Raw genomic sequence first — 57671 nt, forward strand, 5'->3', positions numbered from 1 at the left:
AGCCCATTCGGCAACACTGATTATCATACCATGGGCGCCTGTTTTGACATTCTTAAGCTAATTGAAACAAAACTATAAATTATAATCGTCCTGTCATACCTATACCTTAAAATAACCGTCTAAATAGACGGTTATTTTTTAATATTTTACCTATGCTGAAGTATCACTTTTCAAGGATTGAATGATACGGTGATCAAGTTACAAAGATTAACGTTCACTTAATGTCACTTCGGAAATTGCTTATGATTAAATATTGGTACAAACAATTCTCTCAGTATCCGCCTGATCACCCTGATTATTGGCGTATCCGTTTAATCGAGCATTCGTTACTCATTACCACGAGTTACTTTCTCATTCTGACTCTGATCAACTTGTTCTATTTTGAAGGTTATCAATATGCCTTACTCGACGGTTCAGGCTTAGTTATTTCATTGGGCATTTACTATCGATTTCGCAGTACGGGACATGTAAAGATAACCGCATGGGCTGTTACTCTCATGGTAGCCAGTTTGATTATGTTATTTGTGATATCGACCAAGGGATATTCTCATTCACTGTTTTGGGCGACTCTTATTCCGCCTTTTTCATTTTTTCTTATCGGACGAACCTGGGGCACATTTATTTCATGTATCTGCTTTAGTGTGTGTGCTTTTCTCGTTTACCTGCAAACGCAGAATCCTCAACCTGTGACGTTTAGCAAAGGTTCATTATTCAACGTTATTGAAGTGTGTATTGCGCAAATTTTACTGTTTAGGTTTTACGAAAAAACCCGCTTTTCCGCTTATAAAAAACTGGCATTACGTAATTTAGAAATTCAAAAAATGGCTGAAACCGATAAACTCACCGGACTATATAACCGTGAAAAACTCGATTTCGCGCTTGATACACTGCTGACCACACCAGCAGCTAATACCTCTATGACAACAGAGACTACTAACGCGATAAAACAAACAGACGAAGCACCGATTATTTACCAGCCTTATGCCGATGACCATCCACTGACAAACCATCAAACCACTCAAGATTTACTCAGTAAACAAGCCGTCACTCAATACCCTATTTCTGTGGCGATTATCGACATCGATCATTTTAAGCAAATTAATGATAATCACGGCCATTTAATCGGAGACAAAGTGCTATGCCAACTCGCGCAGTTATTGCAAAACCAAATGCGCAACGACGACTTATTAGCACGCTGGGGCGGCGAAGAATTTGTGGTGGTGTTACCCAACACGACATTAGCTGATGCGATTGAGTTAACCGAAAGGTTAAGGCTATATATTGCCATGCAAAATATTAAAGGAATGGAGCTAACAATCAGCTTAGGTGTAGCTCAGTACAGGCTAGAAGATTCAGCCCACAGCTTACTTGACCGCGCAGACAAAGCCTTATATTCGGCAAAGTCTGGCGGGCGAAACTGTGTAGCAGCAGCTTGATCGGATAAACATTAATTAACAGAATATTGAAGCTTACTCTTGTAAGCGACTCGTTGGCGTAGCCACAATATAATTTTTACCATTAATGCGTTCAATGATTTGCGTTGCTGTTAAATCATGTACCACATTAACCACCGTTGAAGCTGCATCGGTAATGGCCCCAATGACGACTAAAATAGGGATCACTTCCATCGGTAAACCTAATGTAGTCACAATAAAGATTTCACCTAAAAATGCTCCGCCCGGTACTCCGCCAATCACAAACGCAGATAATACCGAAATCAAAATCGTCAGCATAAATACATCGGTCGTAAAATCTAGCCCTAATAACGAATAAATAAACACGATTTTTAGCGCGGTAATAGCGGCTGCACCACCTTTATTGAGATTGACTAGCAACGGCAAGCTAATCTCTGCAATTTGCTCATTTAGGCCCATTTTAGCAGCACTACGAATAGTCACAGGCAATGTCGCTAACGACGAGCTAGTGCCTAATGCCGTCACAGCGGGTTCGAGCATATGCTGCCAAAAACGTTTCACACCTTGTGCACCACCGCCAATCCACGCATATAAGGTCGAACCTAATGTTAGGTAAATAGCCATCGCCACAAAAAACAGCCCTACAGCTCGCGCAAACGTCCCCATTAATTCAGTATCTTGACTTGCCATAGTCGCGGCAAAATAAGCACCAAGTCCAATTGGAGCCACATACATTAATATCGAAATCACTTTCATGATCACAGTATTTAAACTGTCTAGCATGCGCCCCACTCTCTGGCCATCTTCACCAGATTGACCAATGGCCACACCGCCGATCACCGACATAATAATCAACGCTAATATGTTTGATTTAGAGAGTAGCCCGACAAAATCGTTAGTTGTGAGTAAGCTGACAAAGTCCATGCTGCCAGAGGCTGCATCTACGGTATTGGCTAAGTCTAATGTCACCCCTTGCGCGGGATCATATGCTAACGCCAACAACACGACGCCCACTGACGGAATAATCGCCATGACAATCGACACAGCCATAATAGACACAAGTATCGCGCCTAATTTCTTTAAATCGGTCATGTGAGCAATAGATGACATCACACTCACAGCAACCAAAGGCACGATGATCATAAATAATAGATTGAGGAAAATTTGCCCAATAGGTTTAAGCTTGATAGCCCACTCAGGAAATAACCCGCCAAACAATCCGCCCAGCAGTAAGGCACTCAGTAAAATAATGGACGAACGATAAGCACGTAAGCTACTTAGCATATTGGATCCTAGGAGCAATTAAACAAAAGGTGGAATAGGCAGCAGACTCGGCCCAAAGAACGATTAGCGCGTTAACAACTAACAGAAAAGCAGATGTAAAATAAACTCCATCAATTAGTTAGCCAATATCATTATCAACAATTACTGTCGACCATCACTCTCTCAACGACGTAAAAACGACTTAACTTAATGGTAAAATATGACACAAAACCAATACCATACACAACTACAAACCATATTAGTCATTCGGCAACGCTTGGATCTCAATAATGAGGCCTTCAGGGCCGCGAACAAAAATTTGTTTAATCAATGATCCTGGCACTTCATTAATAGAATAGCGCAGGCCCAGTTTGGCAATTCTTGCCATTACATCTTGATAGTCATCACTGAAAAAACTCACATGATGAACAATATTTTGCGGCTGCTCATTTTGCGACAGTTGATTGCTCACATCTGGCTGCTGATTAGCAAAAATATGTATCACATCTTTGTCACCGGCAAATAAAAAATAACCAGAAAACTCAAGATTAGGTCGAGTACCAACGGTTAAATCTAATAACGCCACGAGAAAATCGCTCATTTTTTGCGGATTTCTAGCACTTAATGACAAGTGATCAAAGCGAATATTCATACAACACCCTTTTAGAATATAGCCGACTTTAACGATCTTTATCAGCAAAGCCTTATATTACTGGGATTATGACTGCCAATGAACCACCACAAAAGCTAAACATTATCAAAAATTATTTGATAATCAATTAGCGAGAGAATTCTTCAGTGAACATTAATACCATTGACACCACACTATCCACACCTCTGTATCGCTCGGATAGTAGAAGATACAACCTACATATATTGTGCTATATGAATAAGTTAACCATTAAGTCAGTGTTGAATAGGGAAGCAACAGTATTTGCAATAAGTGCAATTTGAAAGAAAAGCGTTGCAACAAGAAACCTCTAAGTAAGCTTTTTAAAACAGTGACTTAGAATAATTTATTGATAAGATTAAAACGTTGTTAACTCAATGCTGAGTATAAATGATGTACAACATAACGGTAATGAGAGGTTTTATAGTGATGCGTAATCCGGAAGTAAATAATGGCAGACATAATCAGTGAATGTAGGAAGCTTGCTCACTTGCAAGCTTCCTAAAGCTAAACTACAAGTCGATATAAATTGGCCAACCAAGTAGACCAATTAAGCCTTCTTTGTATTCCAGGCGCTCCAATCGTTCAGGAGAGGCATTTTGAATGGCCAACTCTTGATAGCTACGAGAGAAATGCAGCGTCCGCAACAATGCAGCATTAAAATGCTTACCTAAATCTAAACGAATTGCATCAGCAAGCTCATTAGGTAACTCAGCTAAAGCAGCCTTAGTTTGTTGCTCGATAAACTCGAGGTTAAACCATTCATCTTTAAGTTCTATACGAGCCATGCGTCGTTTAAGATCTTGACGGACTTTTTTACCGTCAAAAAATATCCGATATAACACGGCTTCTGCCAGAGTACTTTCTAGATTAATATAATCCATTGGATCAAAAGTGCCGACAATGTAGAACTGTGCCAGTAAGGCATTAATTGATTGCTGGCGATTATGCTCAGCTAATGCTTCTTGGTAGTAAGCCCAGCCTTGCCATTCGTCACAATCAGGTGGACTCGAGACTTGATCAAGCAATACTTTATCCACGCCACCATAAACAGATTTGCCATGAAGTCTGTGTTGACTAACTTTAGTTAGCATCCCCCAGCCCTTCTGGAACGACTTAACTACGCCGTCATCAGTCAGCAGCAACCGTATAGCATTAGCCTGACTTTGGTCAGATAATGCCATTAAGCCGATGCTAACAATGCCAATGACATCTTGCGCGGCTTCTTCAAGCAAATGCATTTTATACTTGTTATAAAACTTATCAGCGAACTTAAGGCTCATCAAAATGGCTTTCGCTTTGATCTGTCCCAATTGCTCATTACTGAGCAATTCTTCGGTTCGGCCATAAGCCAACACCCGACTCAGATAGGGACCCTGATTTTCGTCACGTAATACCAATTGCATTTGCAGAACCCTTAATCAAGAAAGCTAAACATATCATCAACTTCAGCATACTCGTCGGTGACCTGGTTCTTTTCTTTCGCCTGTATCACTAACTCGCTGGCAAACTGGCTGATAATTAGCTGCCAGTCAGAGCCGGTGTTACGCAGCATGTTCTTAATCGCCTTTTCAACATTAGGCGCTCGATCGCGGATCAATGCTAATAAACTGCGCGGGTCATCAATGCTAAGACTGTGTGCCTCTTCATCGGCTTGCCAATCTGAGTAACCCACGGTTTCTTCATCCGCTTCATCATCAAAAGTGTCGTTTATCTCATCGTCATCACCGCTGCTACCGCCTAAAATAAGCTCGATAAACGGAATCGATAGATAAAACAGCGCAGCAGGATCTTCAGCCAAACACTCTAAAATTGCGGTTTGTTTCTCTTCACTGTCTTGGATTCGAATAAGATAAGTCATAAAATCAAAAGTATGCTGCATTAACTCTTCGGCATTACTTTTGATTTTTTCTTCCCAATAAAGCGGCTGCTGGCAGACAATGTCGCGGATCTGTTCTGGAGTCATTAACTCAGACATAATAGATGGGCACGAAATATCATGCTGACTATTAATTTGTGTCAGCGTGACGATATCCATTTTCTCGATCACTTCAACCAACTGATCATCTGACATTGATGTCGCAATCAATTCAAATCTCTTGCTGGCCTGTTTAGGCTCAACATTAGCCAGCTCTTGTATTTCAGCGGCTGTTATTTCAATGAGACTGTTCATTCGATATCCTCATCATATTGGTCATAATAACCTTCTTCATCGCTATCATAGTCCGTGTCGTCATCATCGTTTTCGTCGCGTTCATGCTCATGAAGACCATCAGAATCATCTTCCTCAGGCTTAGGCGCTGTATCTCCCTGAGTTTCTAACAAATACACCACGGCACAACTTTCGATAAGCAAATCTTCGTTATATTTACGTACCGCAAGCGCCAGAGGAAGATCGGCATTGTTAAACGCAATCGTCGTTTTAAATTCATCCCAGCTTGGGTGAATATTCAAGCTAATCCAATGCGCCCATTGGCGCTTTGACTCAGGCGAGAACTTAACTCTTTCATAAAGCGCGACAGGTAAATATTCAGGGACTGAATCTAGCATCCCAGGATCGGCCAACAATATCTCTCTGATTTTGCTAGTAAACTTTGCCAGTGCATTTGGCGTATCAGGGTCGTTGTAAGATTCTATATTGTCATTGGCATTATTTTTTAGCTCATTAATGCGTGAGATATTAAGATGTTTAGCCATGGGATACTCAGGAATAATATTCGTCCCACAACCCGCGCATAGCGGCTGTAGGATCGGCAACAATTACGTTGTTAAAATCATTGATAAAAGCATTTCTCTGCTTTTTATCTGACAACACTTCGTAAGCTTTTTTGACTCGTTGGAGCTGAACAGATGCTTGTTGTTTTTCATCGTCAGACGCCCCAAGTAATTTGTCAGGGTGATACTTATTCGATAAACGTTTATAGGCTTTTTTTATGTCATCTTCTTTGGCATTGGCTCTGACGCCCAGTACGCTAAAGTGGTTAATCATAGTTATTCCTGCAGGCGATGTGGCAGTGATTGCGAGATAAAAAAGTCTGTAAATAGATAAATTTTTTAGCCCGCTATTATATCAACAATCACAGGCTTGCAGCAAACATAAACCCAAGTTAAGTTGCAATCATTTAAGACATCAATTTTAGGACATCAATTTCAGGACAGTAATTTTAGGACAGCTATGACACCCAAAAAGCAGCGTTGTCATTAACAGGTGTTATCTTTGCTGCCGTTAAGATGCCACCAGCCAATTTGAATGATGCGATATTAACAATATCCACGCCTATCTGAGTTTCTATCTGAGTTTCTATCTGAGTTTCTATCTGAGTTTGTTAGCATGATGCTTTAACGGCAAAACACCTGCAAAAATTACCCCATTTCAATCAGACTCACAAATTCGCGCATCGCTGGTGAGACACTGTATTTACGGGTAATAAACACCGTATTACCCGATTCAACACCTTGCAGTTGTCGGTAATGCAGATTGAATAACTGCTGAGCTGATTTTGCAATACCGCTGCTGACAATCGCGTAGCCAATATTGTGTTTTACCGCGCTGACTAGATGAAATAACGAATCGGTTTCTAACACCACATTAAAGCGTAAATCCGTTTCTGCCATCGCATTATCAATGTATTGCCTAAACTGCATATTTTGGCTCAACAACACCAATGGTAAACGTTGCAAATTATTAAGGGTTAATCGGTTATCACTTAGCGCAGTAGTGTCGAGTTGATTAACAAGTGCTTGGGTTGATAATACTGCCATATCATTATCAATCTGCGGATAAAAATGAAACGTGCGACGATTCGCCTCAGTAAGGTTTTCATCAAACCCTAAACCGATATCAATTTGATGCAAAGTCAGTTGCTCAATCAGCTTTTCATTGGTGGTCACCAAGAGCGTTACGGCAATATTAGAATGCAGCTCGTTGAATGCTTTAATTATCGGCATAATATCGACACTCGACTGCGGCACAATGCCAATCCGCAAAGAGCCGATTAATGGCCCGCTAAACACACTCAATTCTTGTTTTAACGCCGCTTGATCTAACAGCATTTTTTCTGCATAGCGCAATACAATCTGTCCAGCATCGGTTAACGCAACAAACTGACTGCCGCGCACCACTAGCTCGGTACCAAAGCTTTTTTCCAACGCAGTAATACTGGCTGACAAAGTCGGCTGGGTAATATGGCAAGCTTTGGCTGCTTTAGCAAAATGCTTAAACTGCGCTAATTCATAAAAATAATGTAACTGCCTCAGGTTCATACGCCCTTCAAAGTCTGCCTATCAATTCCATCATATTAATAGATAAAAACTATCACCGCATAAATTTGTTTGATTGGCTTTGTGTATTAGCGCCCCCTAAACTGTGATCCACGTCCGGTTTTGAGTCTATGCACATGAATGCTTCATACAAATGGTTGCCACCCATTGAACATCTGGTAGAGGAAGTAGCTGCCGCCATAAATATTAACGGGATTAACTATGCTGTGATGATGGTCACTCCTGATGATATTGAAGACTTTGCGATTGGTTTTTTATTTTCCGAAGCCATTATCCAATACGATCATGACATACATGACATTCAAATAACGCCATCAGATAGCGGCTTTATGGTTGAAGTGACTATCGCCAATCGTTGTCTGTCGGCCTTAAACAGTAAAAAACGTCGGCTCGTGGGTGCTACAGGTTGCGGCATCTGCGGTGTTGAAGCAATAGAGCATGCACTGCCTCAATTAGCTATTCTTCCGGTCACTCGCCCCATTGACATTAATAACCTTGAGACCTTAAAACAACGCATTGCAGACAGCCAAATAAAAGCTCAACAAAGTGGTGCGATACATGCGGCTTTAGCGTTAACAGCCCAAGGCGACATTATCGCCTGTCGTGAAGACATTGGCCGTCATAATGCACTCGATAAACTTATCGGCATGTTAATAAGGCAAACAACCGCGACGCAAAAAACATCATGTAATACCTTATTAATCACCAGTCGTTGTAGCAGTGAATTGATCCATAAAGCGGTGCGGTTTGGCGCTAACAATCTTATTAGTCTAGCTTCGCCAAGCCAACTGGCAGTCAAGCTAGCACTAAAATACAACCTCAATATTATTCACATACCCAAGTTTTCAGCGCCTATTTATTATTCCAGTTACGACTCTCACTTCAATGTTAATCGTCTATCGCTGAGCCCTATCGGAGAAATTCATGTCTAGTCATCACCAAAAACCAACCAAAGCCGGCGGATTCCCTTCACTGCAAGCCACATTTACTCATGTACTTCGCAGCCAACACACTAAGCAAAACCTTAAAAACTTACTCCGTGTTAATCAAACTGATGGCTTCGATTGCCCGGGTTGCGCATGGGGTGATAACAAGCAAGGTGCATTTCAGTTTTGCGAAAATGGCGCCAAAGCTGTGGCATGGGAATCAACAGGCAAAGGCGTTGGCCGCGATTTTTTTGCTCAACATTCGGTACGCCAACTAACAAAACAGACTGACTACTGGTTAGAGTATCAGGGGCGTTTAACCGAACCAATGCGCTTTAATGCGATAACCGATCACTATGAACCAGTAACCTGGCCTGAGGCATTTTCGATTATCGCCACCAAGCTCAACAGTTTAAGTAGCCCTGACCAAGTTGAATTTTACACTTCTGGACGCGCCAGTAACGAAGCATCCTACCTCTACCAACTGTTTGGCCGGCTTTATGGCACCAATAACTTTCCCGATTGCTCTAACATGTGCCACGAAGCTAGTGGTGTCGCATTAATTAGCGCCATTGGAATAGGTAAAGGCACGGTAGTATTAGAAGATTTTGATGCGGCCGAAGCCATTTTTGTGTTTGGCCAAAACCCTGGCACCAACCACCCAAGAATGATGAATACTCTGCGCAAGGCAGCCAAACAAGGGGGTAAAATTGTCACTTTCAATAATCTTAAAGAAGTTGCCTTAGAAAAGTTCGCCAGTCCACAAAGCCCTATAGAATTGCTCACTCCAGCAGCCACTACCATCAGCCATTTGTATTTAACCCCTAAATTAGGCGGCGATATGGCCGCTGCGCGAGGCATGGCTAAATTTATTATTGAACAACGTCCAGATAAAATAGACCATGAGTTTATACAGCAGCACAGTGCATTTTTTGAAGATTATCAACACAGTGTTACACACACTAGCTGGGATAAAATAGAACAACAATCTGGACTGACAAAAGCAGAGATTATTCAAGCCGCGACCGTGTTCAGTGACAGCAAAACCGTGATCAGTTGCTGGGCAATGGGCTTAACTCAACATAAGCATTCGGTCGACATTATTCGTGAAGTCGTTAATCTGCATCTGCTATGTGGTCAAATAGGTAAAAAAGGCGCCGGATTATGCCCTGTTCGCGGCCACAGTAATGTGCAAGGCAACCGCACTATGGGCATTAATGAAAAGCCGTCTGCCGCTTTTATTACCCGCTTAGAACAGCATTTATCTACCAGCTTACCGCGGCAAGCGGGCCACAATGTGGTCGAAGCCCTTAAAGCCCTGCACAGTAAACAGAGTAAGGTGCTAATTTGTTTAGGTGGAAACCTTGCTGCTGCGGCGCCCGATACTGATTTTACATACCAAGCAATGCGCAATGCTGAACTCAATGTTCAAATCAGCACTAAGCTTAATCGCAGCCACTTACAAGTAACACACGACGCCTTAATTTTACCTTGTTTAGGCCGCACTGAATTAGACAAGCAGCAAAGCGGCATTCAAAAAATCACCGTTGAAGATACCTTTAGCATGGTTCATGCTTCAACAGGCATGACCGAACCCGCCTCAGAACAATGTTTATCTGAAATTGATATTGTCGCTCAAATGGCTCATGCAACATTTAACCATTCCGGCTCGACTCAGCTCAACTCAACAAACCATGCCACAAATAAACTAGATTGGCTGGCATTACGTGATGACTATGCACTAATCCGTCAGCTTATCGAAAATACCATCGACGGCTTTAGTGACTTTAATCAACGTATCGAACAACCAGCCGGGTTTTATCTGGGGAATAGCGCTGCTGAGCTTATTTGGAATACCACTAACCAGTTAGCTCAATTTAATCCTAGTCAGTTGCCAAATTCAGTTATTGCAGATTGTTCAAGCAACGCACAAACAACTGCGTCATCCGCCGAACAACACCCTATTTTTTTACTGCAAAGTTTGCGATCTCACGACCAATACAACACCACTATTTATGGAATGGACGACCGATATCGCGGTATTAAAGGTAAGCGGAATGTATTGTTTATGAACCAACAAGATGCTGTTCAGCTTAATCTGCTTGAAGACCAACTTATTGATATACAGTCTATTGCCAACGACAATATCGTCCGCAAAGTCTGTGGCTTTAGCGTGGTTTATTACGACATTCCACGCGGTAACATTGCGGCTTATTATCCTGAGACGAATCCACTGGTGTCAATCAACAGCGTCGGAATTGGCTCTTACACCCCAACCTCAAAATCAATCCCGGTGGTTATTACTCCATCAACCAAACAGGTGATTAGCGTGGCTCAGGTGTAAGTAACCTAAACTCGGGATAACAATACTCAAACAATGTAGCCCTAGCGCATTAGCGCTGGGCAACTAAATCGGCCAAAACTTGTTTATATGCTTCAACTGGATGCGCGCCAGTTAATGCACTCGATTGGTTAAAAATGACCGTGGGTACACCCGAAATACCAAGTTGCTGCCAATGAGCCTCTTTGGCGCGAACCTGTTCAGCCACTGCAGCGTTATCAAGTAAACTCATGGCTTCTGCGGCATTAATACCCACTGCGGTGAGCTCAGCGGTCAACACCTCACGGTTTGAAATATCTTTATGTTCGCTAAAAAAGGCGCTGAATAAACGCAATTTAAGCTCCGTTTGCTTACCGACCTCTTTCGCGTATTCCAACAACACATGAGCGTCTAAAGTGTTAACCATTTTCATCTGTTCAAAATAGTCAAAAATAAAGCCATGTTCAGCCCCCTGTTGAGCAATATTGGCCCGTGCACGAACGCTACCTTCTGGGGTTGTGCCGTATTTTCTGGCTGAATGCTCACGCAGATTTTCACCTTCAGCAGGCATGTTAGGGTTAAGTTCAAATGGTTGCCACTCAATCTCAACTTGATCTTGCAGCCCAAGTTCATTTATCGCTGCTTCTAAGTGTTTATAACCGACGATGCACCAAGGGCACACTACATCTGAAATAATATCGAGCTTAATCTTTGCTGTCATTTGGCTGTCCTCATCTGTTCAAGTACGCTTTTTCACTGTAACGTGATAAAAAAATACCAATGCCATTTGCGATAACGCGGCATTGGTATTATGAAGTCATACATGAATCGACTTATCGTGAATGATAATCTTTGATAAAAATGTCGGTAAAAATGTTAGTAAAGAATTACCAAGTAAACTTTTTGAATGCATCATCAACCGGTGTTTTTGCTACATGGTTGGTGTAATTACTGATCACTTTTTGTGACAGACCTAAAATGATTTCTAATACCTGCTGTTGGCCATAACCTGCGGCATAAAATGCTGCTAGTTCTGCTTCAGAAATGTTACCGCGGTTACGTACAATACTTAGTGTCGCATCTTGTAACGCTTGTAATTTTGCAGTTGGCATCGCCGCTTTATTACGTAGTGCTTCAGTTAACGCTGGGTCTACTTTCATTGAATGTGCAATACCTGTATGGGCTGGTACACAATAGCCACATTCGTGTTCAACGTTAATGGTTTGCCATACAACCGTTAGCTCTTCAGGGTTAAATGATGTGTCTAAAAAGGCCTGATGTAACTGTTGGTAAGCTTGCAGCGTGCTTGGAGATTCTGCTAAAACGCCAAATAAATTGGGAACCATACCCATTTGTTTTTTAGCACCCTCTAACATAGCTTTGCTGCCTTCTGGTGCGGTGTCTACTGTATGAATAGTAAATGCAGTCATAATATTCTCTCTTCTAGATAAATAAATTTAGGAGCGTTTCGTTTCGAATTGAGTCCACTATAAACCAATTTGAACAATCGCTCAAGTTTATTTTGAGTGATTGTTCAAATTGATTGTTGTTATTCACATTTATACTAGAGAATATTGCTTATTATCAAAATAGTATGAGTTTTAAAAAATATAAAATAATCACTAAACTCAGCCGTTAATGCTAATTCTACTAGCCACTTGAACATTTAAATTGTCAATTATTGAGGCATCTAGAAATGCGTAGCGACAGCTCTAATAGGGTGAAGTACGATCTAATTAATAACAATCCCAGAATAAAGCACTTACGCCAAAACGATATTTAGACGATAAATGGGTTTATCCCCCACATCTTTACACTTCTTTAATTGAACAAATAATTGAGATTAATTATCATTACCGCAAGTTTGTGGGTTTGTATTAACATTTATAAAAAATAATAAAATCAGCAGGTTTAACACTCTATTGCAATACTGCATGGCATAATTTGAGCAAACAAAAATGAACATGGTTTCGACATTAAAATGGTTTCACAACTGGGTAGGTTTTTTTATTAGCATCACCATGTTAATAGTACTTACGACTGGGGTATATCTCGGTAGCGTTGATTTGCTCAAACGCCTAGACAGTAAAGATCAAACATACTCTCCAATCACACTTGAACAAAAAGCCGATACTGTTGCGAGTGTATTTGAGCGCTATCCCGACATGAGTACTGTTCGCTTTCCAACAGAACATACGCCATATATTCAAGCTAGCACTCGTGGTAAATCAATTGCATTGGACAAAGAGTTAAATGAACTGTCGAGTAGCTCCTCTTTCGATTTACCTGGATATAGCACGGTATTTTGGTTGCATCGAAATTTTCTCATCGACAATGGTGGTAAATACATTAATGCATGGGCATCGCTTGCGGGGAGCATCGTAACCTTAATTGGCATTTACCTGTGGTGGCGAGTGCGTAATGGATTTAGATTAAAACAAAGTATTCCTAAAAATACCCGCTCAAGCAGTTTACTTAAAAGCCACATTCAACTGGGATTATTTATTTCAGTACCATTGTTTATATTGTGTATCAGCGGATTTTTAATCACTTACAACAGCTTATGGACAGGTGTTCTTAAGCAAGATTCCACCAACGAACAGACACTAACTTATTCTGTCAGCCAACCAAGTCATTGGTTGAGCCAGCTAAGCAATGCACAACAAATTTGGCCAGACGCAGAGCTTGTATCAGTAAGTAAACCACGCTCTAAGCCCAATAAAGACCAGCAAGCAGAAACAGATAAACCACAAGACCTTGTGTACAGTATTCAATTCGATGAACATCAGGGCGTGTGGTTAAGAGAAGCTGATCGCATCAACATGAATTATCAACAAGGAACGATTGAGTCAGTAATCAAACACAGTGGCCGACCTTTATCAGCTAAAATTGCCAGTTTTGTTCGGCCTCTACACGATGGACTGTACATGCCAGCAAGCTATGTAATGTTGATTACCTTGGTGTCACTCATTGGCACATTGATTTTATCATTCAGTGTGGTGACCTTTTACCGACGTACTTTTAGTCGCAAAAAAGCCAGTTAACGAACAGCCCACCTTGTTGCGCTACATTGCCTTCATACATCGACGATACTGTAGCGCAGCATGAAATCAAACCGTTAGCTAAACGCCATATAACGTCACCACCACCGCGCCACCTAAACCTACATTGTGCTGCAACGCTAACCTGGCATTGTCGACCTGCCGGTTGCCAGCTTGACCACGTAAGTGCCATGTCAGCTCGGTACATTGTGCCAGCCCAGTAGCACCAATTGGATGTCCTTTCGACATTAATCCCCCCGATGGCCCAATAACAAATTTGCCACCATAAGTGTTGTCACCATTGGCAATCAATTCAGCTGCGCCGCCTTCAGGACATAAGCCTAATGCTTCATAAGTGATCACCTCATTTGGGGTAAAGCAATCATGCAGTTCTATTACATCGATATCGTTGGGGTCGATACCAGCATCATCATAAACCTGCTGCGCCGCTTGTTGGCTCATTCCCTTACCGACGGCATAAATTGGGTCTTGCCACGACAGCTCTGTATCAGTTGCCATTGCCTGCGCAATAATCTTTACCTTGGATGTAATGCCGTTTTGACGGGCAAACTGTTCGCTGCAAACGATGGTTGCAGCTGCACCACAGGTGGGAGGGCAAGCCATAAGCCGTGTTAAGTAGTTATCGTAAATTAACTTATCATCAAGTACTTGCTGATACGTTAATGGCGTTGAAAACATCGAGTATGGATTTTGTAACGCATGACGACGTGACTTTTCGGCCACCTTGGCAAAAATATCGGCACCGACATGATACTTATCCATATAATGTCGGCCAGCTGCACCAAAAGCGCGTAATGCAATTGGGCCTTGCGGGGCATTAAACTGCTTTAACACTGGCTCAATCCGCTCAAAAGGGCTTTCTCTGTCAGTCCAATGCGATCCCAATGCACCTGGTTGCATTTCTTCAAATCCAAACGCTAACGCACAATCCACTTGTCCAGACAACACCGCTTGGCGTGCAAGAAATAACGCTGTCGAGCCACTAGAACAATTATTGTTAACATTGATAATTGGAATACCGCTTTGGATTACATCGTAGAATGCATGCTGCGCGCAGGTGCTGTCGCCATAAATATAGGCTCCATATGCTTGGCCAATTGACTTGGCGTCAAGACCAGCATCGGTTAATGCTAACTTAATCGCTTTAGCCGCCATCGCACGGTAGGGCTCATGTTTACCTGGTTTGCAAAAAGGGATCATTCCAACCCCTGCCACTCTTACTGTTGTCATATTGCTCCCGTAATGCTGTTTCTAGTGAGATGTTATTGGGGATCAGTTATTAATAATCTGGAATCGGGATTTTTACACCGAGTGTATTTTTCATCCTTGTTATTGGACAATATTATCTTAATGACGACTGTTAACATAAAGTTAATTTACTTGCAGCGCAACGCACCAAAGACAAGCATTAACGCACCAATATGGGACATTCCGAGCCCAAGCATCAATCATTACGGACACTATTGAGTACTGAGTTGACATCAAAATGCACCGAAGTAGTACATTTAATGGATCATTTCAGCAACATTTTCAGACATTTGCACCATATAGGTTCAGAAAAATGCCAGCCATGTATCGGTTTAGGAATGACTTTTGCTTTATAAAAGTATGAATTTCAACAGAGAATCGTTTTGTGGGAACTGAAATGAATAATATTAGTGATGCTATTGGCGTCATTGCACAAAGTGCAGACACCTTGTTCATCTTACTTGGTGCAATTATGGTGTTAGCCATGCACGCAGGCTTTGCATTTTTAGAAATGGGCACCGTGAGGCATAAAAACCAAGTTAACGCCTTGGTTAAAATTCTAACTGACTTTGCCTTTTCCGCTATCGCCTACTTTGTCATTGGTTATCAGATAGCTTATGGCAATCACTTTTTTGTCAGCGCAGAAAGCTTAACCACTGATAATGGCTACCAACTGGTTAAGTTTTTCTTCTTACTCACATTTGCAGCAGCCATTCCAGCAATTGTATCTGGCGGTATTGCTGAACGCGGCAGCTTCAGACCTTTCTTGTTGGCATCAGCTTTAATTGTTGCCTTCGTATATCCGCTATTTGAAGGGATTATGTGGAACGGTAATTATGGATTTCAAGCTTGGTTAGAAAGCCAATTCGGCGCCCAATTTCATGACTTTGCCGGTTCCGTTGTAGTGCATGCCATGGGCGGTTGGTTAGCCTTAGTCGCCATTTACTTATTAGGAGCTCGCCGTGGTCGTAAACCGGGAATCGCATTTGCGCCATCAAATATTCCCTTTCTAGCGCTAGGCTCTTGGGTGTTAATTGTCGGTTGGTTTGGCTTTAACGTTATGTCAGCGCAAACCCTCGACGGTATTAGTGGTTTAGTGGCGGTAAACAGTTTAATGGCTATGGTTGGCGGTACGATTGTGGCACTTGTGGTGGGTAAGAATGACCCAGGCTTTATTCATAACGGACCACTAGCAGGCTTAGTTGCCGTATGTGCGGGTTCAGATTTAATGCATCCTGTCGGCGCATTTGTCGTCGGTGGTGTGGCAGGCGGTTTATTTGTTTGGGTTTACACTAAATTACAACGCAGCAACAAGATAGATGACGTACTAGGAGTATGGCCTCTTCACGGTTTATGTGGAGTATGGGGCGGTATTGCTGCCGGTATTTTTGGACAGCAAGCTTTCGGAGGATTAGGTGGTGTGAGTTTTATGTCGCAACTCATTGGCAGTATTGCTGGCGTTGTGGTGGCAATTGTTGGCGGTATGATTGTGTATGGCGCAGTTAATAAAGTATCGAGTTTACGCTTAAGCCAAGAAGATGAATTTATTGGGGCGGATTTAGCGATACATAAGATTGGCTCAACCAATTCAGATAAGTGATGATGCTAAGTCACTTATAGTATAGTAAAAAGGGGCGGAAATGAATTTCTGCCCCTTTTTACACGAAACAGAGTCTACAATCAGTGCTTCGATTTAACCCCATTCTTAACCATCTCTTGACCGTTTTCGAAGATTTCTGCGGTAATCCAGCGGCCAAGTAATAGCTTGTGGTTATCACCAAATACCGCAACAAAATGACGACCGTCGGCATTACTAGTTGCCATACCCACACCAGCAACGCCTTCCAAACCTAAACCGCCCTTCTCCACCGACAGTAAAAAGCGTTCTAATTCGGCTAAATTATCAATCACATCATTTTCAATATTCATTTGTATTCCCAACAACTTTAGATCAAAACTTGGGTGCTACTTTACCCCATTGAACCTCAATAAGGTATATTGTATGCCATCTGTGCCTATAGCGCTGGTTACTGTACCACTCACTCAGGTCTAGCCGCTAAGATGATTAAAAACGTAACGTAAAATCAATCAGCTGCGCATCGTCATCGTATGAATCAAAATTAATCGACAACATCACCGTCCCTTTTGTCAGCATAATGTTATCAAAATTATCTTCTGCGTTTGGGTATCGCTCCAACAATTGCGATTTGAGAGTAGGCAACTGATAATTAGCAAGCACTGCATTAAATTCACTCATCGTTTGCGTGCCAAACATCGACTCGGTAATTTTAATTGAATTAACGACTCCTTGGCGATCAAAACCCAATAATACATTGCTATTCACCAGCACTTTTGGACCGTTGTCTGTCAATTGGATTTGGTTGATGAGCTGTTGTGGTTGCAAGGTATAAGCTTGCTTAAATGCTAATGTCAACAATGTTGCGATGTCGATATTATCAAAGTTACCGAACTTAACGTGATGATCATCAGTGACTGTTAATGGCATAATGGCAAAGCTGTTAAGTCGAGAAACAGCAGCATTATCTAGACTTTCATTATAGTCTTCAAAGGTTAATATCAATCGGCTATTTTTACCTGCCACACTGTAAACATCACCTTGCTTTTTAAGCGCTAAATGGGCTTTCACGCTAGCAAGCCCATCACCTTGACGCACTTGGTTAGCAATCACCCAATTATCGCCATCATAGTTTTCACTTAAGGCAATTTGGTTTTGACCATGGCCATTTAACAATCCTAAATCCTGGGTAATCATCTCGATACGATTGTCTTTAACAACAAACCATAGACTGCGCCCATAACCATAAACGGTTGCACCATTGTCGAGTTGCAACTGAATACTGTGAGGACCTAATGCTTGTTGTAAAACATCAACCGAGTCACCAATGTGTATGCCATAGGCGCTGTCGGTTGTAATAAGCGCATCAGGTGCTTGGTGTTTTTGCGCTTGCTTTAATACATTCCCCTCGTTTGGCATCGTCAATTGAACTGTGATTTGGGTATACGAAACCGATTTACCTTCGCTGTTATAAGGTGTTGGATCTTTGCTCAGTTGTGTATCGTCACAAAAGGTAACGTATTGCGCAGTGGTAATCACATGGATTTGCTTGGTGTTCGATTTAACTCGGCTACTGTCATCTTGCAAGTCAATACTTCGCTCAATTCCACCAACACTTAATCTATCAATAATAATCGCATCCGCTCCTGCTGCTGCAGCTTTTCGCTGTATTTCCACAAAGGCTTGTTGTATATAAGCATCACGATGGGACAAAACGCCATCACTAGACGATTCCAGCAAGTCTGGGTCAATATCGTAGACGATTTTATCATTGGCTGTATCGATAGTGTGTGGACTACAAAGTGGGTAAAAATCTAAAATTGGCGGTAATTCATTGGCGTTTATAGCAGGGCTTAACATTGCACAGCTGAGCAAAAAAAGTGAAGGTTTCATTTATCGTCCTTGAGTCTATAACATCGTATTTTTACATAGTATTAACACTTAATCGTGTTCACTACCCTAATCTGAAATGCAATCACTGTAAACCCACTGCTTACTAAGCTCTAAAACAGTGTAAACGATTGACACTCATGGTCACGCTATTGCAATAAATGAACATTGACCCGGTTAACCAAGTGCACCTGATACATGAGTAATGACCTACGCCTCACTTTTATTGACTTGCTGTAGATATCCACTCTATCTGCACAATTTTTGCACCTTTGTTCTCTAACATACTGTTAACGATATTATGTCAATTAATCGTATAACTCAGCATAAGCAAATGTTAGGAGAATCTGATGGTTACCAGTAATCATTTATACCCAATCAATAGGCTGTTTAACCAGCCTATTACGTTCATATTTGCACTCACACTCAGTAGCTTACTGTTACTGACTGCTTGTGGCGGAAGCGATAGCGACAGCACAACAGATGTAGTAGAAACAGCAACAAGTACCGATACCACGGATACGAGTACAACAACAGAAGTCACCGATGCTGATTTTGAAGCAACCGATTGGACTGACGAAACTCACAGTAAAAATGTCGACCCTAACTTTGATGAAGTGTTTAGTGATACCGAAGTTAAACGACTCGATATCGTTGTAACAGAAGATCGCTGGCAGAGCATGTTAGATGACATGACAGCACTCTATGGCGAATTTGGTAGAAGCTCATCAAATAGCTTAAGTGATACCGATGAAGATCCTATTTTTGTTCCAGCTGAAGTATTTTATAACGGCACGCAATGGTATCGCGTCGGCATCCGCTTTAAAGGTAATTCATCACTGCAAACTAGCTGGCAACAAGGCATTCTGAAACTGGCGCTTAAACTTGATTTCGACGAGTATGAAGACGATTACCCGCAAATTAAAAACCAACGCTTTTATGGCTTTAAAAAGTTTAGTTTAAAAAACAACTTTGATGACGAGTCAATGTTACGTGAAAAAGTAGCTGCGGATGTGTTTAAAGATGCAGGGCTTGCGGTATCTCACACTGGGTTTTATACCTTATACGTTGACCATGGCGACGGCCCTGAATATTTTGGTTTATATACTCTTGTAGAAGAAATTGATGACACGGTAATCGACACGCAATTTTCTAGCGACAAAGGTAACTTGTACAAACCCGAAGATAATGGCGCAATGTTTGTTGATGGGTCATTTAATCAAGAAGATTCTGAGAAAAAAACTAACGAAGACGACGAAGATTGGTCAGATATACAAGCCCTATTTACCGCCTTACACGACGACACTCGCACCACAGCCCCTGAAACATGGCGAGCCAATTTAGAAACGGTATTTGATGTTGATATATTTTTAAAATACTTAGCCGTTAATGGCATCATTCAAAACTGGGACACTTACGGCTTAATGCCACACAACTACTATTTATATAGCAATCCAGACAATTCAAAACTGACCTGGATACCTTGGGACAACAACGAAGCATTGCAAGACGGGAAACAAGGTGGCGCATTGTCATTAGACTTCTCTGACCTCAACTCAAACAGCTGGCCACTCATATCAAAACTGTACGCAGATGATGTATACCGTGACCGCTACAACCAGTTTTTACTTGAGGTTATCAGCGATGCATTCGAAACCAATAAAATGCAAGCAAGCTACAATGCTTACTCTGCACTGATTGCTCCTTATGCGACCACTGAAGTATCTGGGTATAGCTTTTTAGAAAGCAGTAGCGATTTTTATCGTGCTATCGATGAGCTAATAGAGCATGCCGAAGATAGAGCCACTGCTGTAGAAAGTTATTTAGACAAACAGTAAGCACGTCACTCCTTCATAATATAGTGCGACAAAAAAGCCCGCCACATAAGTGACGGGCTTTTTACTATGCAAAACAGAACCAATAAATTAGATACTAAGGTTTGCTTTACGCGCTTGATGCAGTTTTTTGTAGCTTTCGATCAAACGTAAATGTGGCTCAATACCTTCGAGATTCATGCTGGTTTTGCTCAGGCCATAAAAGCGTACTGTGCCATTAACCGAACCGACAACATTGTCCATAACTTCTTTACCGAACATGCGGTTAAAGTTGCCAATAAAGTGTTCAAGCTCTAAGTCTTCATCTAAAGTCACTTCCAATACCGCATTCACAGCTTGATAAAACAGACCTCGTTGAACGGTATTGTCGTTAAACTGTAAGAACTCACCAACCAATTCAATAGCGTCTTCGTGCGAGCCTAATGCAAGATAAATCAAAATCTTCAGTTCGATAATGGTTAACTGGCCCCAAACCGTGTTCTCATCAAACACAATGCCAATTAACGTACGGATATCGGTGTGGTTATCTAATTGACTTTCTTCTAAGCGATTAACTAACTTACCTAACGCTTTAGTGCTTAATGAATGCAGATTTAAGATATCTTCACGGTAGTTTAAAGACTTATTGGTATTGTCCCAAATCAAGTCATCTACAGGATACACTTCTGAATATTCAGGCACTAAAATACGACACGCAGAAGCACCTAAATCAGTAAATTCGGCAATGTACACTTCTTTGCCCATGGCCTCTAAAATACCAAATAAACCGCTGGCTTCTTCTTCATTGGTACCGCTAAAGTCCCATTCACAGAATTCATAATCAAACTTACTGCTAAAGAAGCGCCAAGAGATAACCCCAGTTGAATCAATAAAGTGTTCAACAAAGTTTTCTGGTTCAGTCACTGCCATGCTGTTAAACGTTGGCTTTGGCACATCGTTTAAGCCTTCAAAGCTGCGGCCTTGTAACAACTCGGTTAAGCTGCGCTCTAATGCCACTTCAAAGCTAGGGTGTGCACCAAACGAGGCAAAAACACCACCAGTACGTGGGTTCATTAAGGTCACGCACATAACAGGAAATTGACCGCCTAAAGAAGCGTCTTTCACTACAATAGGAAAGCCTTGCTCTTCAAGCCCTTTAATGCCCGCTAAAATACTTGGGAATTTCTCTAGAACTGCCATTGGCACATCGGGTAGTACAATTTCTTGTTCGATAATTTGACGTTTAACTGCGCGTTCAAAAATTTCAGATAAACACTGCACATGGGCTTCTTGCAGGTTATTACCTGCACTCATGCCATTACTTAAAAATAAGTTTTCAATAAGGTTAGACGGGAAATAGACCGTTTCGCCATCTGATTGGCGAGTATATGGAATCGCACAAATGCCACGATCTTTATTGCCTGAGTTAGTATCAATTAAATGCGAGCCACATAACTCTTCATCTGGATTATAAATATCTAAACAATATTCATCTAAAATACCAGTAGGCAGAGCATCATCTTCTTCTAGCGCGAACCATTTCTCATTCGGGTAATGCACAAATTCGCTATTGGCGATTTCAGTACCAAAGAATTGATCGTTATAAAAAAAGTTATTATTAAGACGCTCAATAAACTCGCCTAAAGCAGAACATAACGCGCTCTCTTTAGTAGCACCTTTACCGTTAGTAAAGCACATCGGAGAAGCCGCATCACGAATATGCAAAGACCACACGTTTGGCACAATGTTACGCCATGACGAAATCTCAATCTTCATACCAAGGTCGGCTAACAAGCCTGTCATGTTTTTAATGGTTTGCTCAAGCGGTAAATCTTTACCTAAGATAAAAGTACTCGCATCGGCTTCAGTTTGACCCATCAACATCGCATTGGCGTCGGCGTCTAAGTTTTCAACGGTTTCGATTTTAAACTCAGGCCCAGTCTGAACCACTTTTTTAACGGTACAACGATCAATTGAACGTAAAATACCTTGGCGATCTTTATCCGAAATATCATCCGGTAACTCAACTTGAATTTGGAAGATTTGGTTATAACGATCTTCCGGGTCAACGATATTGTTTTGCGATAATTTGATATTTTCAGTCGAAATATCACGAGCTTTACAATACACCTTAATGAAGTAAGCGGCACAAAGTGCTGAAGATGCTAAGAAATAATCAAAAGGACTAGGAGCAGAACCATCACCTTTGTAGCGGATCGGCTGATCGGCGGTGACGGTAAAGTCGTCAAACTTAGCTTCGAGTCTCAAATTATCGAGAAAATTTACTTTGATTTCCATTGAATATATCCACAGTCTTGCGCAACCAAACGGCCAGCTTGTCTAAATTAGGGTGAATTATCGGTGTTTTTGAGCCAATAGTCTTGGGTTAATTGCCAAAATGTTAGCTTTAAGCTGATTTTGCAGGATTAACACTATTGATTCGCTAGCAGCAGAACAGTGCTAGTGTTTATAAAAATGACTAAATTGATGAACATGCTCATTTCAATGTAAATAAACAGTTATCACTGTAGATCCAATCGTCACAGATCGTATTATGAATGTATTAACGGCAAAGGTTGAAGCCAGTCTTGCTGAAGCTAAACCCGGTGTATAAATGATGAAGGGTTTTCACCCCTCATTCATCTGCCACTAAGTCCGGTAAGACCTAGAAACACTAGGTCTTACTGATCTTTTAAGGTTGTTTTTACAGAGAATTGTTGGCCATTACTTACACATGAGCGACAAGGTAGAGACTTTGTGGTGTAGTTATTCTACATAAAAAGTCGATAACGCAGTAAAAATGACCTACAAACGCTGCCCGAAAGGTTCGGCTAAAAACGTTTTACTCTTTGTTGAATGCATTTTGCTTAGATGACTAGGCAGCAATCCATTCGCCTCGTTTAAAACGTTTTTAACTCGAACAAAATTCAACCAACAAAGATCAACAGACCCTAGTCATCTGCAAAAATATAAACAGCAGGTTCAATGTTAAATAGATCGACTAGCGAATAGTTACGTTTCGGCCAAAGTACTCTTCAGACTCATATTTAGCGATTACTTTTTCAAGTGTTTCGCCATTATTATCCATAACCAATTTATGTGAAATAGCACTAAGTGAAATCAGAATATCTTTACACTCGATTCGTGCTTTCATCACCGAGCCTGAAGCAGTTCTCAGTACTTGAGAAATTAGCTCATGGTTCTTACCAATTAAGGCTAAAATAAAATGAACCATCACTTCAGAGCAAAGCTCTTTATCTTCAATTTTACTTGGTCTAACAACCTTTTCTAAATAATCTTCTTCTCTTCCTGCAGGAACAAAACGTTGTACCCAATAGAAATAATCTTCATCATAAATGATAGATTGTATTGGTTTCATAAAGGTTTCATCTGTCGATATCTTTTGAAAAAGCTCTTTTTTGACTTCATCAGATACGTCAACAAGCTCATCACCAAACTGTTTGTTGAGCATTGAAATAACTGCTTCCAGCTCTTTTAACAGAGATACATTTCCTGATGTCACTTGGTTATAAGCATCACCGACCTCGTCGATGTTTTGTTGGAATACACCAATATACTTATCACCTTCTTCAATAGCATCAAGTAAAGGTATCAAGCTATAACGTCTAACCTGAATCAATTCATAAAACTGACCTAATTCTTCGCGAATAGCTTGGAGACGATCAATCGCTTTAATCAGAAATTGATCGTCTCGTTTTATCGCTAAATTCAATCGAGAAAAATCGAGTTGATCATTTACTTTGCGAACACGATTATCGATCATATTTTCATAGGTCTGTGTTTCATTGATCAGCACAGAAAATTTATCTTCCATCTCAAAAAGCACATCTTGTACTTTTTTAAGACTCGTAGAGCGAACCTGTTGATTAATGCCACGCACTTTTTCGGCTTCAGCTTGCTTCTTCTCACGAATAACCCAAGTAACTGCAGCACCAACGATTGTTAAGCTTGTCGCCATATCAAAACCAAGCTGAACATTAGTAAACCATGAAGGCATTATTTTTCCTTAAATGTTATTTCCTGTTTGTATAAACAGTAATAACTGATCCAAAAACGAATGTCATCCAAAAAACCATTAAAAACTAACAAAAGTCACATATATTCAACCAAAAAAGTGATATTTTCACCATAAAGCAGTTAGTTTCTTATAAATTTAATATTCATAAAATCAATGCTATAGGTTTTTATAACTACAAATTTCCCCATCATTATGTCGAAACAGACCAGTATCACTATTTATGTAACAAATTAAACGCCTCACAGTAATGAACGTCACAGAAAACCGATTAAAATCAACCACAAAAAAACTTTCATTCTTAAGTATTAAATTGCAACTAAGCCACTCAATAAGACTTTTACGTTTACTAACTTAGGCTTTTTGCAAAAATAAATTGGTCAAGATAAAAGGTGGTAGAAGAAATTATCATCATTAAAAATTATTTCGAGCAGGTAAAATCAGGGAGATAAAAATTGATATTTGAAATGAAAATGTAGGCAGTGTAAACATTTACAGTCAACTCATAACGAACCGACTAAAAAGAAGTCATGTGGTTTTTTCTACTTCACGCTTAACCAGTATAAAAGTCAGGTACATTTTTGTTGGTAGCGACAACGCCATGCCAAAAGCCACACACATAGCACTAATAATGATTCCATTAACCCCCATAGTTGCAATCGTTTCGCTGAAATTATGACAATAAATGCCTAATAAAATTAAGCTAATCCCTATCGAGATACAGATTTTTAAAATCAAGATGAGTTTGTTATCTGACATTATGGCCCCGTAATCATCAGTATGATGTACAGCTAATATAATGAATCGATTTACGATTAATAGCGTTGATTCAGATCAAAGTAGAAAGAGGGTTTTTGAGAAATCAGTAAATTATTAAGTGAGTGCTGGGTTCTGCTCGTGTTAAGGATGCTAATTAACAAGCAGTAGATAAATATTAAACCAAATTTGAAGTTATCATACGCCCAAAATGAAGTACCTATACACGCTAACAATATAAATTGTTAAATTGCAGGCATAAAAAAACGCAAACAGTCGTTAAACCGTTTGCGTTATTCTTATAACGTCGAGTTACACAGCTACTACGTTAGCAGCTTGTGGGCCTTTTTGGCCTTGCTCAACATCAAAAGAAACTTTCTGGCCTTCAGCAAGAGTCTTGAAACCCTCTGAAGTGATTGAACGGAAATGAACGAACACGTCAGCGCCGCCGTTATCAGGAGTGATAAAACCAAAACCTTTATCTTCGTTAAACCATTTTACTAAACCAGTTGTTTTGTTAGACATGATGTGTCCCTTATATATTAAAATTAATCAATCTGTCGCGAAAATGCGATGCGCTCAAGCTTGAATTATTGAATGTCACGATGAAGCTAAGGGAAACACAGAGGATAACAACGATAACGAAGAGATTCTAAGGCTTTTCTTTTACTTGATGTTCATTAATAACTCTGAATGTCAGAGCAAGACGTATAATACACGAATATCTAAGCTTGTAAATATTTTTATTGAATAAATATAAATAATATCTAAAACCACTTGGTTAGCAGCATTGTCACCAGCAACCTTAATGTACAATATTAGCCACTAGATTAGCTACTAGATTAGCTACTAAGCCTGTCATAGTCGTTAACCAAAAACCGATATGAAATTAGGTTCACGATCCTACCGTGTTGATAATCCGGTTACTCGACTTGTTACTGTATAGTTATTATTCTTACTTAATGGTTGTACTTTAACGCTATCGGACAAACCTACACTTTAAAAAGCTAAATCAACATAGCAAGTTTATGACCAAGATTTTATCTTTCCTAGAAAGTAGACAATAAAAAATAAACAGTAACATATTGATAACAATATATTTTCAATATGAAAAAATTACAATTTAATCAGAAAAAAATACCGTTTTACATTATTACTGTCTCATTAAGCGGGTGCAAAAATAAGCCATTTCACTTGAGATCTAATCACAGGCCACCTTCCCCCGCCAAAACGCAAAACGTAAACCATTGATATTAAGTATTAAATTTAAATACCGATAATTAATTCTCTGTTACTTTTATAACGTTGGCATCCGTTTTGTAAGTAGTTAGATGTATTTACGTAATTAACTAGGAGTACCTTATGAAAAATACAATTCTTACTTTAGCTGGACTTATTTCGTTAGCCTCTTTTAGTACTTATTCTCACGCTGATGACCTCAAGAAAGACGTAGCTGAAAATGGCGTTTATGTCGGCGCTAATTATGGTTACCTAAAAGTTGATGGCGAAGATGACTTTGATGACGACAATGATGTTCTCCAGGGCCTAGTCGGTTATCGCTTCAACAAATACTTAGCTCTAGAAGGTAGCTATATTGATTTTGGTAGTTACGGCAACAACTTATCTAGTGCTGAAACAGATGGTTATACCGCAGGTCTAAAAGTGACATTGCCCATTGCTGAGCGAATAGAGTTATATGCCAAAGGTGGTCAGTTATGGTATTCAACAGATTATGACGTAGTCGGGTTTTCTGGCAATAAAGATGATGAAGGTGTGTTTGCCGGTGCAGGTGTAGCGTTTAAGGTAACAGATCGTTTTCTAATTAATGCAGAGTACACTTGGTATGATGCAGAAATTAACTTAGATAATGTATCTAACGGTTCCGACACAGAAACAGACTTTAAACAGGCTAGTATCGGTGTTGAATATCGTTTCTAGTGATTAAGTAGAGTGCTTAAATTAACTAGTTAAAAAATAAAATCCAGAAGGGTGTAATGCAATTTGTGTTACACCCTTATTTCATACCTATAATTCTCAGATCCGCATTAAACCGATTAACCTTCACCCAAGAGCAAGTGATATGAACATCGCTCTTGTGTCTGCGATTTGTGTCAATAAAACAATTGATGACTTAGGTTGCTTATCTTTAACTCTGTTTATTCACTGCGATGTAAATTTACATACTGAGCTTGTGGCTCAAAACAACAAGCGTTGTATTTTGTATCACCCCGGAGTATTGCGATCCTGTAGCATAAAAAAATAAAAAGCACACTTTGAAATAATCAAAAATCGACGTTAAAACGAGCCACTCGCGCCTCAGTTAACGTACATTGGGTAAGTTGGATTAATTCCCCCAAGGTGATACCTGGTGTTTGTTTAATTAAGCGGACAAGTTTTTCGTCTAGTGGCTCTAACTTATCTGCATGGCCAAGAAGCGCAGTCTCAATCTTTTGAATAAGATAACGAAAATTATCATCACTTTGTGCTTTTAACTGTTCAGTAAACGACTGAATATTAACCGCCTCACCGATAATGCCCCAATTCCGAGATCGACGCACACGCTTTAGCTCGCAGTCATATTGCAGCGCAATGATTTTTGCCTGCTTGGCTTTCTCCCCACCGATTCGATGAATAAGCGATGGGAGTGGAATGGTAATATCTTCAGTCATAATAGTATTTTAAACAGGATCGCACTGTGCCCTACCCACTAAATAACGTCTGTAAACAGTTAGATAAATTAACTATGACAGAAAATATATAGCAATAAAAGCAAGTCTATTCGAAACAAAAGTAACAACAGACCAATGCCATAAATGTGAAACTACTTATATCAAACCACTATAAAATAACAAACAATATCAATACACTAAGCATTGCATGGCAATTTGTACTTTTAATTAAAAATGCCAACAATAGGCTTTCGATATTCATTAGTATGATATGTATTACTAGTTTAATTAAGTCAAAGCGTAGGTAATGATGTTGAACATAAGTTTAAGACAAAGCTTGCTACTTATTCACTGTTTATGACAAAACTCAAAACAATGTTATCTGATCTAAAATCTGACAAGCAGGATAAATTTAAAAAACCGATATCGATTAATGCATATCGGCTTCTCTTTATTGCTTCAGGATTAGTCTCTGAAGTTGTCGAACTGGAATGGCTGTCCGAGTTCTGATTCTTTGGCTAGACGCATGACAGCTTGTAGGTCATCGCGCTTTTTACCGGTGATGCGTACTGAGTCGCCTTGAATAGCAGCTTGCACTTTAAGCTTGCTGTCTTTAATGGCTTTAACCAGCTTTTTAGCCACGAGTGAATCGATACCTTGTTTAAAATTAACTTTTAAACTGAAGGTTTTGCCACTGTGAACCGCTTTATCATCGACTTCCATTGACGACGGATCGACGTTACGTTTACTAAGTTGAATACGCAGAATATCAACTAACTGCTTACAAATGAAATCGTCTTCTGATTTTAAGGTAACAACATTGTCTTTCAAATCAATCTCGATTTCTTTACCACGTAAATCAAATCGACCAGCCACTTCACGGCGAGAATTTTCTACCGCGTTACGTAATTCTTCTTCGTCAACTTCCGACACAATATCCATAGATGGCATGTTGCTTTCCTCTTTGATTCATCACATTTATATATGGCTATTTTACACTAGGAGTCATTAACAGGATAGTGAAGTACAACTTAGGCTTTATTGAGCCGATTATCTTTCGCTAATATCCTATTGATTAACAAAATATCATTAACCAGCTATTTTAATTGATAATGAGACTGAAACGCCCAGTGGCATTGAGTTTGACTACTATGGTTTTGTCATTATCAATAGTAAAAAATGTCCTTATTAAACAATTATTACTTTCTATAGAGGTTAAGTAGTGACAATTTTAAACAGGTTTCTTATTATTAGCGATATTCTCGTTTCACAAGGCTGATGTTACGCTCGTGATCACTTATAAAAATATTTTTAAACTTGCGTTAGTTGTTGCTGTGATAGTGACTAGCTATCTTGTTTTTTCAAAACCAAGTTACCCGCAGACTTTCGCCCATATGGATAAAGTGGGCCATTTAGGCAGTTTTTTTGCCCTTTCATATCTAGCACATTACGCTTTTAAACCGCGTTGGTATTTTTTGTGTATCTCTCTAGCTACCTATGCAGTGTTAATTGAATTGATTCAATCTCGCTTACCTTATCGCAGCGCTTCAGCTGCCGATGTTATTGCCGACTTTTTTGGGATTGCATTATTTTACTTACTGCACTTTTCTATCAATAAATACCGTAAATTAAAAGCGAATCGTTAAAATCCTATGGCCAATACACCAACGTTGCCACCATCATCCACACACGACAATAATGCTCTTATTGCCGTTTTGGGTGCAGGTGCAATTGGACAGTTGATGTATCACAAACTGAGTGTTAATACCCAAACGAACGATGTGATGTTTATTGGCCGAGATAAGCTAACTCGTCAACAGCCGTTGAATTTCATTGACCACATCCAACACACCCATGAAGCCTTAGCGACTATATTGGGAACAGATGATGACCGCTTAGTACAAGTTGAATTACTGTTTGTGTGTGTTAAAGCCTATCAAGTCGAGCAAGCACTTTTACCTTTATTACCGAAATTGTCGCCCCAATGCCATATTGTATTACTCCATAATGGTTTAGGTCCGCACTTACTGGTTGCTGCAGCCCTTTCGCAGTATCAGGATATAGGCTTAACGTTAGGCACCACTTCACAAGCGGCGTTGAAGTTAAGTCAGTGGCAGGTAAAGCACAGTGGGTTTGGCGTAACTCAGCTAGGACATTATTGTGGTTCAGCTATGTCGACAGCGTTAAAGATGCGCATATCTCATCTGCAAAGTGACAATCAGCCGATTGAATGGTATCAGCCTGTATTACCAGTCTTGTGGCAAAAGCTAGCCATTAATGCAGTAATAAATCCGTTAACCGCATTAAATCAGTGTGCTAATGGTCAATTGGCAGCAACAGAATATCAATCACAGATCAGTGCCATTATCGATGAGCTAGTCGAAGTGGCTAAATATGATGACATCACATTAGATAAGGCAGCTGTTAGAGCGCGGGTTTATCAAGTGATTGAGTTAACCTCGGCAAACTTCTCATCTATGTATCAAGATATCGCCCACAATAGACCGACTGAAATTAATGAGATAAATGGCTATATTTGCCAGCAAGCCAAGGCGCATCATCTTAAAGTGCCCAAGAATCAATATCTCGTCGACAAGGTTTTACAACTGAGTCAATCTTGAATGCGATGCTACCACTCGCATCAACTCAATTTAAATGATGGGGTACATCAGTCCAAATAAGAATATGTAGACTGATAATTATTCGCTACTGGATTTAGCTCCACATGACCAAAACAGCTGCTATTGCGATTAAAATCAAACCCGCTACATCGTTAATTTTAACTCTATCTTTAAGCCAAAAAACAGCGATCATCAAGGTAAAAAACACCTCAATCTGGCCTAGTGTTTTGACATAAGGCACAGCCTGCAACGACATTGCGCTAAACCAACCAATTGAACCGATACAACTAGTAATACTAATTGATAAGGTTAATGTTGGTCGTTGCCACAACGCCGCTAAAGTCGATTTATCTTTTGCCAGCAAATAGCCTATTAGCACGATTGTTTGTAAGCCAATAACCCACAGTAATACCCATGCAGCACGATGCGTAAATGGCCCTTGTAGGGTTAAACTTGCTTCGCGTACCCATAGGGAAGTCAACGCAAAAGCACTGCCACACGCAAGCCCTAACAAGACTGTTTTAACTGAGAGCTGTTTAAAACCTTGTTTGCTGCTTAACAACATTATTGCTAAGCCGCCAATAACAACGCCTATCCAGCCTAATAAGGATAATTGTGTGCCGAAAAATAGCACCCCAAGTATTGCTGCGACTAATGCTTCACTTTTAGCCAGCCCGGCACCAATCGCAAAGTTTTGCATTTTAAACAGTTTAACCATCAAGCCTGTTGCTAGAATTTGCATCGATGATGCACCAATAACAAAACCCCAAAATGTCCCTGTAAACTCAGGTAATGCACTAGGTTGATATTGATGTAAACCATACAGATAACACGCAGCAATGGGGCCTGCCCAAATGAATCGAGCTAAGGTAACACCTGCAACACTGACTTCTTTACTGAGTTTACTTTGAAACGCATTGCGCCACGCCTGCATAAACGCAGCGAGGAAGGTAAACATGATCCACATAATTAACTATTGCTCATTACATAAAAAAGCCCTGAAACTTGGTAAAAAGTCAGGGCTTATACAAGGGCAATTAGATTACTGTTTACGGCCATTAAAAGACACTGATTAAGTGTCTAATTGATTAAAAATCAATTTGCCGATGTTTCAGTTATTCAAAGCCATTGATGGTTTACTTGCTAGTATCAATAAACTCAAAGGATTTAACCAATTCATCAACCGCTTTCATCTGCGTTAGGTATTTCTCTAATAAATGCAGTGGTAGCGCACATGGGCCATCGCATTTTGCATTATCAGGATCGGGATGAGCTTCAATAAATAGACCTGCTAGACCTAATGCCATACCACTACGAGCAAGTTCGGTGGCTTGTGCACGACGGCCACCAGCAGAATCAGCACGTCCACCAGGGCGTTGTAGTGCATGGGTGGCATCAAAAATCACCGGATAACCTGTTTGCTTCATTTCGTCCATGCCTAACATGTCGACCACGAGGTTGTTATAACCAAAACTACTGCCACGCTCACATAAGATAATGTTGTCATTACCCGCTTCGTTGAACTTGGTAATGATGTGGCGCATTTCATGCGGCGCTAGAAACTGTGGTTTTTTCACATTGATCACCGCACCGGTTTTCGCCATTGCAACAACAAGATCGGTTTGACGCGCTAAGAATGCAGGTAATTGAATAATATCGACAACTTCAGCGACTGGCGCACACTGATGAATTTCATGCACATCGGTGATCATCGGTACGTTAAAGGTTGATTTTATTTCTTCAAAAATACGCAGACCTTCTTCCATACCCGGTCCACGGTATGAGTTAACCGATGAACGGTTCGCTTTATCAAAAGACGCTTTGAACACATATGGAATCCCAAGCTTTTGGGTAACTTCCACATAATGCTCCGCAATCGACATAGCTAAATCGCGCGATTCAAGCACATTCATACCGCCAAATAATACGAACGGCTTATCGTTAGCGACTTGAACGTTATTAGATAACTGAATAATTTTTTGATCCATTTGATCCTCTTAGCGCATTACACTGCGACAATTTGTAATAACTGACCACATAGCCATGCCATGTAAGTACCTAATGCATAACCGAATACTGCCAACAACACCCCTACAGGTGCTAATGCAGGATGGAATGCAGCAGCCACCACTGGCGCCGATGCAGCTCCGCCCACGTTTGCCTGGCTGCCCACTGCCATATAAAACAATGGCGCTTTAATGAGTTTAGCAACCAATAACATTAATCCTGCATGCACTAACATCCACACAATACCGATTAAGAAATAAATCGGCGTATCCATAACTTTAGACACATCCATATGTAAACCAATAGTCGCGACTAAAATATATAAAAATGCAGAAGCGATTTTAGAGGCGCCTGACGCTTCTAGATGACGTACAGGACTAAACGAAAGCCCTAAACCGATAGTGGTCACAATTACCACTAACCAGAAGAATTTAGAGGTTAAACTGTAATCTTCGGTCCATGGATAGTTGGCTTCGAAGAAAGGCCCTAAGAAATCTGCCGCAAAATGGGCAAAACCTGTCACTCCAAACCCAACAGCCACAATTAGCATGATGTCACGAAGCGACGGAATACGTGAATTCTCGGCGTGGTACTTTTCTACTTTTTCTTTTAGTGCTTCAATCGCGGTGGTGTCTGCACCCGTTCTGGCATCAATCTCTTTGGCTTTTGATGCCATAAACAGCAGTACTGCCATCCAGATATTGGCCACAATGACATCGACAGTCACCATCACTGAGAAAATCTCACCGCCGACTTCATAAATCTCTTTCATTGCGGCTTGGTTGGCACCGCCACCGATCCAACTTCCCGCTAAGGTTGTCATACCGCGCCATACGGCATCTGGGCCATTGCCACCTAGTAATGATGGATCAATCATTGATACGCTTAATAGTGCAATCGGTCCACCAATAACAATACCCAGCGTGCCGGTTAAAAACATAATTACCGCTTTAGGGCCTAAACTCAGGATGGCTTTTAAATCGACACTTAAAATCAATAACACTAAACACGCAGGCAATAAATACCGCGAAGCAACAAAATACAGTTGTGACGCATGACCATCAATCACGCCAAACGTATTTAATAATGAAGGTAAGAAATAGCACAGTAATAATGCTGGAATGTATTTATAGAATTTTTGCCAAAACGGATGGGTAGATGAACTAGTGTAAAAAACAAAACCTAAAATAACGGCGAGTATACCCAGTGCGGTGGCATCATTGCTCACCATTGCTGACGTTGTCATGCAGTGTTCTCCCTTACAAATACATTATATTTTTTGTTGTTATTGTGATTGTTATTGCGAAAATCAGTGGTGATTCAAATCGCATGATTTCGCAGCAGAGCTTTTAAAACTAAGCTTGCTGGCGCCCGACTTGCGAACTTAAGCCACTTTGAGTTAACCCAAAGCGGCCTGTTCGGCAGGTAATATCACATAATTAATGATAAACCTGCATATGTTGACTGAGTTCCTTTAATTGAATCTTAACCAGTTCAATTACCGGATCATGCGGACTCAAATCAATGAAGTGCTGTAAATCAGACATGGCCACTTTAATGCAACCTAATTGCTGCGCAATAAACGCTCGTTCGCGATTAAGATGAACATCATCTGGGTGCCATTGTAATAATAAATTACAGCATTCCATTGCCGGTTCAAACTTATGGCTGACAATGCAACCCGCTTTTAGCTCGTGCAACATGCGGCTAATTAAACGTTTTAGCGTGGCAGTTTTTAGATGACTCGGCTTTAATTTAGCCGCATTACCCAATTCACCGCGCACAAATGCATGCAACTGATGACGGCTAAGCTCTTTACCCGTAAGCGGGTCATGGTATCTAATAACATCATTCACTTGGCTTTTTAATACCGTATTACCGGGTAATAAAACCGCCTCGAGTGTTAAGTCGAGCTGCTTAGCCAATAAAATTAATAATATTGATAACGTAGTGCTGTTACCTTGACGCTTTAACACGCAATAGCTTAAATCTGCTGCTTCGACACTAAAATAGTCATCGCGAGCACAAAAGCCTAAATCATTGTAAAACCACTTAAACAGACCTTCAAGCCGTGCTTGTTGGTCAACAACATAGTGACTCAATACCGAACCAGCCATTTCATACCATGCCCACATAGCAGGTTTTGAGGTTGAAAAGCCGAGATGTTCAGAGAGTTCAAATGCAGTTTCAGGTATAGAAACTGCATCATCAAGATGATATTTTGCCATTAAAAACCAATTAACCCATGAATACGACTTGTTTAAAATGAGCCAGTTTGGCCGCTAACACTACCCAACCAATTGCACCGATAAAAGCAAAAAACTTAAACAGCTTATTACGGTTAGATTTAAGTGCCATGATGCCTAAAGCAATGTATGCCGCAACACAGATGATTTTTTCTGTCATCCATGGATCAACAAAAGGATATTGTTTGATCATAAAGCAAAGAGTGAAGCCTGATAGTAATAAAAAGGTATCAATGACATGTGGCGCCACTTTAACAAACTTTTTTTCCATAATAGGAGACTGGCGTAAATGCAAAACAAAACGCACGATAAAAAAGATCACACTCATGGCAACTAGCATCATGTGAGTATGCTTTACCGCTGGATATAAACTGTAAAATGTTTCCATTAATTAAGTCTCATTAAAAAGGTCAAAATAAAAGGTGGCTAGTTTACTCTATCAACCAGCCACATACCAATATCGCGATGAGTGTTATTTACTTAGAAGGGAAATGCCGAGTAAGGCAGGATTATCAATCAGCCCATTGTCCTAGCGTACATCGATCATTGCTGCCAAAGTCTCGTACTGTGGCGACATTTTGATAACCCAGTTCAATCAGTTTTTCACGTACTTTGATTGCTTGCTCATAGCCATGTTCAAGCAATAAGTAACCACCGGGCAGTAAATGAGCCCTTGCTTGCTCTGCAATGTAATACAAGTCAGCATACCCTTCATTGCCTGCGGTGAGTGCACTTTGCGGTTCAAAGCGAACATCGCCTAAATGAAGATGCTCATCGGCTTCATCAATGTAAGGAGGATTCGACACAATTAAATCAAAATCGCGCTGTTCTACCGCAGAAAACCAATCCGACTGGATAATTTCCACTTCGGTTAAATTAAGATTGCCGCGATTAGCTTTAGCAAGCTCCACAGCCTCTGGCACTTTATCAATGGCTGTAATTCGCCATTTTGGGCGCTCAGACGCTAAAGCTAATGCTATTGCTCCTGTTCCAGTGCCTAAATCCAATACTTTGGCATTGTGACGCACAGATAAGTTCAATGCAGTCTCTACTAAAATTTCAGTATCAGGCCGTGGAATAAGGGTGGAGTCGTTAACAATGAAGGGTAATGACCAAAACTCTCGCTCACCAATAATATGCGCAACCGGAGTGCCACTTTGACGTTTGGCGATCATCTGACTATAAGCTTTAAATTGCTCGCTGGTCAGCTGCCGCTCTGGCCAAGTGTATAAAAAACTGCGATTTTTATTCATACAATGCAATAACAATGCCTCTGCATCCACATGTGCAGATTCAGAGGTTGCTGCTAATTGTGAATAAGCCCATTGCAGGGCTTCAGCAATTGTTGAATACGAAGACTGAGTCAAGAGCACTCCTTAATCGTCAGCTAACGCTGCAAGCATGTCTGCTTGATGTTCTAGCATGATAGGATCAAGCAAGACATTTAAATCGCCTTCCATGACTTCATTCAAGCGGTATAGCGTTAAGTTGATGCGATGATCACTTACACGACCTTGAGGGTAATTGTAGGTTCTAATACGTTCAGAACGATCACCACTGGCCACTAAACTACGTCGGGTTGTTTCTTCAGCACTACGTCTTTTTTCATCTTCAACAGCTTGAATACGCGCGGCCAATACACTCATCGCTTGGGCACGGTTTTTATGCTGCGAACGTTGATCCTGACACTCGACAATAATACCTGATGGAATATGGGTAATACGAATAGCAGAATCGGTTTTGTTAACGTGCTGACCACCCGCACCAGACGCACGGAAAGTATCAACTTTTAAGTCTGCTGCATTAATCGAAATTGCTTCAGCCTCTGGTACTTCATGCAATACCACAACAGTACAAGCCGAAGTATGTACACGGCCTTGAGATTCAGTTTCAGGCACACGTTGAACACGATGTCCGCCAGACTCAAACTTTAATTTACCGTAAGCACCGTCACCACTTATTTTAACAATTATTTCTTTAAAGCCACCATGTTCACCTTCGTTAACATTCATGACTTCCATTTGCCAACGGTTGGCTTCACAGTAACGTGAATACATACGGTATAAGTCACCAGCAAAAATAGCGGCTTCATCACCACCTGCACCGGCGCGAATTTCAAGAAACGCGTTGGTGTCATCGTTAGGATCTGTTGGCAATAGTAAAACTTGTAATTCATCTTCAAGCTTTTCTAGCACTTGCTTTGACTGCTTATACTCATCTTGCGCCATTTCGCGCATTTCAAGATCGTCTTCTTCAAGCATCTCTTTGGCGTAGTCGAAATCTTTTTGAGCTTGTTGAAATGCCTTAAAGCTACTGACAACATCTTCAAGTTGAGAATATTCTTTTGATAATCCACGAAAACGGTCTTGATCCGAAATCACGGTAGCATCACTGAGTAACGCTAATACTTCTTCATTACGCTCGAGCAAGCCTTCAAGCTTGCGGATAACGGATTCTTTCATTTAGCTCGCTAACCTTAGTTTTTATCTAAACCAAGCGCAGATCTTAATTGGCCTAACGTATTCAAATCGCCTTGACGGCTTGCTGAAGTGAGCGCTTGTGTAGGTGAATGTATCAAACGATTGGTCAGCCTATTGGCTAGCTCAAGTATCACTTGTTCACTATCACTGCCTTGAGATAATTTATTCAAGGCACGTTCAACTAATTCATCTTTAATAGCCAAGCTCTGGCTGCGATATTCGCGAATACTGTCGACTGACTCTAAAGACCTAATCCACTCCATAAATATGTGTGATTGATCTTCAGTAATTAATTCTGCTTGCTCGGCGGCTTCTTTACGTGAAGCCATGTTCTGTTCAATTATGCTATGCAGATCGTCTACAGTATAAAGGAATGCGTCGTCTAACTCACCGACTTCTGCTTCAATATCTCTTGGAACTGCAATATCCACCAACAACATAGGTTGGTGACGACGCTGTTTTAGCGCTTTTTCGACCATTCCTTTACCTAAAATAGGCAAAGGGCTGGCGGTAGAGGATATCACGATATCGGCTTTAGGGAGAAAGTCTGGTATTTGTTCTAGGGTAATTGCGGTCGCATTAAACTCTTCACACATGGCTTGAGCGCGTTCAATAGTTCGATTTGCCACCACCATAGAAGCAACACCATTATCTTTAAGGTGCTTGGCAACTAATTCAATGGTTTCTCCGGCACCAATGAGTAACACTTTAGTGGTGCTCAATGATGAGAAAATATGTTTCGCCATGCTAACAGCGGCAAAGGCAACAGAAACTGCTGCGGCACCGATCTCAGTGTCTGTACGTACTTTTTTAGCCACAGAAAAAGTATTTTGAAATAAACGATCAATCGTTAATGCGATAGTGCCAGCTTCTTTGGCTTTCACAAACGCTTGTTTGACCTGCCCTAAAATTTGCGGCTCGCCAAGCACCAGAGAATCTAAACCCGATGCTACCCGCATTAAATGTTTGACGGCTACTTGTTCTTCATAAGCATAGATACACGGCATTAAATCGCTATGATCTAAACCATGATAATCCTCTAACCATTCAATAATGTCTTCCTTTTCAGCATTATTGCAATATAGCTCAGTACGGTTACAGGTAGACACAATAACAGCCTCACCCGTGCGGGTGCGACTGGCCAAGCTTTTCATGGCATCATGAATGCGGTCTGGAGAGAAAGCGACTTTTTCACGCAAATCTACCGTGGCGGTTTTATGGTTTATCCCGATTATTACTAGGCTCATTAGACGGTATCAAGTTCTTTTCGGTGACGTTAATTAGGCTATTCTACTGAATTGAACCAACTAAAAACACAATTGGCTTAACAAAACGGAATAAATGTCTAAATTTTTATTTATTGATCACATATCTATTATGTAAACCAATACATTAATATCACATTAATTTTGGCAAAAGGATTTTTACATAATGGCTTAAGCCCAGTATCATAAGAACATCTTAAGCAACTGCTAGGCAATCCATTGCGTTTATCTGCATCTTTATTTCATATCGCCCTCGTTACCGTGTTGCTTGTCTTAGCCGGTTGTAGTGTCACACCATCTGAAGATTTTAGCCCTATCAATGTGACCAATGCGGCTCAAGCCAAAGCATGGGAACTTCAAGGGAAAATTGCCGTCAAGACATCTGAAGACAAATTCAGTACCAATTTGTATTGGCTGCACCAACCGAAAGCTAATGATTTACGCTTAACAACGGTATTAGGCACAACAGTATTAACCCTTAAGACAAATCAAGGTATGGCGACACTTGACGTTGACGGCAAAACCTATCGCGACAGTAATGCTCAAGATTTACTGACCGGTATTAGCGGATGGTCAATCCCACTTGATAGCCTTCCTTTATGGATCACAGGTCAAATTGGCAGCAATGATAAAATTGTCAGCTATAATCCTGATGGCACAATTAAACAATTAATCAGTCACGACCCTGAAGCCAATTGGGTGGTCAGTTTTCTCGGTTGGCAACAACAAAGCGGCGCGCAGGTGCCTAGGTTGTTGAAGATTGAGCGTGAAGATGTGCAAATAAAAATTCAAACTAATCAATGGACAGCGGTAGCAGCCAAAACAAAATAGGGTTTAATATTCAGTGCTGGCTAATAACAAGGTAGTTAACAAAATATGACATCGACGAACTCTCGCAAATCAGCGATATCCAAAAGTTGGCCAGCTCCTGCAAAACTGAATTTATTTTTGCATGTAACTGGCCAGCGAGCCGATGGCTATCATGAACTACAAACGCTATTTCAATTTATTGACCATTGTGATTACCTTGATTTTCATATCACAGACACACCAGATTTAATTCTCCATTCTACGATGTCCGATTCTGTCGCTGACAGCGATAACTTAATTCTTAAGGCCGCAAAATCACTCAAGCGTTACACCCAATATGAAGGCGGCGCGCATATTTGGTTAGAAAAATTGTTGCCTATGGGGGGTGGTTTAGGTGGCGGATCATCTGATGCAGCTACCACATTAGTGGCGCTAAATGCCTTATGGAAAACCAATATATCACCCAATAAACTAGCTGAAATTGGCTTAACGCTTGGTGCGGATGTCCCTGTTTTTATTAATGGTTTATCTGCGTTCGCCGAAGGTGTCGGTGAGAAGTTGATCACAGTACAACCACCCGAGTCATGGTATTTAGTTATTGTCCCTGACGTACATGTATCAACCCAGGCCGTTTTTCAACATCCTGATTTGCCACGTAACACACCAAAATTGGATATGAGCAGTTTAATGACTCAACAATGGAGCAATGATTGTCAGAAACTGGTCACAACTAAGCACCCTCAAGTTGCCAATGCCTTAAGCTGGCTGGTAGAATATGCGCCGTCGAGAATGACCGGAACAGGCGCATGCGTGTTCGGGGAATTTACACATTCGCAACAAGCCCTTGACGCTTTAGCCAAATTACCGGCTGATATGCAAGGTTTTGTCGCAAAGGGGATGAACAAGTCGCCATTACAAATACGGCTTGAGCAGCTCTAACAACATTATTTCTTCTGGGTCAGTTTTGAGTGACAACACGTAAAATTGATCTAGCCTTTAATCGTAAAGCAAACACCTGAGGTTCATAAAGTGCCCGACATCAAGCTCTTTGCTGGTAACGCTACCCCAAATCTAGCCGCCAAGATAGCCGACCGTTTATTTTGCAAACTTGGCGACGCAGTTGTAGGCCGTTTCAGCGACGGTGAAATCAGTGTTCAAATAAACGAGAATGTACGTGGTGCGGATGTGTTCATCATCCAATCTACTTGCGCACCAACTAACGATAACCTCATGGAGCTTATTGTAATGGTTGACGCGCTACGTCGTGCATCAGCGGGTCGTATTACTGCCGTTATTCCGTACTTTGGTTATGCTCGTCAAGACCGCCGTGTACGCAGTGCACGTGTACCTATTACCGCAAAAGTTGTTGCAGATTTCTTGTCAAGCGTGGGTGTTGACCGCGTATTGACTTGTGACTTACATGCTGAGCAAATTCAAGGTTTCTTTGATGTCCCTGTTGATAACGTGTTCGGTAGCCCTGTGTTACTTGAAGACATGTTGGCAAAGAAATTAGAAAATCCTGTTGTTGTGTCTCCTGATATTGGCGGTGTAGTTCGTGCTCGTGCCGTTGCCAAGCTATTAGATGACTCTGACCTTGCGATTATCGATAAGCGTCGTCCACAAGCTAACGTTGCTCAAGTAATGCATATTATTGGTGATGTTCAAGGCCGTGATTGCATCATCGTTGATGACATGATCGATACTGGTGGCACTTTATGTAAAGCTGCTGAAGCATTAAAAGAACATGGCGCTAACCGCGTGTTCGCTTATGCTACTCATCCGGTATTCTCAGGCAATGCTGCTGAAAATATTGCTAACTCTGTTATCGATGAAGTTATCGTGACAGACACTGTGCCATTAAGCCCTGAAATGTTAAAAGTGGCGAAAGTGACCCAGCTAACAATGTCCGCAGTACTAGCTGAAGCGATACGTCGCGTTAGTAACGAAGAGTCAATCTCTGCGATGTTCCGCCACTAATCATCTTTAGTGAGTGAAACAACTAAACGCACTCTTACGAGTGCGTTTTTGTTTGGGTAAATATCGCAAAAATATTTTATCTACCTTATTTGAGAAAGACTCCTAACCTCTATTACCAAATGTTAGTCAGTGTTGAACAACTGATGTTTAACATTAACCGTCAGATCGTTCTGCAACATTAAAAAATTCAACCCAAAGTGAATTATTGAGTCAATATAATCACCTCAGCGTTGGCTGCAAAACCAAAACCAGATTCATTTAAGCTGTCATGGTTTGCATGATCGTAAGCGACTCTAGCGGCGGCTGAGCATGCAAAGAATGTGTTGAATAGAATGCCTTTTGAGTGTGTAAAAAAGCATTACCTGCTGTAATACCCGTTTGATAATCATGGCGTAAGTCCATATCTGTGCTGCCCAACAATTTGCTTTGAAGATTATCATCAGCAAAAATTTGAATGATCTCGACATCATCAGGTGGATTGGCGATAAACGCGAGCTCTTGTTCGTAAGCTTGTTCATGCTGAGCCAAGTAATCTATGGTTTTGGGACAATAACCTGACACACAAATCCATGATTTTAATTTATGTACCCAAGCAGATTGAGCATGAAAATCTGCATTAACAGTACGAATAACCACAATTTTTCGCGCTCCACGACGATATGCTTCACGAACTGGTAACGGCGCAGCCAGTCCACCATCAAGGTAAAAGTCAGCTTGAGGGTAATCATAGTTGGTATGAACTTGATTAGCAGCACTGGCGGTTAACCAGGGCGCAAGTTTAACCCCCTGCTTATATAGAAAAGGTAATGCACTTGAGGCTTTAAGTAATTCGCGCCAGTGGTCATTATCACCATTTGGGCGTAAGAAATAAGCTTGTCGATCGCGTGAGTTAGTTGCGGTGATCAATAACTCGCGTTGTCCCAATGATTTTGCGGCGGCGGAAAAGTCTAAGGCAAAGCTACCTTGAGTAGTTTTATCAAAGTACCAATCCAAATCGACAACATTTCCGCCAACTAATCCTCGGCCCAGTTGGTAAAATCGCTTATGCCGTGATAATCCACGAATTAACCGCTTGGCATAGCCTTTCTGGCGAGATAAAAAGCTCGTGAGATTTTGTGAACCTGCAGATGTGCCTATGAATAAATCGAAGGGATCAAAATCATTATCTAACCACGCATCTAACACACCAGCGGTAAATATCCCTCGCTGACCACCACCTTCAGCAATCAGTGCCATCTTGGGTTGTGATGCTTCATAAGGGTTCGTAAATGGTGTTGGTGTTAGGACGTTCATGATGAGCCTTTCTAAGAATATTCACTGCATAAGACAAGTCTAAACAACAGTAAGTAAAATAGATAACCGATAGAATCAATCGCGTTGATAGAAAAATACTATTGATAAACAATACCGATTGTATTAATTATCTGCTCATTCAGAGTAAGTTGATAGCAGATGAGCTAAGGCTAAGGGGTGATTTTTTTGAGAGGTATTCACATCAACAGGCTTCAATATGATCAAAAAATTTTGCTGAAAACATTTTGCTGAAAAATCACAGCAAAAAGCCCGTCTATAAGACGGGCTTTTTAGAATTTGGCTGGGATACAAGGATTCGAACCTTGGAATGCTGAGATCAAAACCCAGTGCCTTACCGCTTGGCGATATCCCAATAGTATTTTTTAAACAGACATGAAAAACAATTTTGACTAAAATTTGATGGTACGGGAAGAGAGACTTGAACTCTCACACCTCGCGGCACCAGAACCTAAATCTGGCGTGTCTACCAATTTCACCATTCCCGCATCAAATTTTAACTTAGAGTATACTCTTTTTATTTCAGAGTAAACTTTGCTTTACCAGCTAACGTAAGTACAACTCACTCTACCCAGTAAATATGGTAGCAATGGCGGGACTTGAACCTGCGACCCCAGCATTATGAGTGCTGTGCTCTAACCAGCTGAGCTACATTGCCAAAGATGGCTGGGATACAAGGATTCGAACCTTGGAATGCTGAGATCAAAACCCAGTGCCTTACCGCTTGGCGATATCCCAATAATCTTGTCTAACTTTATAAATGGCTGGGATACAAGGATTCGAACCTTGGAATGCTGAGATCAAAACCCAGTGCCTTACCGCTTGGCGATATCCCAATCAAACTTTTTGAAACATTCGCCTAAGCCAATATCTCGAATAAATGGTACGGAAGGAGAGACTTGAACTCTCACACCTTGCGGCACCAGAACCTAAATCTGGCGTGTCTACCAATTCCACCACTCCCGCACAACACTCTAGTTTAACATCTTGAGCAGATGGGTAAGAAATAGATGGTAGCAATAGCGGGACTTGAACCTGCGACCCCAGCATTATGAGTGCTGTGCTCTAACCAGCTGAGCTATATTGCCACTATTTCTTGCTATCCCTCTTGGTGAGGAACGGGGCGTATTATGCTTATTCAGGTTATCTAGGTCAACTGGTTTTTTTCGCTATTTTCATCAATTCGACTTGTTCGGCTATAACTTCACCAAACTGAATGCCGAATCGACAAAATAAACCCAATTAACATCGATTAAATTCCCTTACGCCCCTTTATCGTTTCTTGATAACGTTAATAAAACTTAAACGTTAAATAAGAAATGCATTACATCGCCATCTTTAACGACATAAGTTTTACCTTCAACACGTAATTTACCCGCATCTTTGGCGCCAGCTTCACCCTTATAAGTAATAAAGTCTTCGTATGCCATTACTTGCGCACGAATAAAGCCACGTTCGAAGTCAGTGTGGATAACACCAGCAGCTTGTGGGGCAGAAGCACCAACGGGTACTGTCCATGCGCGAACTTCTTTTACACCTGCAGTAAAGTAAGTTTGCAGATTCAGTAATTCGTAACCTGCACGAATTACGCGATCTAAACCAGACTCTTCTAAACCAAGGTCAGCCATAAACTCTGCGCGGTCATCAGCTTCCATTTCAGCTAATTCAGACTCAATAGCAGCACATACAGGCACAACGATAGCATTTTCTGTTGCGGCAATAGCACGAACAACATCTAAATGAGGGTTGTTTTCAAAACCATCGTCAGCAACGTTAGCAATGTACATTGTTGGTTTAATGGTCAAGAAGTTAAGGTATGCAACGGCTGCTAACTCTTCTTTAGTTAATTCCAACGAACGCAACATTTGGCCTTCGTTTAACACTGGACGCATTTTTTCAAGTACTGCGACTTCAAATTTCGCATCACCGTCGCCGCCTTTAGCACGCTTAGCTTGACGAAAAATAGCGCGTTCGCATGCGTCTAAGTCTGCTAGAGCTAACTCAGTATTAATGACTTCAATATCGCCAGCGGGGTCAATTTTGTTGGCTACGTGAACAATGTTTGGATCTTCAAAACAACGTACTACGTGACCAATTGCATCAGTTTCACGAATGTTAGCTAAAAACTTGTTACCTAAGCCTTCACCTTTCGATGCACCAGCCACTAGACCAGCGATATCAACGAACTCCATAGAAGTAGGTAAAATACGTTGAGGTTTAACAATAGCAGCTAACGCATCAAGACGTGCATCTGGTACCGGTACCACACCCGTGTTTGGCTCAATAGTGCAAAACGGAAAGTTTGCCGCTTCAATACCCGCTTGTGTTAACGCATTAAACAACGTTGACTTACCTACGTTTGGCAGACCAACAATGCCGCATTTAAAACCCATATGCTTACCTTTATATATGTAGAATTATCCCATTGGATAATGATGTCGAAAGGGTGTTAAAACAAAACTCGCTTGGCTTATTCTGCTTTGAACGAATGTAATCTATGCATAGCTTTCGCCATGTCTTGGTTAAATAAAATCTCGGTTGAACGCACCGCTTCATCAATCGCGGCATTTATTCGCTCTTGCTCTACCGCTGGTGCCCTGCCCAGTACGTAGCCGCTGACTTTGTTTTTATCGCCTGGATGGCCAATGCCAATGCGCAAACGATGAAAGTTTTTGTCGTTACCTAAACTGGCAATAATGTCTTTTAAGCCATTATGACCACCATGGCCACCGCCTAACTTGAATTTAGCCACACCAGGATCCATATCCAGCTCATCATGGGCGACTAAGATTTCTTCAGGTAAAATACGGAAAAAATTGGCTAATGCTGCAACCGACTTACCGCTTAAGTTCATATACGTTGTCGGGATCAATAAACGAACATCCCTGCCATGCAAAGTTGCACGAGCTGTGACACCAAAATATTTACTCTCTGCAACCAAGGGGATATTACAGATGCGCGCTAGTTCTTGCACGTACCATGCACCAGCGTTATGGCGAGTTTGTGCGTATTCAGCACCCGGATTTGCCAATCCGACAATCAATTTAATGTTACTCATCACAACCTAGTCAGTTTATTAGCAAGCAATGCTGCTAAATGCCTTCATGGGGTACATCAAAATACACATGATGCAAAACGCGACATTTTATACCAATTTCACTCATAATGTAATCATTCAAAGCCGCTCATGCTTTACTGTTGGCGACTCTTTATAAAAGCCATGTTTATTGCGTAAGAAGCCTAGCGACCAAATTGCTCATGTAGCCAACCAATAGTTTAATTCAGCCCAAGCGCGTACTTCAATACTTTACGTTTTAGCGGTGAGTCGATGTTGGCCAGTTTTAACGCGCCATTACGCAGTAATTTTAATGGCAATAAATTGTTACTAAAACCGGCATAAAAAGCATCCATTGCGGTCATCATCAATTGATTATCATAATATCGCGCTTGCTGATAACGCTTTAATACCTTGCTATCCCACCATGTGCCACCCGATCCAATAGCATTAGCAATTTGAGCCACCAGCACATCGACATCTTTAAAACCTATATTAACGCCTTGGCCAGCTAATGGATTAATCGTGTGAGCCGCATCGCCAATAATAACCAGATTATCTTGATAATATTGTTGTGCATGGCGCCGAGTTAATGGAAAGCTACCACGATTTTCAACAGTAAAATTAGTGTCTAATCTCGATGGGAAATGCAGTCTAATTTGTTCGGCAAGTTGTAGATCGCTCAGTTGAGATAACTGTTTAATACGATTAGCATCGTCATACCACACTAATGAGGCATGATTTCCAGGCAGCGGCAATAAACTTCTCGGTCCAGCTGGAGTAAATTGCTGCCAGGTAATTGATTGCTGCGGCGTTTGAGTATTAATATTGATTAACATCGCCGATTGGGCGTAATCCCAACCAGTCAAACCAATACCTGCCCATTGGCGCACTTGCGAGTTAGCCCCATCAGCACCAATAAGTAATGTTGTAGTAAGCGTATCGCCATTATCGAGCAAAATACCGACTTGATGACTGTCCCTTAAACGAGAAAACTGCATCACTTTTGCTGGACACAATAAGGTGATGTTGTCCATTTTATAGATTTGTTGCCATAGGCTTAATTGAATTACACGGTTTTCAAAAAAGTAACCTAAGTGCGACTGATCAACTTGTTCGGCGCTAAATGCAGTAAGGCAGCCATCGAGCTCCCACGTTTCTAAACCTGTATAAGGTGCATGGCGCATGGTTAGCAGCTCATCCATAACACCAAAACGCGTTAACAATTGCTCAGATGCCACACTAATTGCCGATACTCGCACATCTAAAGGCTGTAAAGGATCATAAGGTTGTGGTTGGCGAGATTCAATCACTGCGACACTGAGCCCTAACTGACCTAATCCAATCGCAGCAGCCGCACCGACCATTCCGCCGCCAACAACGACAACATCATAATGATTAGCGTTACCAGAGGTGTTCGTTGATGTGAATGAAGCATCTTGCATTGTCTTGGCATCCATAAATAGTGAGATGATTTCTGTTTAATATGACTGTGAATTGCGGTCAATATATGTATAAATATGTCTATAAGAGCTAAAGCATGACCAAATGTTGCTATAACGGCTTTTACCTACACCTGCTTACAATGAACAAAAATCAATCAATAAACGATTCTATATACTGTGACTGTCTCATTAATTGATCCACTTTACGTAATCAAGAGAGGACATCATGAACAGTCACCATCAATTTGTACGCCATGACATTCGCTATGGCTTGATTGCCACAGTTTTGATCACCACAATCATAGGTTGCTCATTAGTACTGTCGACGAATGCCGCTGCTAATAATCCCAAAAATAACTTAATCACTCAATCTGCAACAAACATAGGTTCCATTGAAACCATTACAGTGACATATCGTAATGCATTCGATTATGCCCTATATCAACAAACCACGGAAATGTTGCTCAGCTTTAATCGTGATTGAAGCCAAAGTAATCTCATTCAAGTCCAGCAACAAAGTCGCCAAATGGCCGCGGAATTTGGTTTTTACTCCGAGCAATCAATCACGTTTAACGCCAACGATAAATCATTACTATTTTCAAGGCTATTACAAAGTTTAGATTCAAATGAGTGAAACTTGCACTAGTGCTAGCCAGACCGTCTGACAACAGGTAAAATGTCGCGCTATTTTTACTGTGATTTACTGGCGAGCACTGATGAGTAAAAAACTTCATATTAAAACCTGGGGCTGTCAAATGAATGAGTATGACTCATCAAAGATGGCCGATTTATTAGACGACTATCAAGGATATACCTTGACCGAGGATGCAAGCGAAGCAGATGTTCTGCTGCTTAATACTTGCTCTATTCGTGAAAAAGCACAGGAGAAGGTATTCCATCAGCTAGGGCGTTGGAAATCTTTAAAAGATAAAAATCCTAATTTAATTATTGGGGTCGGCGGTTGTGTTGCCTCGCAAGAAGGTAAAGCAATTAAAGATCGCGCTCAATGCGTTGATATTATCTTTGGTCCACAAACCTTACACCGTTTACCTGAGATGATTGAACAAATTCAACGTGGCGAAAAAGCTGTGATTGATATCAGTTTCCCAGAAATTGAGAAGTTCGATCGTCTTCCTGAGCCTCGCGCTGATGGTCCAACCGCGTTCGTATCAATTATGGAAGGTTGCAGTAAGTACTGTTCTTTCTGCGTGGTACCTTATACCCGCGGTGAAGAAGTCAGCCGTCCGTTAGATGACGTTATTCTTGAAGTGGCTCAATTAGCCGCCCAAGGCGTACGTGAAGTGAATTTATTGGGTCAAAACGTTAACGCGTATCGCGGTGCAACTCATGATGATGAGATATGTACCTTTGCGGAATTATTGCGCCTAGTGGCCTCAATTGATGGTATCGACCGTCTGCGTTTTACTACTAGCCACCCAATTGAATTCACCCAAGACATTATCGATGTGTATGAAGACACCCCTGAATTGGTGAGCTTCCTGCATTTACCGGTGCAATCGGGTTCGGATCGTATTTTGACCCAAATGAAACGCGGTCACATGGCGATTGAGTATAAGTCGATTATTCGTCGCTTGCGTAAAGCTCGTCCTGATATTCAAATTAGCTCAGATTTTATTATTGGTTTCCCTGGTGAATCTAAAGACGATTTCGCTGATACCATGAAACTGATTGAAGATGTTGCGTTTGACCACAGCTTTAGCTTTATCTACAGCGCTCGTCCAGGCACGCCTGCGGCAGATTTGCCTGATGATGTTAGCGACGAAGAAAAGAAGCAACGTTTAGCCATTTTACAAGACCGTATTACCCAACAAGCAATGCGTTATAGCCGTCAAATGCTGGGCACTGTTCAACGTATTTTAGTTGAAGGTCCTTCAGTGAAGAATCCAATGGAACTTCGCGGTCGAACTGAAAACAGTCGTGTGGTTAACTTTGAAGCCGCTCACACTCATATCGGTAGTTTCGTTGATGTGAAAATTGTTGATGTTTATACCAACTCATTACGCGGTGAATTTGTCCGTGGTGAAAATGAAATGGATTTACGTCGCAGTTTACGTCCGGCTGAAATTCTTGCTAAACACAAGCAAGATGACGCATTAGGTGTGACCCACTTTAAGCCGTAATTCATGTTTGTTGCTTAAGATGATACTAAAGGCGGCTTGTCCGCCTTTAATTTTGCCTAAAATTGGTCATATTATGGTAATTCGATACAGAGACTCGTAAACTGTCATTATTACTAAATGGCATTTTAACGCTATTATTTTGTTGTCCAAGACCGAAACCTGGAGCCTTATTTGACCACTAAAGTCACCACCATGAATTTGTATCTAGAACCTTCAGATACTCGTCGCCTCGTCTCATTATGTGGCCCATTTGATGACAACATCAAACAACTCGAACGCCGATTAGGTGTTGAGATTATTCATAAAGATAACCACTTCACTATTGTTGGACTGCCACGTAATGCGCTCAATGCCAATAACTTGTTGCGTCAGTTATACATAGAAACCCAAACAATCAAAGGCAGTACGCCAGACTTAGAACCTGAAGTGGTGCATTTAGCCATTCAAGAAGCCATTAACCTTGAAGCACTGCAAGACTCTGACGACAGTAGCATCCATATTAAAACTAAGCGTGGCGTGATTAAACCTCGTACACCGAATCAAAGTGTGTACATGCATAATATTACGGGGCACGACATCAGTTTTGGTATTGGCCCTGCAGGTACAGGTAAAACTTACCTTGCTGTTGCGGCGGCGGTTGATGCCTATGAGCGTCAAGAAGTGCGTCGTATTCTACTAACTCGTCCTGCGGTTGAAGCTGGCGAGAAACTCGGTTTTTTACCGGGCGATTTAAGCCAAAAAGTCGACCCATATTTACGCCCACTTTATGATGCCTTATTTGAGATGATGGGTTTTGAGAAAGTTGAAAAACTGATTGAACGCGGCGTAATTGAAGTCGCCCCGCTCGCTTACATGCGCGGCCGGACTCTCAATGATGCTTTCATTATTTTAGATGAAGCCCAAAACACCACAGTTGAACAAATGAAAATGTTCTTAACCCGTATTGGGTTTAATTCTCGTGCGGTGATCACTGGCGACATTACTCAAATTGATTTACCTCGTAGCCAAAAATCAGGCCTACGTCACGCCATTGAGGTGCTCAGCGAGGTACCTGAGATCAGCTTTAATTTCTTTATTGCCCAAGATGTGGTCCGTCACCCCGTTGTTGCTCGTATCGTTGAAGCGTATGAAGCATTCGAGCAACAAGAGCAAATTCAAAAAGCCATCAAAGAACAAGCTTATCGCGAACGTGAACAGAAACGTCAGCTAATAGATAAAGAGGAAAGTGCTCAATGAGCCAGCAAGGGATATCATTAGATCTCGACCTACAAATTGCAGTCGATAATCCACGCTTACCAACTCAAGCTGAGTTTGAAACTTGGGTTCGAGCCGCTATTGGCCAAACAATGCCAGTAGTAGAGTTAACTATTCGTATTGTTGATATTGCCGAGAGTCAGCAGCTCAATTCAACTTATCGCGGTAAAGACAAGCCAACTAACGTATTGTCGTTTCCGTTTGAAGCGCCGCCAGAAGTTGAATTGCCATTATTGGGTGACCTCGTTATCTGCGCACCAGTGGTGGAACAAGAAGCAATTGAGCAAAATAAACCGCTAATCGCTCACTGGGCACACATGGTCATACACGGTAGCTTGCATTTGCTGGGCTATGACCATATTATCGACGAAGAAGCCGATGAGATGGAGTCATTAGAGACCCAACTTATTGAAGGCTTAGGTTTTGACAATCCCTATAAGGAAGCATAAATAAACAAGGTATATCTTATAGATACCCTTGTTTAGGTAAATATTATGAGTGACGATATCCCCCCGAGTACAAACGCCCACAAGAAGAGCTGGTTCGATAAAATTAACCAATTATTTCAGGGCGAACCTCAAAATCGCGAAGATTTAGTTGATGTCATAGCAGGTGCAGAAATGCGTGACCTCATCACCGAAGATACTCGCGAAATGATTAAAGGTGTATTAGAGGTTTCCGACCTTCGTGTGCGCGACATCATGATCCCAAGATCGCAAATTGTTACCATTCAAATAGACTCGACCGTCGATGAGTTTTTAGAAATCGTCATGGATTCCGGTCACTCTCGCTTCCCTGTTGTTAATGAAGACAAAGATCATATTGAAGGCATTTTACTGGCTAAAGATTTGATCAAATACGGATTTAAACAATCTGATGAATCTTTCACTCTTGCCCAAGTGATTCGACCTGCCGTGGTCGTTCCTGAAAGTAAAAGAGTCGATGTACTGCTCAAAGAATTCCGCTCACAGCGCTACCATATGGCCATTGTTGTCGATGAATATGGTGGAGTGTCAGGTCTAGTCACTATTGAAGATATTCTCGAAGAAATCGTTGGTGAAATTGAAGATGAATTTGACCACAATTCAGTTGAAGACACCGAAATTAAAAAACTCAGTAACACTGTGTTTATGGTAAAAGCGCTGACGGAAATTGAAGATTTCAACGAAGCCTGTGGTACCAATTTCAGTGATGAAGAATTCGATACTGTCGGTGGTATGGTGTCGCATGCATTTGGTCATTTACCAGAACGTAATGAAAGCATTGTCATCAACAATATCGAGTTCAAAGTCATTAACGCAGATAACCGCCGCTTGGTGCAACTTCGTGTTAAACTTCCTGACCCTAATATTAGTGAAGAATTCGACGACTAAATCGTGCTAAAAACTCAACCTTTACACTCTTCTTTGAGTATTGTTCGTCTGGTGACGGCATTTATTGCTGGCGCCAGTACGGCACTTTCGTTTGCGCCTTATGAAATTTGGGCCATATTTCCTTTAGCATTGAGTTTTACCCTATGGCAGAGTCATACATTAACCGCCAAGCAAAGTTTATATTACTGGCTTAGTTTCGGTTTTGGCTGCTTTGCCATTGGCATTAGTTGGGTGCATGTCAGTATTGACACCTTTGGTGGGATGCCCATTTTTGTGTCGATAACCTTAATGGCTTTACTGGCACTGTATCTGGCAATTTATCCCGCAATAACAGGATACTTGCTCAACAAGTTATCACGTACAGCTAAGCACACCTTAAATCCTTATTTAACCTATCTAGGATTATTCCCCGCCTTATGGGTACTAACTGAATGGTTAAGAGGATGGGTACTGACAGGCTTCCCTTGGATTTGGGCTGGCTACAGCCAAACATTAGGACCGCTTAGTGAATTTGCCAGCTTTATTGGTGCGTTAGGACTGAGCTTTGTGGTGGCTCTGGTTGCAGGCTCACTGATGCTGTTAACACAAAAGCGCGTGTTCCCAGTGTTAATCATATTACCCATTCTGGCATTAAGCGCTTGGGCTGCACCACAACTAAACCCAATATCAGCCAGTGGTAAAACAGTTAAAGTGGCATTAGTGCAAGGGAATATCCCTCAAAGCATGAAGTGGGAGCCAGATGCGTTGTGGCCTACCATGCTTAAATACATGGATCTGACCCGTGAGCAATTTGATGATGCCTCTAGTGTCGATATCGTTATTTGGCCAGAAGCTGCCATTCCTGCACCAGAAGCCATGGTGGAAGACTTTTTATTGAATGCCAATCAAGTCGCCAATATGAATAACACGGCGATTATTACTGGCATTATTAGCCACCAGCAAAAAGATTTTTATAACTCATTAATCGTATTAGGTAATCATCATCAGAAGCAGCAGCAAAGTGCTGACTATATTGTCGGTGGCACAAATGAGTTTAAAAAACATCACTTACTGCCAATTGGTGAATTCGTACCATTAGGGGATTTATTACGCCCTATTGCACCGTTTTTTAATTTACCGATGTCATCATTTCAACGTGGTGACTACACTCAACCTAATTTAATTGCACTGGGTTACCATGTAGCACCGGCTATTTGTTACGAAATTGCCTTCCCAGAGCAAGTAAGAGCAAGCGTTACAAACGAAACAGATATGCTGCTCACCGTATCAAACGATGCCTGGTTTGGCACATCTAACGGGCCATTACAGCACATGGAAATAGCCCAAATGCGTGCCATTGAAATGGGTAAACCATTACTGCGTGGTACCAATAATGGAATTACTGCAGTCGTTGATCCGCATGGACGAATTACCGATGCTATCCCGCAGTTTGAAACTGGGGTATTAGTAACCAATGTTGCGCTTTATCAAGGTGAAACTTGGTTTAGAAAAATAGGTCAACTCCCCTTGCTGATACTGTGTGGTTTATTAATGCTATTTGGTGTCAGAAACGTCTTACGGAAATAACGAGATAATTTGATGTCACAATCGATTCAACTCAAAACACAGGTTATCTCAAAAGGATTTACCTTAATAGAGTTAGTTGTGGTCATCATTATCCTTGGTATTTTAGCGATGGTTGCAGCGCCTAAATTTATTGGCTTGAGTACCGAAGCGAGACAGAGCACTCTATCAGGCCTCATGGGCAGCATTAAAACAGCCAACACCCTAGTTTATGCCCGTTCAAAAATGACGAGTTTACGAGTGCAGGCTGTCACAAACCGCGATGACTTAATCGATATTGATATCGACAGCGACGGTGTATTTGAAACTCGGTTAAAATGGGGCTATTTAGACAACACGGACATTGAAAAATGGATCATTGTGGATGACGCTTTTACTCTACAATATCAAGGGATTGCTGTTACTTATATCGGATACGATAAAGATGATAATGGCCAAGTCATCAATGACAATTGTTACTTCTCTTACACTCAAGCCGCAGATGTAAATACAGCACCTGAATATCGAACGGTAGTAAGTGGTTGCTAATCTACAACCATCTTTAAATACTTGTAGATGTTCAAAATAAGCTTTCGATATAAAACTAAACTCAAGCTTGCTTCGTAATGTCCTCGATAAACGACTATTGATGGAAGTTACTATGCAATTATCTGAAATAAAATTAGCCATATCTCAACAAACTAAGCATCCCACGATTATTAGTTATGCCGACTCAAATCATTATTTGCTCGGTGTTGAAGACCTTCGGGGAAATTTTTACAGTGTTCGCAATAAAGCTGGGAAGCAGCTGAGTCTTCACTCAATCAAACAAGCTGAAATATTACTGAAACAACAAGGCATTCATTATGCCATGATAGAAATTCAGACTGCTTATGATGAAATGATCGGTAACAGCAGTGCAAGTCACTACCATTACCGAGTAGAGTTTTAAGCATTCACCTAACGGATTATGGTGTTAGCGGCTCCCGTGAAAACTCATTGTAATCACATTTTGGGCAATCGGGGATCACCCCAGGAAAATCGATTTGCATTTGGTGACCACACTTATTACAGGTCAGTTTACCTTGGTTAATAATTTCTCCAGACTTATACACACCATGATGTTTAAAATCTTGTAAAAGTTCATGCCACTCCACTTGGCTACGATCAGTTATTTCGCTCAACCACTGCCATAATGTATTCTCAATCCCAATTACCATTGGACTAAAACTCAAATTATCGGCATTTTCCTCACTTAAGAAGGCTGCAATGTCACGCTTTAAAAATTCTTCTACTAAAGCGAGCTCTTCTTCATCTGCATGAGATTTAAGTTTTAGATAGTCTTTACCCTGGGTCACTGACTTAAACAAACTTTTAGCTGTCAATGAGTTATCTTGCTCAAACGTGGTTTTCACCTGTTCGAATAGTGACTGATATAAGGCTAATAGTGCTGAACTTTTTCCACTCATAAGTAATACTCCTTAATACGCACCTTTTTAATAGATCACTTCTGGTTTATTCTATGCAGTTATAAATCGCGCTGCTGAGCGTTAGATCAAACAATGGGCGGCATGGCCGGAAATAGATTGATGCAAGAGCTATATAATCCCTCAGAAATTGAAGCCTTAGTGCAAAAGCACTGGCACGAACATAAAACCTTTGAAGTTACTGAAGATGAAAGCAAAGAGAAATTCTATTGTCTTTCAATGTTTCCGTATCCATCAGGTCGTCTTCACATGGGCCACGTCCGTAACTACACAATAGGCGATGTAGTGGCACGATATCAACGTTTGCAAGGTAAAAATGTTTTGCAACCGATTGGTTGGGACTCATTTGGTCTGCCTGCAGAAAATGCCGCGATCAATAATAAGACGTCGCCGGCACCGTGGACATACGAAAATATCGACTACATGAAGAACCAACTCAAGCTATTGGGCTTTGGTTATGACTGGAGTCGTGAAATTGCTACCTGTACCCCTGAGTACTATCGTTGGGAACAATGGTTCTTCACTCAGTTGTATGCCAAAGGTTTAGTGTATAAAAAAACCTCATCAGTAAACTGGTGTCCAAACGATGAAACCGTACTCGCAAACGAGCAAGTACAAGATGGTTGTTGCTGGCGCTGTGATACTGAAGTGATCCAGAAAGAAATTCCTCAGTGGTTTATTAAAATCACTGATTACGCTGAAGAATTGCTTAACGACATCGACACGTTAGATGGCTGGCCTGAACAGGTTAAAGCCATGCAGCGTAACTGGATAGGTCGCAGTGAAGGGATTGAAATGACCTTTGCCGTTGCTGACAGTGATGCATCGTTTGATATCTACACCACTCGTCCTGATACGTTAATGGGCGTGACTTATGTTGCTATTGCAGCTGGTCACCCATTAGCTGAACAGTCTGCGCAAAATAACCCTGAATTAGCCGCATTTTTAGAAGAATGTAAAAATGCTGATACCACTGAAGCTGCGATGGCTTCGATGGAGAAAAAAGGCGTCGCGACAGGTTTACAAGCTATTCATCCTATTAGTGGCAAGTTAGTACCTATTTGGGTCGCTAACTTTGTATTGATGAATTACGGCACCGGCGCGGTAATGTCAGTTCCAGCTCATGATCAACGCGATTATGAATTTGCGACTAAATACCAGCTTGCGATTGAAGCGGTCATTAAGCCAGTAGATGGCGAAGTAGACGTTAGCAAAGAAGCTTACACCGAAAAAGGTGTGGTGTTTAATTCGGGCGATGCATTCCCTGAGCTAGACGGTTTAGACTTCCAAGCAGCTTTTGAAGCTATTGATGCTAGATTAACCGCAGAAGGTAAAGGCAAACGCCAAGTCAATTATCGTTTACGCGACTGGGGTGTTTCTCGTCAGCGTTACTGGGGTGCTCCTATCCCGATGGTGACCCTCGCCGATGGTACTGTTGTGCCAACGCCTGAAGATCAACTGCCTGTTATTTTGCCAGAAGATGTGGTGATGGACGGTATTCAAAGTCCAATTAAAGCCGATAAGGCTTGGGCCGAAACCACAGTCAACGGTCAGCCAGCAACACGCGAAACAGATACCTTTGATACCTTTATGGAATCATCTTGGTACTACGCACGTTACTGTAGCCCTCACGCAGACGAAATGTTAGATCCTGCTAAAGCTAACTACTGGTTACCAGTAGATCAGTACATTGGCGGTATCGAACATGCTTGTATGCATTTGTTGTATTTCCGCTTTTTCCATAAGTTGCTGCGTGACGCAGGCTTAGTCAACAGTGATGAGCCCGCAAAGCAGTTACTGACTCAAGGCATGGTATTAGCAGATGCTTATTACTACACCAACGAAAAAGGCGCCCGAGTTTGGGTATCACCTTTAGAAGTGACTGTGGTAGAAAAAGACGACAAAGGCCGCATCATTAAAGCGATAGACAATCAAGGTCATGAACTGGTTTACACCGGCATGAGTAAGATGTCTAAATCGAAAAATAACGGTATCGATCCACAAGTCATGGTTGAAAAATACGGTGCTGATACCGTACGTTTATTCATGATGTTTGCCTCGCCACCAGAATTAACCCTGGAATGGCAAGAGTCAGGCGTTGAAGGAGCACATCGCTTCATTAAACGTTTCTGGAAATTGGCTAGCGATCATGTTGCTGCAGGTAAAACTGAAGCATTAGATACCAGCAAATTAAATGCCGATCAAAAAGCATTGCGCCGTGAATTACATAAGACCATTGCCAAAGTCAGCGATGACATTGCACGTCGTCAAATGTTTAACACCGCAGTAGCCTCAGTAATGGAACTAATGAACCATTTACTGAAAGCCTCACAAGAAACGGCGCAAGACCGAGCGTTACTTGCTGAAGCTTTGTCTGCTGTAACGCGTTTGCTTTACCCTATTGTTCCGCATATGACGTTTACGTTATGGAATGAGTTAGGTAACGAAGGCGACATTGAAGATAGCCGTTGGCCTGAAGTCGATGAGTCTGCGTTAGTCGAAGACAGCAAGCTCATTGTGGTACAAGTAAACGGAAAGGTTCGCGCAAAAATTACTGTTGCTGCTGATGCATCAAAAGAAGATGTAGAAGCATTAGGCATGAGTGATGAGCACGTACAAAAACACACTGAAGGGTTAACGGTTCGTAAAGTCATTTACGTGCCCGGCAAACTATTAAGTATTGTTGCTAACTAAGTTGTCTTAATGAGGAGGCAAGTTAGCCTCCGAAATT

At 41.2% G+C, this 57671-nt stretch carries 52 protein-coding genes and 7 tRNA genes; 21 read left to right on the forward strand and 38 right to left on the reverse strand.

Going from position 1 to position 57671, the window contains the following annotated elements; all coding sequences use genetic code 11:
- The first annotated feature begins 242 nt into the window (after nucleotides 1-242).
- Complete coding sequence (locus tag EGC86_RS09120; RefSeq protein ID WP_243638343.1) at nucleotides 243-1436, forward strand: GGDEF domain-containing protein; 1194 nt, start codon at nucleotides 243-245, stop codon at nucleotides 1434-1436.
- Nucleotides 1437-1469: 33 nt separating this feature from the next.
- Here EGC86_RS09120 and EGC86_RS09125 read toward each other — a convergent pair whose 3' ends face one another.
- The 7 genes from EGC86_RS09125 to EGC86_RS09155 form a co-directional block, all read right to left on the reverse strand.
- Nucleotides 1470-2699: a dicarboxylate/amino acid:cation symporter gene (locus EGC86_RS09125; protein ID WP_011636237.1), complete on the reverse strand. Its 1230-nt coding sequence runs from the start codon at nucleotides 2697-2699 to the stop codon at nucleotides 1470-1472.
- Between the two features lie 238 nt (nucleotides 2700-2937).
- On the reverse strand, nucleotides 2938-3330 hold the full coding sequence (locus EGC86_RS09130) for a VOC family protein (RefSeq protein ID WP_123777311.1): 393 nt from the start codon (nucleotides 3328-3330) through the stop codon (nucleotides 2938-2940).
- A gap of 530 nt (nucleotides 3331-3860) precedes the next feature.
- On the reverse strand, nucleotides 3861-4754 hold the full coding sequence (gene atcC / locus EGC86_RS09135; RefSeq protein WP_123777312.1) for a cold adaptation protein AtcC: 894 nt from the start codon (nucleotides 4752-4754) through the stop codon (nucleotides 3861-3863).
- An 11-nt stretch (nucleotides 4755-4765) separates the two neighbouring features.
- Nucleotides 4766-5521: a cold adaptation protein AtcB gene (atcB, locus tag EGC86_RS09140; protein WP_011636234.1), complete on the reverse strand. Its 756-nt coding sequence runs from the start codon at nucleotides 5519-5521 to the stop codon at nucleotides 4766-4768.
- Complete coding sequence (atcA, locus tag EGC86_RS09145) at nucleotides 5518-6045, reverse strand: cold adaptation protein AtcA (protein ID WP_123777313.1); 528 nt, start codon at nucleotides 6043-6045, stop codon at nucleotides 5518-5520. The genes atcB and atcA overlap by 4 nt, the downstream gene beginning before the upstream one ends.
- 7 nt (nucleotides 6046-6052) lie before the next feature.
- Complete coding sequence (gene atcJ, locus EGC86_RS09150) at nucleotides 6053-6337, reverse strand: cold adaptation protein ActJcold adaptation protein ActJ (protein ID WP_123777314.1); 285 nt, start codon at nucleotides 6335-6337, stop codon at nucleotides 6053-6055.
- Nucleotides 6338-6711: 374 nt separating this feature from the next.
- The gene (locus EGC86_RS09155) at nucleotides 6712-7611 is read right to left on the reverse strand and encodes a LysR family transcriptional regulator (protein ID WP_123777315.1); all 900 of its coding nucleotides are present in this window, start codon (nucleotides 7609-7611) and stop codon (nucleotides 6712-6714) included.
- A gap of 134 nt (nucleotides 7612-7745) precedes the next feature.
- Between EGC86_RS09155 and fdhD the strand changes: the two genes are divergently transcribed.
- Together fdhD and EGC86_RS09165 are read left to right on the forward strand one after the other, a co-directional pair.
- Nucleotides 7746-8561 carry a formate dehydrogenase accessory sulfurtransferase FdhD gene (fdhD, locus tag EGC86_RS09160; protein ID WP_123777316.1) on the forward strand — a complete coding sequence of 272 codons (816 nt, stop codon included), beginning with the start codon at nucleotides 7746-7748 and terminating at the stop codon, nucleotides 8559-8561.
- A complete protein-coding gene (locus EGC86_RS09165) occupies nucleotides 8554-10899 on the forward strand; it encodes an FdhF/YdeP family oxidoreductase (RefSeq protein WP_123777317.1) in 2346 nt (781 codons plus the stop codon). Before fdhD ends, EGC86_RS09165 begins: the two co-directional genes overlap by 8 nt.
- Before the next feature lie 49 nt (nucleotides 10900-10948).
- On the opposite strand, the gene EGC86_RS09170 is transcribed toward EGC86_RS09165, so the two are convergent.
- The gene (locus tag EGC86_RS09170; protein ID WP_123777318.1) at nucleotides 10949-11596 is read right to left on the reverse strand and encodes a DsbA family oxidoreductase; all 648 of its coding nucleotides are present in this window, start codon (nucleotides 11594-11596) and stop codon (nucleotides 10949-10951) included.
- Nucleotides 11597-11762: 166 nt separating this feature from the next.
- Nucleotides 11763-12305, reverse strand: coding sequence for a carboxymuconolactone decarboxylase family protein (locus tag EGC86_RS09175; RefSeq protein WP_123777319.1), 543 nt, complete (start codon nucleotides 12303-12305; stop codon nucleotides 11763-11765).
- Between the two features lie 534 nt (nucleotides 12306-12839).
- On the opposite strand from EGC86_RS09175, the gene EGC86_RS09180 reads away from it, so the two are divergent.
- Nucleotides 12840-13919: a PepSY-associated TM helix domain-containing protein gene (locus EGC86_RS09180; RefSeq protein ID WP_281047835.1), complete on the forward strand. Its 1080-nt coding sequence runs from the start codon at nucleotides 12840-12842 to the stop codon at nucleotides 13917-13919.
- Nucleotides 13920-13997: 78 nt separating this feature from the next.
- Here the strand turns inward: EGC86_RS09180 and EGC86_RS09185 are convergent, their stop codons facing one another.
- Nucleotides 13998-15167 carry a lipid-transfer protein gene (locus EGC86_RS09185; protein WP_123777321.1) on the reverse strand — a complete coding sequence of 390 codons (1170 nt, stop codon included), beginning with the start codon at nucleotides 15165-15167 and terminating at the stop codon, nucleotides 13998-14000.
- Between the two features lie 415 nt (nucleotides 15168-15582).
- Between EGC86_RS09185 and EGC86_RS09190 the strand changes: the two genes are divergently transcribed.
- The gene (locus tag EGC86_RS09190) at nucleotides 15583-16785 is read left to right on the forward strand and encodes an ammonium transporter (protein WP_123777322.1); all 1203 of its coding nucleotides are present in this window, start codon (nucleotides 15583-15585) and stop codon (nucleotides 16783-16785) included.
- An 80-nt stretch (nucleotides 16786-16865) separates the two neighbouring features.
- Here EGC86_RS09190 and EGC86_RS09195 read toward each other — a convergent pair whose 3' ends face one another.
- Both EGC86_RS09195 and EGC86_RS09200 read right to left on the reverse strand, forming a co-directional pair.
- A complete protein-coding gene (locus EGC86_RS09195) occupies nucleotides 16866-17114 on the reverse strand; it encodes a hypothetical protein (protein WP_123777323.1) in 249 nt (82 codons plus the stop codon).
- Between the two features lie 136 nt (nucleotides 17115-17250).
- Complete coding sequence (locus EGC86_RS09200; RefSeq protein WP_123777324.1) at nucleotides 17251-18654, reverse strand: hypothetical protein; 1404 nt, start codon at nucleotides 18652-18654, stop codon at nucleotides 17251-17253.
- Between the two features lie 347 nt (nucleotides 18655-19001).
- Here EGC86_RS09200 and EGC86_RS09205 point away from each other — a divergent pair, with 347 nt between their 5' ends.
- Nucleotides 19002-20489 (forward strand): CotH kinase family protein, encoded by a 1488-nt coding sequence (locus EGC86_RS09205; RefSeq protein ID WP_123777325.1) that lies wholly within the window; start codon nucleotides 19002-19004, stop codon nucleotides 20487-20489.
- Nucleotides 20490-20576: 87 nt separating this feature from the next.
- Here EGC86_RS09205 and EGC86_RS09210 read toward each other — a convergent pair whose 3' ends face one another.
- The 4 genes from EGC86_RS09210 to cspE all read right to left on the reverse strand — a co-directional run bounded on the left by EGC86_RS09210 (nucleotide 20577) and on the right by cspE (nucleotide 25782).
- The gene (locus EGC86_RS09210; protein WP_123777326.1) at nucleotides 20577-22763 is read right to left on the reverse strand and encodes an OsmC domain/YcaO domain-containing protein; all 2187 of its coding nucleotides are present in this window, start codon (nucleotides 22761-22763) and stop codon (nucleotides 20577-20579) included.
- Between the two features lie 703 nt (nucleotides 22764-23466).
- The gene (locus EGC86_RS09220; RefSeq protein ID WP_123777327.1) at nucleotides 23467-24483 is read right to left on the reverse strand and encodes a hypothetical protein; all 1017 of its coding nucleotides are present in this window, start codon (nucleotides 24481-24483) and stop codon (nucleotides 23467-23469) included.
- A 546-nt stretch (nucleotides 24484-25029) separates the two neighbouring features.
- Nucleotides 25030-25260, reverse strand: a complete 231-nt coding sequence (locus EGC86_RS09225; RefSeq protein ID WP_011636219.1) for a hypothetical protein — start codon at nucleotides 25258-25260, stop codon at nucleotides 25030-25032.
- 309 nt (nucleotides 25261-25569) lie between these two features.
- On the reverse strand, nucleotides 25570-25782 hold the full coding sequence (gene cspE, locus EGC86_RS09230) for a transcription antiterminator/RNA stability regulator CspE (RefSeq protein ID WP_011636218.1): 213 nt from the start codon (nucleotides 25780-25782) through the stop codon (nucleotides 25570-25572).
- 837 nt (nucleotides 25783-26619) lie between these two features.
- On the opposite strand from cspE, the gene EGC86_RS09235 reads away from it, so the two are divergent.
- Nucleotides 26620-27195: a porin family protein gene (locus EGC86_RS09235; RefSeq protein ID WP_123777328.1), complete on the forward strand. Its 576-nt coding sequence runs from the start codon at nucleotides 26620-26622 to the stop codon at nucleotides 27193-27195.
- Between the two features lie 344 nt (nucleotides 27196-27539).
- Here the strand turns inward: EGC86_RS09235 and EGC86_RS09240 are convergent, their stop codons facing one another.
- Both EGC86_RS09240 and EGC86_RS09245 read right to left on the reverse strand, forming a co-directional pair.
- Entirely contained in the window at nucleotides 27540-27926 is a 387-nt protein-coding gene (locus EGC86_RS09240; RefSeq protein WP_123777329.1) for a ribosome recycling factor family protein, read from the reverse strand.
- Nucleotides 27927-28391: 465 nt separating this feature from the next.
- Complete coding sequence (locus tag EGC86_RS09245; RefSeq protein WP_059744781.1) at nucleotides 28392-28877, reverse strand: YajQ family cyclic di-GMP-binding protein; 486 nt, start codon at nucleotides 28875-28877, stop codon at nucleotides 28392-28394.
- A gap of 338 nt (nucleotides 28878-29215) precedes the next feature.
- Here EGC86_RS09245 and EGC86_RS09250 point away from each other — a divergent pair, with 338 nt between their 5' ends.
- Both EGC86_RS09250 and EGC86_RS09255 read left to right on the forward strand, forming a co-directional pair.
- The gene (locus EGC86_RS09250; protein WP_011636214.1) at nucleotides 29216-29572 is read left to right on the forward strand and encodes a VanZ family protein; all 357 of its coding nucleotides are present in this window, start codon (nucleotides 29216-29218) and stop codon (nucleotides 29570-29572) included.
- Between the two features lie 6 nt (nucleotides 29573-29578).
- Nucleotides 29579-30547 carry a ketopantoate reductase family protein gene (locus EGC86_RS09255; protein WP_123777330.1) on the forward strand — a complete coding sequence of 323 codons (969 nt, stop codon included), beginning with the start codon at nucleotides 29579-29581 and terminating at the stop codon, nucleotides 30545-30547.
- A 94-nt stretch (nucleotides 30548-30641) separates the two neighbouring features.
- Here EGC86_RS09255 and EGC86_RS09260 read toward each other — a convergent pair whose 3' ends face one another.
- The 8 genes from EGC86_RS09260 to hemA all read right to left on the reverse strand — a co-directional run bounded on the left by EGC86_RS09260 (nucleotide 30642) and on the right by hemA (nucleotide 38527).
- The gene (locus EGC86_RS09260; protein ID WP_102035979.1) at nucleotides 30642-31514 is read right to left on the reverse strand and encodes a DMT family transporter; all 873 of its coding nucleotides are present in this window, start codon (nucleotides 31512-31514) and stop codon (nucleotides 30642-30644) included.
- A gap of 169 nt (nucleotides 31515-31683) precedes the next feature.
- On the reverse strand, nucleotides 31684-32535 hold the full coding sequence (kdsA, locus tag EGC86_RS09265; protein ID WP_011636211.1) for a 3-deoxy-8-phosphooctulonate synthase: 852 nt from the start codon (nucleotides 32533-32535) through the stop codon (nucleotides 31684-31686).
- A 17-nt stretch (nucleotides 32536-32552) separates the two neighbouring features.
- On the reverse strand, nucleotides 32553-33800 hold the full coding sequence (locus EGC86_RS09270) for a DUF819 family protein (protein WP_011636210.1): 1248 nt from the start codon (nucleotides 33798-33800) through the stop codon (nucleotides 32553-32555).
- A 193-nt stretch (nucleotides 33801-33993) separates the two neighbouring features.
- On the reverse strand, nucleotides 33994-34782 hold the full coding sequence (locus tag EGC86_RS09275) for a transglutaminase family protein (RefSeq protein ID WP_059744788.1): 789 nt from the start codon (nucleotides 34780-34782) through the stop codon (nucleotides 33994-33996).
- A 10-nt stretch (nucleotides 34783-34792) separates the two neighbouring features.
- Entirely contained in the window at nucleotides 34793-35188 is a 396-nt protein-coding gene (locus EGC86_RS09280; protein WP_011636208.1) for a SirB2 family protein, read from the reverse strand.
- 124 nt (nucleotides 35189-35312) lie between these two features.
- Entirely contained in the window at nucleotides 35313-36167 is an 855-nt protein-coding gene (gene prmC, locus EGC86_RS09285; protein WP_123777331.1) for a peptide chain release factor N(5)-glutamine methyltransferase, read from the reverse strand.
- A gap of 9 nt (nucleotides 36168-36176) precedes the next feature.
- Nucleotides 36177-37262, reverse strand: coding sequence for a peptide chain release factor 1 (prfA, locus tag EGC86_RS09290; protein ID WP_011636206.1), 1086 nt, complete (start codon nucleotides 37260-37262; stop codon nucleotides 36177-36179).
- Nucleotides 37263-37276: 14 nt separating this feature from the next.
- Nucleotides 37277-38527, reverse strand: a complete 1251-nt coding sequence (gene hemA / locus EGC86_RS09295) for a glutamyl-tRNA reductase (RefSeq protein ID WP_123777332.1) — start codon at nucleotides 38525-38527, stop codon at nucleotides 37277-37279.
- A 237-nt stretch (nucleotides 38528-38764) separates the two neighbouring features.
- On the opposite strand from hemA, the gene lolB reads away from it, so the two are divergent.
- The 3 genes from lolB (at nucleotide 38765) to EGC86_RS09310 (ending at nucleotide 41332) form a co-directional block, all read left to right on the forward strand.
- A complete protein-coding gene (lolB, locus tag EGC86_RS09300) occupies nucleotides 38765-39376 on the forward strand; it encodes a lipoprotein insertase outer membrane protein LolB (protein WP_082707315.1) in 612 nt (203 codons plus the stop codon).
- Nucleotides 39377-39421: 45 nt separating this feature from the next.
- Nucleotides 39422-40294 (forward strand): 4-(cytidine 5'-diphospho)-2-C-methyl-D-erythritol kinase, encoded by an 873-nt coding sequence (ispE, locus tag EGC86_RS09305; protein WP_011636203.1) that lies wholly within the window; start codon nucleotides 39422-39424, stop codon nucleotides 40292-40294.
- Between the two features lie 90 nt (nucleotides 40295-40384).
- Complete coding sequence (locus EGC86_RS09310; RefSeq protein ID WP_011636202.1) at nucleotides 40385-41332, forward strand: ribose-phosphate pyrophosphokinase; 948 nt, start codon at nucleotides 40385-40387, stop codon at nucleotides 41330-41332.
- Between the two features lie 258 nt (nucleotides 41333-41590).
- On the opposite strand, the gene EGC86_RS09315 is transcribed toward EGC86_RS09310, so the two are convergent.
- The 11 genes from EGC86_RS09315 to EGC86_RS09365 form a co-directional block, all read right to left on the reverse strand.
- Complete coding sequence (locus tag EGC86_RS09315) at nucleotides 41591-42625, reverse strand: patatin-like phospholipase family protein (RefSeq protein WP_123777333.1); 1035 nt, start codon at nucleotides 42623-42625, stop codon at nucleotides 41591-41593.
- A 298-nt stretch (nucleotides 42626-42923) separates the two neighbouring features.
- Nucleotides 42924-42998: transfer RNA gene (locus EGC86_RS09320), tRNA-Gln, on the reverse strand.
- 48 nt (nucleotides 42999-43046) lie between these two features.
- Nucleotides 43047-43131, reverse strand: a tRNA-Leu gene (locus EGC86_RS09325).
- Nucleotides 43132-43224: 93 nt separating this feature from the next.
- Nucleotides 43225-43301, reverse strand: a tRNA-Met gene (locus EGC86_RS09330).
- A 5-nt stretch (nucleotides 43302-43306) separates the two neighbouring features.
- Nucleotides 43307-43381: transfer RNA gene (locus EGC86_RS09335), tRNA-Gln, on the reverse strand.
- Between the two features lie 23 nt (nucleotides 43382-43404).
- Nucleotides 43405-43479, reverse strand: a tRNA-Gln gene (locus EGC86_RS09340).
- A 45-nt stretch (nucleotides 43480-43524) separates the two neighbouring features.
- Nucleotides 43525-43609 (reverse strand) — tRNA-Leu (locus EGC86_RS09345).
- A 45-nt stretch (nucleotides 43610-43654) separates the two neighbouring features.
- Nucleotides 43655-43731 (reverse strand) — tRNA-Met (locus tag EGC86_RS09350).
- A gap of 213 nt (nucleotides 43732-43944) precedes the next feature.
- Nucleotides 43945-45036 (reverse strand): redox-regulated ATPase YchF, encoded by a 1092-nt coding sequence (ychF, locus tag EGC86_RS09355; protein ID WP_011636200.1) that lies wholly within the window; start codon nucleotides 45034-45036, stop codon nucleotides 43945-43947.
- Between the two features lie 77 nt (nucleotides 45037-45113).
- Entirely contained in the window at nucleotides 45114-45701 is a 588-nt protein-coding gene (gene pth, locus EGC86_RS09360) for an aminoacyl-tRNA hydrolase (protein WP_123777334.1), read from the reverse strand.
- Nucleotides 45702-45919: 218 nt separating this feature from the next.
- Nucleotides 45920-47143: an FAD-dependent monooxygenase gene (locus tag EGC86_RS09365; RefSeq protein ID WP_165872370.1), complete on the reverse strand. Its 1224-nt coding sequence runs from the start codon at nucleotides 47141-47143 to the stop codon at nucleotides 45920-45922.
- Nucleotides 47144-47369: 226 nt separating this feature from the next.
- Between EGC86_RS09365 and EGC86_RS09370 the strand changes: the two genes are divergently transcribed.
- From EGC86_RS09370 to EGC86_RS09405, 8 genes are all read left to right on the forward strand, one after another.
- Nucleotides 47370-47627 carry a hypothetical protein gene (locus EGC86_RS09370; protein WP_123777336.1) on the forward strand — a complete coding sequence of 86 codons (258 nt, stop codon included), beginning with the start codon at nucleotides 47370-47372 and terminating at the stop codon, nucleotides 47625-47627.
- Nucleotides 47628-47859: 232 nt separating this feature from the next.
- Entirely contained in the window at nucleotides 47860-49284 is a 1425-nt protein-coding gene (miaB, locus tag EGC86_RS09375) for a tRNA (N6-isopentenyl adenosine(37)-C2)-methylthiotransferase MiaB (protein ID WP_011636196.1), read from the forward strand.
- A 171-nt stretch (nucleotides 49285-49455) separates the two neighbouring features.
- Nucleotides 49456-50520, forward strand: coding sequence for a PhoH family protein (locus EGC86_RS09380; protein WP_123777337.1), 1065 nt, complete (start codon nucleotides 49456-49458; stop codon nucleotides 50518-50520).
- Entirely contained in the window at nucleotides 50517-50987 is a 471-nt protein-coding gene (gene ybeY, locus EGC86_RS09385) for an rRNA maturation RNase YbeY (protein ID WP_123777338.1), read from the forward strand. The genes EGC86_RS09380 and ybeY overlap by 4 nt, the downstream gene beginning before the upstream one ends.
- A gap of 45 nt (nucleotides 50988-51032) precedes the next feature.
- Entirely contained in the window at nucleotides 51033-51911 is an 879-nt protein-coding gene (corC, locus tag EGC86_RS09390) for a CNNM family magnesium/cobalt transport protein CorC (RefSeq protein WP_011636193.1), read from the forward strand.
- A gap of 3 nt (nucleotides 51912-51914) precedes the next feature.
- Complete coding sequence (gene lnt / locus EGC86_RS09395; protein WP_123777339.1) at nucleotides 51915-53477, forward strand: apolipoprotein N-acyltransferase; 1563 nt, start codon at nucleotides 51915-51917, stop codon at nucleotides 53475-53477.
- Nucleotides 53478-53489: 12 nt separating this feature from the next.
- Nucleotides 53490-54002 (forward strand): type II secretion system protein, encoded by a 513-nt coding sequence (locus EGC86_RS09400; protein ID WP_123777340.1) that lies wholly within the window; start codon nucleotides 53490-53492, stop codon nucleotides 54000-54002.
- 112 nt (nucleotides 54003-54114) lie between these two features.
- Nucleotides 54115-54405, forward strand: a complete 291-nt coding sequence (locus tag EGC86_RS09405) for a DUF6482 family protein (RefSeq protein WP_245423122.1) — start codon at nucleotides 54115-54117, stop codon at nucleotides 54403-54405.
- A 16-nt stretch (nucleotides 54406-54421) separates the two neighbouring features.
- Here the strand turns inward: EGC86_RS09405 and EGC86_RS09410 are convergent, their stop codons facing one another.
- Nucleotides 54422-54922: a zinc ribbon-containing protein gene (locus EGC86_RS09410; protein WP_011636189.1), complete on the reverse strand. Its 501-nt coding sequence runs from the start codon at nucleotides 54920-54922 to the stop codon at nucleotides 54422-54424.
- A 120-nt stretch (nucleotides 54923-55042) separates the two neighbouring features.
- Here EGC86_RS09410 and leuS point away from each other — a divergent pair, with 120 nt between their 5' ends.
- Entirely contained in the window at nucleotides 55043-57634 is a 2592-nt protein-coding gene (leuS, locus tag EGC86_RS09415; RefSeq protein ID WP_123777342.1) for a leucine--tRNA ligase, read from the forward strand.
- Nucleotides 57635-57671: the final 37 nt, after the last annotated feature.

This window comes from Shewanella frigidimarina, assembly GCF_003797125.1.
GTDB classification, from domain to species: domain Bacteria; phylum Pseudomonadota; class Gammaproteobacteria; order Enterobacterales; family Shewanellaceae; genus Shewanella; species Shewanella frigidimarina.

Bases quoted from the DNA above. Each gene is read 5' to 3' on its own strand.
- atcB (WP_011636234.1), bottom strand. From the start codon at position 5,521: ATGAACAGTCTCATTGAAATAACAGCCGCTGAAATACAAGAGCTGGCT.
- atcC (WP_123777312.1), bottom strand. From the start codon at position 4,754: ATGCAATTGGTATTACGTGACGAAAATCAGGGTCCCTATCTGAGTCGG.
- atcA (WP_123777313.1), bottom strand. From the start codon at position 6,045: ATGGCTAAACATCTTAATATCTCACGCATTAATGAGCTAAAAAATAAT.
- pth (WP_123777334.1), bottom strand. From the start codon at position 45,701: ATGAGTAACATTAAATTGATTGTCGGATTGGCAAATCCGGGTGCTGAA.
- EGC86_RS09280 (WP_011636208.1), bottom strand. From the start codon at position 35,188: ATGGAAACATTTTACAGTTTATATCCAGCGGTAAAGCATACTCACATG.
- fdhD (WP_123777316.1), top strand. From the start codon at position 7,746: ATGAATGCTTCATACAAATGGTTGCCACCCATTGAACATCTGGTAGAG.
- EGC86_RS09205 (WP_123777325.1), top strand. From the start codon at position 19,002: ATGGTTACCAGTAATCATTTATACCCAATCAATAGGCTGTTTAACCAG.
- EGC86_RS09165 (WP_123777317.1), top strand. From the start codon at position 8,554: ATGTCTAGTCATCACCAAAAACCAACCAAAGCCGGCGGATTCCCTTCA.
- leuS (WP_123777342.1), top strand. From the start codon at position 55,043: ATGCAAGAGCTATATAATCCCTCAGAAATTGAAGCCTTAGTGCAAAAG.
- EGC86_RS09245 (WP_059744781.1), bottom strand. From the start codon at position 28,877: ATGCCATCTATGGATATTGTGTCGGAAGTTGACGAAGAAGAATTACGT.
- EGC86_RS09225 (WP_011636219.1), bottom strand. From the start codon at position 25,260: ATGTCAGATAACAAACTCATCTTGATTTTAAAAATCTGTATCTCGATA.
- EGC86_RS09235 (WP_123777328.1), top strand. From the start codon at position 26,620: ATGAAAAATACAATTCTTACTTTAGCTGGACTTATTTCGTTAGCCTCT.
- EGC86_RS09190 (WP_123777322.1), top strand. From the start codon at position 15,583: ATGAATAATATTAGTGATGCTATTGGCGTCATTGCACAAAGTGCAGAC.
- EGC86_RS09365 (WP_165872370.1), bottom strand. From the start codon at position 47,143: ATGCAAGATGCTTCATTCACATCAACGAACACCTCTGGTAACGCTAAT.
- ispE (WP_011636203.1), top strand. From the start codon at position 39,422: ATGACATCGACGAACTCTCGCAAATCAGCGATATCCAAAAGTTGGCCA.
- EGC86_RS09255 (WP_123777330.1), top strand. From the start codon at position 29,579: ATGGCCAATACACCAACGTTGCCACCATCATCCACACACGACAATAAT.
- EGC86_RS09120 (WP_243638343.1), top strand. From the start codon at position 243: ATGATTAAATATTGGTACAAACAATTCTCTCAGTATCCGCCTGATCAC.
- EGC86_RS09370 (WP_123777336.1), top strand. From the start codon at position 47,370: ATGAACAGTCACCATCAATTTGTACGCCATGACATTCGCTATGGCTTG.
- EGC86_RS09130 (WP_123777311.1), bottom strand. From the start codon at position 3,330: ATGAATATTCGCTTTGATCACTTGTCATTAAGTGCTAGAAATCCGCAA.
- EGC86_RS09240 (WP_123777329.1), bottom strand. From the start codon at position 27,926: ATGACTGAAGATATTACCATTCCACTCCCATCGCTTATTCATCGAATC.
- atcJ (WP_123777314.1), bottom strand. From the start codon at position 6,337: ATGATTAACCACTTTAGCGTACTGGGCGTCAGAGCCAATGCCAAAGAA.
- EGC86_RS09210 (WP_123777326.1), bottom strand. From the start codon at position 22,763: ATGGAAATCAAAGTAAATTTTCTCGATAATTTGAGACTCGAAGCTAAG.
- corC (WP_011636193.1), top strand. From the start codon at position 51,033: ATGAGTGACGATATCCCCCCGAGTACAAACGCCCACAAGAAGAGCTGG.
- EGC86_RS09195 (WP_123777323.1), bottom strand. From the start codon at position 17,114: ATGAATATTGAAAATGATGTGATTGATAATTTAGCCGAATTAGAACGC.
- EGC86_RS09185 (WP_123777321.1), bottom strand. From the start codon at position 15,167: ATGACAACAGTAAGAGTGGCAGGGGTTGGAATGATCCCTTTTTGCAAA.
- prfA (WP_011636206.1), bottom strand. From the start codon at position 37,262: ATGAAAGAATCCGTTATCCGCAAGCTTGAAGGCTTGCTCGAGCGTAAT.
- EGC86_RS09175 (WP_123777319.1), bottom strand. From the start codon at position 12,305: ATGACTGCATTTACTATTCATACAGTAGACACCGCACCAGAAGGCAGC.
- ybeY (WP_123777338.1), top strand. From the start codon at position 50,517: ATGAGCCAGCAAGGGATATCATTAGATCTCGACCTACAAATTGCAGTC.
- EGC86_RS09405 (WP_245423122.1), top strand. From the start codon at position 54,115: ATGCAATTATCTGAAATAAAATTAGCCATATCTCAACAAACTAAGCAT.
- EGC86_RS09180 (WP_281047835.1), top strand. From the start codon at position 12,840: ATGGTTTCGACATTAAAATGGTTTCACAACTGGGTAGGTTTTTTTATT.
- miaB (WP_011636196.1), top strand. From the start codon at position 47,860: ATGAGTAAAAAACTTCATATTAAAACCTGGGGCTGTCAAATGAATGAG.
- EGC86_RS09315 (WP_123777333.1), bottom strand. From the start codon at position 42,625: ATGAACGTCCTAACACCAACACCATTTACGAACCCTTATGAAGCATCA.
- EGC86_RS09200 (WP_123777324.1), bottom strand. From the start codon at position 18,654: ATGAAACCTTCACTTTTTTTGCTCAGCTGTGCAATGTTAAGCCCTGCT.
- ychF (WP_011636200.1), bottom strand. From the start codon at position 45,036: ATGGGTTTTAAATGCGGCATTGTTGGTCTGCCAAACGTAGGTAAGTCA.
- EGC86_RS09410 (WP_011636189.1), bottom strand. From the start codon at position 54,922: ATGAGTGGAAAAAGTTCAGCACTATTAGCCTTATATCAGTCACTATTC.
- EGC86_RS09260 (WP_102035979.1), bottom strand. From the start codon at position 31,514: ATGTGGATCATGTTTACCTTCCTCGCTGCGTTTATGCAGGCGTGGCGC.
- EGC86_RS09275 (WP_059744788.1), bottom strand. From the start codon at position 34,782: ATGGCAAAATATCATCTTGATGATGCAGTTTCTATACCTGAAACTGCA.
- EGC86_RS09400 (WP_123777340.1), top strand. From the start codon at position 53,490: ATGTCACAATCGATTCAACTCAAAACACAGGTTATCTCAAAAGGATTT.
- hemA (WP_123777332.1), bottom strand. From the start codon at position 38,527: ATGAGCCTAGTAATAATCGGGATAAACCATAAAACCGCCACGGTAGAT.
- EGC86_RS09220 (WP_123777327.1), bottom strand. From the start codon at position 24,483: ATGCCTTCATGGTTTACTAATGTTCAGCTTGGTTTTGATATGGCGACA.
- EGC86_RS09155 (WP_123777315.1), bottom strand. From the start codon at position 7,611: ATGAACCTGAGGCAGTTACATTATTTTTATGAATTAGCGCAGTTTAAG.
- EGC86_RS09270 (WP_011636210.1), bottom strand. From the start codon at position 33,800: ATGACAACGTCAGCAATGGTGAGCAATGATGCCACCGCACTGGGTATA.
- EGC86_RS09170 (WP_123777318.1), bottom strand. From the start codon at position 11,596: ATGACAGCAAAGATTAAGCTCGATATTATTTCAGATGTAGTGTGCCCT.
- cspE (WP_011636218.1), bottom strand. From the start codon at position 25,782: ATGTCTAACAAAACAACTGGTTTAGTAAAATGGTTTAACGAAGATAAA.
- kdsA (WP_011636211.1), bottom strand. From the start codon at position 32,535: ATGGATCAAAAAATTATTCAGTTATCTAATAACGTTCAAGTCGCTAAC.
- EGC86_RS09125 (WP_011636237.1), bottom strand. From the start codon at position 2,699: ATGCTAAGTAGCTTACGTGCTTATCGTTCGTCCATTATTTTACTGAGT.